We start from the raw sequence: 57473 nt of genomic DNA on the forward strand, positions 1-57473 counted from the left end.
TCGACGTGTCGGCGGCACTCCTGCTCGGGTTCGTCTCGCTGTTGTTCCTGGACGGCGACCTGACGGGTGCTCTCGTCGTGCTCGGCATGGTCGTGGCGGCGGCGATCCGGCGGGTGTCCCCGTCGTTCGCGCTGGTGCTCGCCTGGGTGGTGGCCCTGGGCGAGATGGCGTCGCTGACCACGCCCGGCGTCAGCAACCTCGCCGTCTGCGCGATCCTCTACACCGTCGCCGCGTACGGCAGCGAGCGGGCCAAGTGGGCCGGCCTCGGCTCGGTCGCGCTGGGCGCGGTCGCCGGCACCTTCTACGTGTCGTCCGTCCAGACGTCGCTGTTCGGCATCTCCTACGACGTGTACGGCATCACGGACGTCATCCAGATCCTCCTGCAGCTGGGGATCACGTTCCTCGGCTTCCTCGGTCTGCTCGGGCTGCCGTGGGCCGCCGGGCTGCTGACCAGGGCACGGTCGACCGCGAGGGTCAGCCGAGAGGCACAGCTCACGGCCGAGCGCGAGACGGCCCGCGCCGAGGGCGACGCGGCCAGGGCCGAGCGCGAGGCCGCGCGGGCCGAGCGGGACATCGCCGTCGAGCAGGAGCGCAACCGGATCGCGCGCGACATGCACGACGTCGTCGCGCACTCGCTCGCGGTCGTGATCGCGCAGGCCGACGGTGCCCGCTACGCCGCCAGGGTCGATCCCACCAGCGTCGACGAGGCGCTCGTGACCATCGCGGGCACGGCCCGCGAGGCGCTCGGAGACGTCCGAGTCCTGCTGGGGCAGCTGCGTCACAGCCAGGGTGAGGCACCGCAGCCCGCGCTGGGCGATCTCGACCGCCTCCTCGACCAGATGCGCGGCTCCGGCCTCGAGATCGACCACCGCGTGCACGGGGAGCCCCAGCAGCTGGGCACCAACCGGCAGCTCGCCGTCTTCCGCATCGTGCAGGAGTCGCTCACCAACGCGCTGCGGCACGGCGCTCGTGACGCTCCGGTCGGCGTGCTCTTCGAGTGGCGCTTCGACGCTCTCCACCTGGTCGTCACCAACACCGTCCGGCCTGCCACCGCACCCGTCGACACACGCACGACCGGAGAGATGCGTCGAGGCGGCCACGGTCTCGACGGGATGCGCGAGCGCGCCACCCTGGCCGGCGGGTCGCTCACCACCCAGGACGCCGACGGCCGCTTCGTCGTCCACGCCATCGTGCCGACCCTGGCGCTCACGCAAGAAGTAGGGATGATCCGATGACCACCACCATCCGCGTCGCCCTGGTCGACGACCAGGCGCTCTTCCGGGCCGGCATCAAGATGCTCGTCGGCTCCCAGCCCGACCTCGAGTTCGTCGGCGAGGCCAGCGACGGCGAGGAGGGGGTGGTGATGGTGGCCGAGGCTCGTCCCGACGTCGTCCTGATGGACATCCGCATGCCCGTGATGGACGGGATCGCCGCGACCAGTGCGATCCTGGCCGACGCAGAGGCGGCCGCTCGTCGGCCGCCTCGCATCATCGTGCTCACGACGTTCGACCTCGACGAGGCAGCGACGCGGGCCATCAGGGGCGGCGCGAGCGGGTTCGTGCTCAAGGACGCGGATCCCGAGTTCCTCCTCGCGGCGATCCGCACCGTGCACGCGGGCACGGCCGTCATCGCGGCCTCGGCGACTCGGGAGCTCTTCGAGCACTTCGACGGTCGATCGTCACGGGCCGCCGCGATCCCGCCCGCGTTCAGCACCCTCACCAGCCGCGAGCGGGACATCTTCGACCTCGCGGCCCGTGGGCTGAGCAACTCGGAGATCGCCGGTCGCGAGTTCCTCAGCGAGGCCACGGTCAAGACGCACATCAGCCGGGTGCTGTCGAAGCTGTCCCTGCGCGACCGCGTGCAGCTCGTCGTCTACGCCTACGAGCACGGCATCACCGAGTAGACGGTGCCTTGCAGGGCTCCGTCCCGCGCGCCGCCCGGCTCGTCGGTGTCATCCTCCGTCGGCTGGTCCGTCACGGAGGGGACTCGGGTGCTAGATTCGCCTCGTGTTGTTCGGTCTGCTCCTCCTTAGCTGCCGCGACGAGTCCTGACCCAGGCCTCCCTCGTCGCGGAGTTCGTCGTCGGCCGACACCATCCACGCGCTGAGGCCCCGTCGTCGGGGCAGAGAAGACCCGAGTCATGAAGAACGCACAGATCCCGTCCGGGATGCCGATCCACAAGTACCGCCCGTTCCACGAGCAGATCACCGTCGACCTGCCTGACCGGACGTGGCCCTCCCGTCGCATCACCGAGGCTCCGCGCTGGTGCGCCGTCGATCTCCGGGACGGCAACCAGGCGCTGATCGACCCGATGAGCCCTGAGCGCAAGCGCATCATGTTCGACCTGCTGGTCGGCATGGGCTACAAGGAGATCGAGGTCGGTTTCCCGAGCGCCTCCCAGACCGACTTCGACTTCGTCCGCAGCCTGATCGAGACGGGCGCGATCCCCGACGACGTGACGATCCAGGTGCTGACCCAGGCGCGCGAGCACCTCATCGCTCGCACCTACGAGGCCATCGCCGGGGCGAAGCAGGCGATCGTGCACCTCTACAACTCGACCAGCGTGCTCCAGCGCGACGTCGTGTTCCGGACCGACCGGCAGGGCATCGTCGACATCGCGCTCGAGGGCGTCCGGCTCTGCCGCGCGGCGGAGGCGACCATCCCCGAGACCGCCGTCTTCTACGAGTACTCGCCCGAGAGCTACACCGGCACCGAGCTCGACTTCGCCCGCGACATCTGCAACCAGGTCATCGAGGCCTTCGACGCCACCCCCGAGCGGCCCGTGATCATCAACCTGCCGGCGACCGTCGAGATGGCCACCCCGAACGTCTACGCCGACTCGATCGAGTGGATGCACCGCAACCTCGCTCGTCGGGACAGCGTCATCCTGTCGCTCCACCCGCACAACGACCGCGGCACGGGCATCGCGGCCGCCGAGCTCGGCTACCTCGCCGGGGCCGACCGCATCGAGGGCTGCCTGTTCGGCAACGGCGAGCGCACCGGCAACGTCGACCTCGTCGCCCTCGGGATCAACCTGTTCACGCAGGGCATCGACCCCCAGATCGACTTCAGCGACCTCGACAAGGTCAAGCGCACCGCCGAGCACTGCAACCAGCTGCCCGTGCCGGAGCGCAGTCCCTGGGCGGGCGACCTCGTCTACACGGCCTTCAGCGGCTCCCACCAGGACGCCATCAAGAAGGGCTTCGAGGCGATGGCGGCCGAGGCCGAGTCGAAGGGGACGAGCGTCGACAACCTGGTCTGGGCGGTGCCGTACCTGCCGGTCGACCCCAAGGACCTGGGGCGAAGCTACGAGGCCGTCATCCGGGTGAACTCGCAGTCGGGCAAGGGCGGCGTGGCCTACCTGCTCAAGGCCGACCACGCCATCGACCTGCCGCGCAAGCTGCAGATCGAGTTCAGCGGGGTCGTCCAGACGCGCACCGATGCCGAGGGCGGCGAGATGTCGAGCGCGCACATCTGGTCGATCTTCCAGGACGAGTACCTGCCCGCGCCGATCGACGACGACAAGTGGGGCAGGTTCGAGCTGACCCGCACGGGCACGTCGAGCGACATGGGCGGCGTCACCGCGCTCGACGTCGACCTGCGTGTCGGCGACTCGGTCGAGTCGACCTCCGGCCGGGGCAAGGGGCCCATCGACGCGTTCATCCAGGTCCTCGCCGACCAGGGGGTGCAGGTCGAGCTCTACGACTACGTCGAGCACACCCTCAGCGCGGGCGGCGACGCACAGGCCGCCGCGTACGTCGAGCTCGACGTCGACGGGACCCGCCTCTGGGGCGTGGGCATCGACGCCGACATCTCGACGGCGTCGCTCAAGGCCATCGTCTCCGCGGTGAACCGCGCCGTCCGCCGCACCTCGTCCCTGCGCGAGCTCGCCACCGCCTAGCCGCCCGGCCGGCCCGCTCGGCTCGCCGCTGGCCCGTCCGGTGGCGGCCGGGCATCGTGTCGGCAACTCCTGAAGCGTGCCCGGTCGCGCGCACGGACGGCCGCGAGCGGCGACAGCGCCGTCGCACCCGTCAGGAGTTGCCGACGTGGGCCAGCGCGGGTGACCTCGTGTCGGCAACTTGTGACGCGTGCGCGGCCGGGTCTGCGCGCGCCCCGTCCCAGCGGCTGCGCCGGCGCACCGGCCAGGAGTTGCCGACACGGATCCTGCCTGCACGCGCACCGGGGCGCGCGGTGCGCGGCAGCCCGCCCAGCTGGCGAGACGTCAGCGCGGCCGGCGCCAGCGCGGCAACCGGCTGAGGGCGCGCTGCTCAGGCAGCGTCCAGCCGAAGCGCACGGCGAGCAGTCGGATCACCAGGGTCACCGACGTCCCGATGATGGCCGACAGCGCAACCGGTGCGCCGACCGACACGAGCACGACGAGCACGACGGTCCCCGCGGCGGCGGCCACCGCGTACAGCGACCCGACGTGCATCATCGCGATCGTCAAGTTCATCAGCAGGTCGCGCAGCACCGAGCCCCCGACCGCGGAGATCACCCCCACGAACACGGCGGGGATCTCGGGCAGCCCGAGCGCCAGTGCCTTCGTCGAGCCGATCGCGCCGAAGAGGCCGATCGTGAGCGCGTCCAGGGCGGTGATCAGGCCCGCCAGTCGGTGGAACAGGCGCTGCAGGGCCATCCCCACGAGCGCGGCGCCCACCGCGACGACGAGGTACCAGTTGCTCGACATCGCCCGCGGCACCTGTCCGAGCAGGACGTCACGCAAGATCCCGCCGCCGAGCCCGGTGGCGATGCCGATGATGGCCACTCCGAGCAGGTCGAGACGCCGGTCCTTGAACTCGGAGGCGAACATAGCGCCCTGCAAGCTCCCGACCCCGACGGCGAGGAGGTCGGCCCAGAGGGGGATCGCGAAGGCCGTGGCGTGCATCCTGCACTTGTACCACGCGTGGGATCATGGCCGAGTGCCCGTGTACCGAGATGAATGCGTCGTCCTGCGCACCCACAAGCTGGGTGAGGCCGATCGCATCCTCACCATGCTCAGCCGCCAGCACGGCAAGATCCGGGCCGTCGCCAAGGGGGTCCGACGCACGGGCTCGAAGTTCGGCTCCCGACTCGAGCCGATGATGGTGGCCGACGTGCAGCTCTACGAGGGGCGGTCGCTCGACATCGTGACGCAGGCCGAGTCGCTCGGTTCGTACGGCGCCCTGATCGCGGCCGACTACGCGAGCTACACGGCCGGCAGTGTCATGGTCGAGACGGCCGACAAGCTGACCGACGCCGAGGCAGGCCTCCAGCAGTACCTCCTCCTCGTCGGTGCCCTCCGGTCGCTGAGCCGTCGTGAGCACGCGCCCCAGCTGACCCTCGACTCGTACCTGCTCCGTGCCCTGAGCATCGCCGGTTGGTCGCCGAGCTTCGGCGACTGCGCCGTCTCGGGCGCCCCGGGTCCGCACTCGGCCTTCGTGGTCCAGCTCGGGGGAGTGGTGGCCGACGAGCACGCGCCTCCCGGTGCTCCGCGGCTCGCGCCTCCTGCCCTCGGCCTGCTGTCTGCGCTGCTGACCGGCGACTGGGAGGCGGCCGACGCGACCCCCGACGCGACCCGCAACCAGGCGAGCGGCGTCGTGGCCGCGTACACGCAGTGGCACCTCGAGCGCGGCTTGAGATCGCTCCAGCACATCGACCGAGAGCCCGGCCGGGCGCTGCCCGCCGCCGCCAGGGAAGGCACCCCGTGAAGAAGACCCACCGCGACGCCGTCGACTGGCGTCCCGTCGACTGGACGGGCATCTACCCGCCAGAGCTGCCCCGGGGCGCCGTCCCCGAGCACGTCGCGATCGTCATGGACGGCAACGGGCGGTGGGCGAACGCCAGGGGCCTGTCCCGCGTCGAGGGCCACAAGCAGGGCGAGGCCTCGTTGCTCGACGTCGTCGCCGGGGCCATCCAGCTCGGCGTGAAGCACCTCAGCGTCTACGCCTTCTCGACCGAGAACTGGAAGCGCTCGCCCGACGAGGTGAAGTTCCTGATGGGCTTCAACCGCGACGTCCTGCACAGGAGGCGCGACCAGCTGAACGCCTGGGGCGTGCGCGTCCGCTGGGCAGGCCGCAAGCCGCGCCTCTGGGGCTCGGTGATCAGGGAGCTGCAGTACGCCGAGGAGCTCACCCGGGACAACGACGTGCTGACCCTCACGATGTGCGTCAACTACGGCGGCCGCACCGAGATCGCCGACGCGGTCCGCGCCATCGCAGAGGACGTGGCGGCCGGCCGGGTCAAGCCGTCCGGCGTCAGCGAGAAGCTCATCCAGCGCCACCTGTACGCGCCCGAGCTGCCCGACGTCGACCTCTTCGTCCGCAGCTCGGGCGAGCAGCGGACGAGCAACTTCATGCTGTGGCAGTCGGCCTATGCCGAGATGGTGTTCCTCGACCGGCTCTGGCCGGACTTCACCAGGTCCGACCTGTGGGAGGCGGTCGTCACCTACGCGAGGCGCTCTCGCCGGTTCGGCGGGGCGGTCGACGCCCCCACGTCCTCGGCGATCGACACAGTCGACGCCGTCGACGGCAGCGGCACGGGCGGTAGCGGCGGCACCGGCGGCAACGGCGGCACCGCCTAGAACTGGATGTTCGCGCCGAGGAAGATCCGTTCGGCGGGCCAGAGGAACTGCAGCGTCAGCGGCCCGTCCGCAGGCCGGTGGAACCAGGCGTTGGCGAACACGGCGGACTCGCCCGGCAGCAGGTACCAGGTCGCCGTGTCGGCCGGGAAGGCCGACTCGAGCGAGGTCGAGTAGCCCGCGTCAGTCAGCAGGTCCTGCCCGGCGAACACGTCCTGCTGGGCGAGGTCGTTGCCGTAGGCCGAGTAGTCAGCGCTCAGGTCTGTCAGGTCGAGCCGACGCTGCGAGTTGTTGGCGAGCACGTAGGCGGTCGCCTCGACGGTGGTGCCGGCCGGGTACGGGTCGCTGCCGTCGGGCCGGGCGTAGATGGAGGGGGCCGTCGTCGTCAGCGTGCCGACGCTGTACACGTAGATCGTCAGGTCCTTGTAGTTGACCTGGTTGAGGAGCGTGCCGCCCGGGGCCAGCTCGTCAGGCGAGGCGCCGCCCGTGCCGGGCGCGCCCGTCACCTGGGGCTGCGGCACCTGGGTGGCCGCACCGCTCGGCGCCGTGCCGGGCTCGGAGCTGTCCTGGCCCACGGGCTGGAGGGTCGTGAGGTCGGGGAAGCAGGCCGTCAGGCCCACCAGCACGACCGCGGCGAGGCCAGCGGCGGTCAGTCGTCTTCTCACGGAGCGTGCACCTTCCCGAGTCGTCGGGTCAGCCTAGCTCGGACGACCGACGGCAGCCTCGCCGTTGCTCTCGCCCGCGACCTCGACGCTCACTGCCTCGAGGCCGTGCCGGCCCGGCAGCACCCCGGCCACCGCCTCCGTCAGGACACGGATGCTCGGCACGCGCCGGGCCCCGCGACGGTGCGCGACGGCGATCACCCGCGAGACGGCCGGGGGCAGGGTGACGACCCGCACCTCCTCGGGGATCGCCGCCGACTGCAGGGAGAGGCCCGGCAGCAGCGCGATGCCGAGGCCGGCCGCGACGAGGCCGAGCACGGCGAGCGCGTTGTCGGTCTCGAGGACGACGTCCGGCGCGAAGTCCGCCGCGGCGCAGGTCGTGAGCAGGTGCCCGCGGCAGCGTGGGCAGCCGCCGATCCAGCGCTCGGAGCGCAGGGTGCCGAAGTCGTCGCCCTCGGCGAACGGGTGCGTGCGCGGCAGCACGAGCACGGTGCGGTCGACGAAGAGCGGGGCCTCGGGGAGCGACTCGGGCGCCCCCTCCCTGTCGGTCGCAGCTCGCCCCGCATGGCGGAACACGAGCGCGGCGTCCACGGCTCCGTCGCGCAGCAGCACGAGCGCCTCGGGCGGCTCCGCCTCGACGTAGTCGACCTGCAGGCCGGGGTGGCTGGCGCGCAGCCGCGACAGCACGTCGGGCACGAGGGTCGAGGAGGCGCTGGGGAAGCCCGCGAGCCGCACCCGTCCCGAGGTGGCACCGCCGAGGTGGTCGAGCTCCTGGCGAGCCGCGTCGAGGGCGGCCTGCACGTGCACTGCGTGATCGGCGAGGCGCTGCCCTGCCTCCGTGAGCTCGACCCCGCGACCTGCGCGGAGCAGCAGCGGGTGCCCCATGCGAGCCTCGGCACGCCGCAGGTGCTGGCTGAGGGCGGGCTGGCTGTAGCCCAGCTCGGCGGCCGCGGCGGTCACGGTGCCGGTGTCGGCGACCGCGCGCACGATGCGGAGGGTCAGCAGATCGAGGTCGTCGGTCATCCACGAACCATAACTCGGCGTTATGGCATGCGTCACCATCCTGGTCTTGTCGTACCGCGGTGCCCGGCCCACTCTGGTGCGATGACCGAGACCAGCAGCACCCTGACCGTCGAGGAGGCGGCCACCCGCTTCGCCCCCGGCACCGGCTACCTCGCCCCGTGCACCATGGGCCTGCCCCTGGCCGAGACGCTCGCGGCCCAGCGCGACGACCTCGACCGCTGGACCACCGGCTCGCGTTCGCCCGTCGCCTACGGCGACGTCGTCGAGCGCGCGAGGTCGTCGTACGCGCGACTGGTGGGCGTGCCCGTCACGAGCGTCGCGATCGGCTCACAGACCTCGGCCATGGTCGCCGTCGTGGCCGCCGCCGCTCCGGACGGTGCCGAGGTCGTGTGCGTCGACGGGGACTTCAGCTCGGTCGTCTACCCGTTCCTGCAGCAGGCGCACCGGGGCGTGACGGTCCGGAGCGTCCCCGTCGACGAGCTCGCCGAGGCCGTCGGGCCCGGAACGTGGTGCGTCGCGTGGTCGGCGGTGCAGTCCGCGACCGGCGTCGTGGCCGACGACGCGCGGATCCGCGCCGCGGCCGCCGCCCACGGCGTCCTCACCGTCTGCGACGTGACGCAGGCCGCGGGCGTCCTCCCGGTCGACGCCTCCTCCTGGGACGTCTCGGTCGGGCACGCGTACAAGTGGCTGTGCTGCCCCCGCGGCGCGGCCTTCATGACGCTGTCCGCGCGTGCCCTCGCCGAGCTGCGGCCCGTCCAGGCAGGCTGGTACGCGGGCGACTCCGTCTGGTCGTCCTGCTACGGGCCCGCGATGCAGCTCGCCCACGACGCCCGCGCCTTCGACGTCTCGCCCGCCTGGCCCGCCTGGCCGGGTGCCGCCGCCGCCCTCGAGACCTTCGCCCGGCTCGACCCGGCCGAGACCTGGGCGCACGCCAGCGGGCTGGGCGACGAGCTCTGCCGCAGGCTCGACCTGCCCGAGCAGCACCAGGCGATCGTCACCTGGGCCGACGTCGACGGCCGTGCCGCGACGGCGATGGGGGAGGCGGGCCTCACGGTCTCCGCACGGGCCGGTCGCGTGCGCGTGGCCTTCCACCTCTGGAACACGAGCGAGGACGTGGAGGCGGTCGTCGCCTCCCTGGCGCGGTGACCGGGGCGTCATGGGTGCCGGGGCGGGGCGGGCGAGGTCGCCCGCGCGGCTAGAGTTGCCGGGTACCTCGACCGCCGGGCCCCGCGCCCGGACCGATCCTCTGGAGCACACCCCGTGGCAGCACCCAACCGTCTCGATTCCGTCATCGCCCTGGCCAAGCGCCGCGGGTTCGTCTTCCAGTCGGGCGAGATCTACGGGGGCTCGCGGTCGGCCTGGGACTACGGCCCGCTCGGCGTCGCGCTCAAGGAGAACATCAAGCGCCAGTGGTGGCAGACCATGGTGCAGGGCCGCGACGACGTCGTCGGGCTCGACTCCGCGGTCATCCTGCCCCGCCAGGTGTGGGAGGCGTCCGGGCACGTCGAGGTCTTCAGCGATCCCCTCGTCGAGTCGCTGCACACCCACAAGCGCTACCGCGCCGACCACCTCCTCGAGGCCTACGAGGCCAAGCACGGCCACCCGCCCGAGAACGGCCTCGCCGACGTGCGCGACCCCGAGACCGGCCAGCCCGGCTCGTGGACCGAGCCGCAGAACTTCTCCGGCCTGCTCAAGACGTTCCTCGGGCCGGTGGACAACGATCAGGGCATGGCGTACCTGCGACCCGAGACGGCCCAGGGCATCTTCACGAACTTCGACAACGTCCTGCAGTCGTCGCGCATCAAGCCGCCGTTCGGCATCGGCCAGATCGGCAAGAGCTTCCGCAACGAGATCACGCCCGGCAACTTCATCTTCCGCACGCGCGAGTTCGAGCAGATGGAGATGGAGTTCTTCGTCGAGCCCGGCAGCGACGAGGAGTGGCACCAGTACTGGATCGACGCCCGGTTCCAGTGGTACGTCGACCTCGGCATCGACCCCGAGAACCTGCGTCTCTACGAGCACGCGGCCGAGAAGCTCTCGCACTACTCGAAGCGCACCGTCGACATCGAGTACCGGTTCCGCTTCGCGGGCGGCGAGTTCGGCGAGCTCGAGGGCGTCGCGAACCGCACCGACTACGACCTCAAGACGCACGCCGCCGCCTCCGGCAAAGACCTGTCGTACTTCGACCAGGCGAAGAACGAGCGCTGGACGCCGTACGTGATCGAGCCCGCGGCCGGGCTCACCCGGTCGCTGATGGCTTTCCTCGTCGACGCGTACACCGAGGACGAGGCGCCCAACGCGAAGGGCGGCGTCGACAAGCGCACCGTGCTCAAGCTCGACCGTCGCCTGGCGCCGATCAAGGTCGCCGTGCTGCCCCTCAGCCGCAACGAGCAGCTGTCGCCGATGGCCCGCGGCCTCGCCGCCGACCTGCGCAAGTACTGGAACATCGACTTCGACGACGCCGGCGCCATCGGCCGCCGGTACCGCCGCCAGGACGAGATCGGCACGCCGTTCTGCGTCACGGTCGACTTCGACTCGCTCGAGGACGACGCGGTGACGGTCCGCGAGCGCGACACGATGGAGCAGCAGCGGATGCCCCTGACTGCGCTGCGCGGGTACCTCGCGGAGCAGCTGCTCGGCGCGTAGCGCCCGTCGAGCCGCCCGGGCCGCCCGGGTCGCCCGTCCGGGTCCGGTGCTGGTGCATCGGGCCCGCCCGCCCGCCGGCCCGGCCCAGCCCCGCCCCGCCCCGCCGCGCGCGTGCCTCCGCCTGCCCGCCGGACCCGAGGTCGGTCGGCAACTCCTGATCCGGGTCGGGTGCCCACGCGGCGGCGGGTCTGAGCCGCAGCGACGACTCCGCGGTGCAGGAGTTGCCGACGCCCCGGGGCACTAGGACGAGCGGCGGGCGGGCGGAGGGGCTGCACCGGGCGGCAGCCGTCGGGCCTCCACGGTGTCGCGTCCTGAGCACGGTGTCCCCAGGCGGAGCGACGGACGCTGCGGCTCGTGCTCCCGCACGGGCAGGGTCGGGGGATGACGACGATCCGAGAGCTGGTGGCCGCGGCCGGCGGCCTGCTGCACAAGCGCGACCTCGTCGGCCACGGCGCCACCGACAGACACCTCACGGCTGCGGTGCGGGCTCTGGACGTCCGGCGTCCGAGGCGCGGGTGGTACTCGACCTGGCCGTCCACCGACCCGAGGTTCGTCGCGGTCGCGGTCGGAGGGAGGCTGACCGGGGCAGCCGCGCTCGCTCTCCTGGGCGCGTGGGCCTGGGATCGCCGTCCACCCGACGTCGTCGTCTCCGTGCCGCGCAGCGCATCGCGTCTGAGGCGCCGCGTCGGCGTGCGCGTCGTGTGGGACGGAGGGGACGTGGTCGATCGGGGCGGCAGCGCGACCGTGGACGCCCGCGACGCACTGGCTCGCGCCGTGGTCGAGGCGCCCGGCTTCGAGGACGCGGTGATCCTGGCCGACTGGGCCCGTTACGTCGAGCTGATCACCGAGGGGGACGACCGGGCCGTCCTCGGGCGGCACCGTGCGGACGCGTCCGGGCTGGCCGACTGGAGCGACGTCGGCGCTCAGAGCATCCTCGAGAGCGCGGCGGGCACCCGGCTGCGCCTGGCCGGCCGTCTCGTCGAACGGCAGGTGATCGTCGGCCCGCGGGGCGAGGCCGTCGACCACGTCGTCGACGGCACGGCGTCCCTCGAGACGGACGGCCGAGAGCACCACGCTGACCGGTTCGAGAACGACCGGCGGAAGGACCTCCTGACGATCGCGGCGGGATTCGTGCCGTGCCGGGCCAGCTACCGACAGGTACGCGAGAGCTGGTCGACGGTGCAGGACGCGGTCGACCAGCTCGTGAGGCTCGCCGGCGGACCGCCGCCCCGCGCCCGTCCCGAGGCTCGCCTCCCGCGACTGCTGGGCCCGCGGGGCAGACGCCGCTGGAGGCTGGGGCCCCAGCCGGGAATGCCGCGCCCCCACGCGGACTTGGCCCTGTCGTGACCGACACGACCACCACCGCCTCCTCGCCCGTCTCCGCCACGCCGATCAAGGTCGACGTGTGGAGCGACATCGCCTGCCCTTGGTGCTACATCGGCAAGCGCAAGTTCGAGGACGCTGCGGCGCGCTTCGACGGCGAGGTCGAGGTCGAGTACCACTCGTTCGAGCTGTCGCCCGACACCCCGGTCGACTTCGAGGGCGACGAGGTCGACTTCCTCGCGAAGCACAAGGGGATGCCGGCCGACCAGGTGCGCGGCATGCTCGACCACGTCACGGGCATCGCGGCCGAGGTCGGACTGGACTACGACTTCGGCTCGCTGCACCACACGAACACCGTGAAGGCGCACCAGCTGCTGCACTTCGCGAAGGCGCGGGGCCTCCAGCTGGAGATGACCGAGCGTGTGCTCGCCGCCTACTTCGTCGAGGGCCGGCACGTCGGTCGCACGGCCGACCTCGCGGATCTCGCGGCAGAGCTGGGGCTCGACCGGGACGAGGTCGTTGCCTCGCTCGAGTCCGACGAGCACCTCGCCGACGTGCGTGCCGACCAGCAGCAGGCGCAGTCGTTCGGGATCACGGGCGTGCCCTTCTTCGTCCTCGAGGGCAAGTACGGCATCTCCGGCGCGCAGGCGCCCGAGGCGTTCCTCGGCGCCCTGCAGCAGGTGCAGTCCGAGCTGGCCGCGGCCGAGACGGACGCCCTCCGATGAGCCCGTTCGCCATGCTCGGCGACGCGGACGCACTCGCGTGCGAGGGCGACTCGTGCCTGCTGCCGGCAGTGGTCGCCACCGTCGGCGCCCTGACCCCGAGCGGGCCGCCGACCGCCGATCCGATCGACGCAGACCCTGCCCAGGAGGCGGCGGTCAGTCGCTGATGTCCGCCACAGTCGCCGAGTACGCCTCGATCAGGTCGTCAGCCTCGACGAACGCGCTCAGACCGTGCCCGCCGGCTCCCATGGCCACTCGTCGACCGACGATGCGCTCGTCGGCGACCACGGGCCACGGCGTGGAGCTGCCGATCGGCGTGATGGTGCCGCGCTCGAAGCCCGTGGCGTCGAGGGCGACCTCGGCGGCCGGCATCGACAGCTTGTTCACGCCGACCACGGTCCGCAGCTTGCGCCATGAGATCTGCCGGTCTCCGGGGACGAGCGCGAACAGGAACGACCCGTCGTGCCGCTTGACCACGAGGCTCTTGACGACGGACGAGGGGTCGACCCCCAGCAGCGAGGCCGCCTCCTCGAGGCTGTCGGCCGCCGGTCGGGCGACGATCTCGACGTCGAGGCCACGTGCCGCCGCGTCGGCGAGGAGCCGCCGCGTGCCTGGCCCCTGCACCTCTCCCGGTGCCACGGCACCCTCCACAGGCGACTCGTCGGAGGATGTCGATGCAGGGCCGCTCATGGGAGAATCGTACCGATGACCACCACCACCCTGCCCTCCCGCGGCCTCTCGATCGGACCGATCGACGTGGCCTCGCCCGTCGTCCTCGCGCCGATGGCCGGGATCACCAACACGGCCTACCGCCGCCTGTGCCGCGAGCACGGGGCGGGCCTGTACGTCAGCGAGATGATCACGAGCCGCGCCCTCGTCGAGCGCACCCCCGAGTCGATGCGGCTGATCACGCACCACGAGAGCGAGACGCCGCGCAGCATCCAGCTCTACGGCGTCGAGCCGAACACCGTCGCCGAGGCGGTGACCATGCTCGTCGCCGAGGACCGCGCGGATCACATCGACCTCAACTTCGGCTGCCCCGTGGCCAAGGTCACGCGGCGCGGCGGGGGAGCAGCACTGCCCTGGAAGATCGGGCTGTTCCGGGAGGTCGTCGAGCGGGCCGTCAAGGCCGCGGGCGACGTGCCGCTGACGGTCAAGATGCGCAAGGGCATCGACGACGAGCACCTCACCTACCTCGAGGCGGGCCGCGCGGCCGAGGGAGCCGGCGTCGCGAGCGTCGCCCTGCACGCCCGCACCGCCTCCGAGTACTACTCGGGCCAGGCCGACTGGTCGGCCATCGAGAAGCTTAAGCAGACGGTCACGAGCGTGCCGGTCCTCGGCAACGGCGACATCTGGTCCGCGGCGGACGCGCTCCGCATGGTCGACGAGACGGGCTGCGACGGCGTCGTCGTCGGGCGGGGCTGCCTCGGGCGGCCCTGGCTGTTCGGCGACCTCGCGGCCGCCTTCCGCGGCGAGGAGCAGAAGGCCGAGCCGACCCTGGGCGAGGTGGCGACGTCGTTCCGGCGGCACGCCGAGCTGCTGGTCGAGTTCTACGACGGCGACGAGCCGCACGCCTGCCGAGACATCCGCAAGCACGTCGCGTGGTACTTCAAGGGCTACCCCGTGGGCGGCGACACGCGCGCCGCACTGGCCGCCGTCGAGTCGCTGCAGCAGATGGACGACCTGCTCGCGACCCTCGACGCCGACCAGCCCTACCCGGGCGACGCCGCGGAGGGGCCGAGAGGTCGTGCCGGCAGCCCGAAGCGGCCGTCGCTGCCCGACCGCTGGCTCGAGAGCCGCGAGCTCGACGAGGCGTTCCGCGGCGAGCTGGTCGCGGCCGAGCTGCACCACAGCGGGGGCTGAGGCGTGCCTGCTGCCCCGTCGTCCGTCCGTCGCACCTCCCTGAACTCCTCCTTCCCCGCCAGCCCGAGAGGCCCCCGGTGACCACTGCCTCCCTGCACGGCGTCGGCGTCGACTACGCCCCCGCCGACTCCGAGCGCTGGCTGCCCGAGCAGCACTCGAACCGTCGGAGCGACTTCGCCCGCGACCGCGCGCGTCTGCTGCACTCGAGCGCCCTGCGCCGCCTCGCCGCGAAGACGCAGGTGCTGAGCCCGACCGCGGGCCTCGACTTCGCCCGCAACCGCCTGACGCACTCGCTCGAGGTGGCGCAGGTCGGTCGCGAGCTCGCGACGAGCCTCGGGCTCGACCCCGATGTGGTCGACACCGCATGCCTGGCGCACGACCTCGGCCACCCGCCGTTCGGGCACAACGGCGAGCGGGCTCTCAACGAGTGGGCCTCGGGGATCGGGGGCTTCGAGGGCAACGCCCAGACCCTCCGGCTGCTCACGCGCATCGAGCCCAAGGTCATCGACGCGACGGGGCGCAGCTTCGGCCTGAACCTCACCCGGGCGAGCCTCGACGCGAGCTGCAAGTACCCGTGGCCGACGGCGCAGGGCGTCCCCGACCCAGGCGGGCGCATGAAGTTCGGCTTCTACGACGACGACACCGCCGCCTTCGAGTGGCTGCGGGCGGGCGCGCCTCGCCGCCGCCGGTGCATCGAGGCCCAGGTGATGGACCTCTCCGACGACATCGCCTACTCGGTGCACGACTTCGAGGACGCCGTCGTGAACGGCTACGTCGACGTGTCGAGCCTCGGATCGCCAGAGGGCCACGAGGCGCTGGTCACGGCGATGCACGCCTGGGTCGGCGGCGAGCTGAGCCGGGACGAGCTCGAGGAGGCCTTCGACCGCCTCCGGCGCCAGCCCTTCTGGCTCCGCTCCTACGACGGCGGCCGTCTCGACCAGGCCCGCCTCAAGAACCTCACGAGCCAGCTGATCGGCCGCTTCGCCGGCTCGGCCACGCAGTCCACGCGCGAGTCGTACGCCGAGCAGTCGCTCATCCGATTCAGCGCCAGCATGGTCATCTCGCCCGACGTCATCGGCGAGATCGCCGTGCTGAAGGGCATCACTGCCGCCTTCGTGATGACCCAGGGGCACCGGCAGCCGATCTACGAGCGCCAGCGAGAGGTGCTGACGACCTTGTCCGACGCGCTCTGGGCGGCGGGCGACTCCGAGCTCGACCCGGGGTTCCGGGCCGACTGGGCCGTCGCCGACGACGACGACGGCAGGAGGCGCGTGGTCGTCGACCAGGTCGCCTCCCTGACCGACCAGAGTGCGGTCAGCTGGCACGACCGCCTCGTCGGCGCGCGATGACCGGCCCCGTGACCCGCCCCGCGGCTCGCCCTGGTACCCGCCCCGTGACCGGCTCCGTGCGCCGAGGAGGGACTGTCCGGTGCCCGGCCTGATCAAGCGCGACGACATCGACGAGGTGCGCTCGCGCACGAACATCGCCGACGTCGTGGGCGACCACGTGACCCTCAAGGGCGCCGGGGTCGGCTCGCTCAAGGGCCTCTGCCCGTTCCACGACGAGCGCAGCCCGAGCTTCCACGTCCGGCCCCAGGTCGGCCGGTACCACTGCTTCGGCTGCGGCGAGGACGGCGACGTCTACAGCTTCGTCATGAAGACCGACCACACGACCTTCCAGGAGGCGGTGGAGAGGCTGGCGAGCCGGATCGGCTTCACCCTGCGCTATGAGGACGGCGGCCAGGCGAGCGACCACGGCGGCCGTGCGCGCCTGATCGCCGCGAACGAGGCGGCGCGGGAGTTCTTCGTCCAGCACCTGACGGCGGCGGACGCCGAGCCGGCCAGGCGGTTCCTCGGCGAGCGCGGCTTCGACCCCGCCGCCGCAGAGCGCTTCGGCGTCGGCTTCGCGCCGAAGTCGTTCGACGCCCTCCGCTCGCACCTCAAGGGCGCGGGCTTCGCGGACGAGGAGCTGGTCACGGCCGGCCTCCTGAGCCAGGGCGACCGCAGCCCGTACGACCGGTTCCGAGGTCGACTCGTGTGGCCCATCCGCGACGTCACCGGGTCGACCATCGGCTTCGGGGCGCGGCGCCTCCTCGACGACGACAAGGGGCCCAAGTACCTCAACACCCCCGAGACGCCGATCTACCACAAGTCGCAGGTCCTCTACGGACTGGATCTCGCCCGTCGCGACATCGCGAAGGGCAAGCAAGTCGTCATCGTCGAGGGCTACACCGACGTCATGGCCTGCCACCTGGCGGGCGTGACGACCGCCGTGGCCACCTGTGGCACCTCCTTCGGCGTCGACCACATCAAGCTGCTGCGACCGATGCTCGGCGAGAGCGCGGGGCACGACCTCTCGGCGCTCGGCCAGGTCGTCTTCACGTTCGACCCCGACGAGGCCGGCCAGAAGGCCGCGTCCCGCGCCTTCGCCGAGGAGCAGCGCTTCCAGACGCAGACCTTCGTCGCGCTCCCGCCCGAGGGCCTCGACCCGTGCGACCTGCGGCTCGCGAGGGGCGAGGACGCCGTGCGGCGCATGATCGACACCCGCCGGCCGATGTTCGAGTTCATGATCCAGCGGAGCGTCCTGGCGTTCGACCTGGAGACCGTGGAGGGACGGGCGAGCGCCGTCAGGGCGGCCGCTCCCGCCGTCGCGTCGATCCGCGACAACTCGATCCGGCTCGGCTACGCGCGATTCCTCGCGAAGGCCGTCGGAGAGGACACGGAGAGCGTCGTCGAGGTCGTCACCTCCGTGATGCGCCAGGCGCAGGCGGCGGCGTCGGCGCCTCGCGCCCTGCCGGCCAACGCGTCAGAGGGGCGTCAGTCCATCACGAGCCTGCCGCCCCTGCCCGACGAGCCGGCCGGCCCGAGCCTCATGACGCTGCCGGGCGACCTGACCACGCGCACGGAGCGCGACGCCGTGATGGCGATGCTGCAGCACCCCGACGCGGTGGGCTTCGAGCTGATGAGGCGGGCAGTCCAGGCCCGTCTCGAGACGTCGTCGCTCGCGGTCGTGCGCGACGCCATCGGCGCGAGCCTCGACAAGTTCGGCGACGCCTCCTGGCTGGACGTCGTGCTCGACCAGACTCCCTCGCCGTTCGACGCCCTGGCGAAGGAGCTGGCGGTGGCCCCCATCCCCGAGCGCCAGGACAGGGAGATCACGACCTACTGCCGTGGCATCGTCGTGTCGATCGTCGAACGCGACCTGATCCGCGAGAAGTCCGAGCTGATGGGCCGGTCGTTCCGCACCGACGTCAAGACCGACCCGGAGAAGTGGCGCGAGATCCAGGTGCAGCTCGCCGCCGTCGAGGTCGAGCGGAGGGCGCTCACCGCCGAGCAGTGAGGGGGTGCGGCGGCCGCGTGGACGATGCCGAGCCGCGGTCGGACCAGGTGGCAAACTTCGTTGCGAGTTTGTAAACGATCGCCTACCGGTTGCAGCCGAGAGCTGACTGTGTGTTACGAATAGCTACCCCCCGTGCACTGTCGCACCCACAGCTGCGGCCTCGGGGTCCCTGCACACAGAGAAAGAGGCAACCGGAATGACATCCGACTCCAGGCTCAACCGCCGCGTCCTCGCCGTCATGGGGGGAGCAGCCGCCACGGCTCTCGTCCTGGCCGGCTGCGCGTCCGGCGGCGACGCGGCCGACGACGCGCTCAACGGCATCAGCGTCGGCACCACCGACGTCATCACCTCCCTCGACCCGGCCGGGTCGTACGACAACGGCTCGTTCGCGGTGCAGAACCAGGTCTTCGGGTTCCTGATGAACTCGCCCTACGGCAGCCCGGACGTCGAGCCCGACCTCGCCGAGTCGGCCGAGTTCACCGACCCGACCACGTACACGGTCACCCTCAAGGACGGCCTGACGTTCGCCAACGGCAACGCGCTGACCTCGAGCGACGTGAAGTTCACCTTCGACCGCCAGCTGGCCATCGCGGACGACAACGGCCCCTCGTCGCTGCTCGGCAACCTCGCCAGCACCGAGGCCCCCGACGACAAGACGGTCGTCTTCACGCTCAAGGGCGCCGACCAGACCTGGCCCCAGATCCTCTCGAGCCCCGCTGGCCCCATCGTCGACGAGGACGTCTTCTCGGCGACCGGTCTGACCACGCCGGACGACATCGTCGAGGGCAACGCCTTCTCCGGGCAGTACACGATCACCGACTACTCCGAGAACGAGTCGATCCAGTACGCGGCCAACGAGTCCTACGACGGCGTGCTGGGCGCGGCGAAGACCGACTCGGTCACCGCCACGTACTACACGGAGGAGACCGACCTCAAGCTCGCCGTGCAGGAGGGCGACGTCGACGTCGCGAACCGCAGCCTGAGCCCGACCGACCTCGCCGACCTGGCGAAGGACGACTCGCTGACCGTGCACAACGGCCCCGGCGGCGAGACCCGCTACATGGTCTTCAACTTCGACACGATGCCCTACGGCGCGACCCAGCCCGACGCCGACGCGGCGAAGGCCCTGGCCGTGCGCCAGGCCGTCGCGAGCGTCGTCGACCGCGAGGCCCTCGCCAAAGAGGTCTACAACGACACCTACACGCCCCTCTACTCCGTCGTCCCCGACGGCCTGACCGGCGCCACCAAGCCGCTCGAGTCGCTCTACGGCGACGGCCAGGGCGGCCCCGACGCCGACGCGGCGACCGCGGCGCTGTCGACGGCCGGCGTGGACGTTCCCGTGCAGCTCGACCTGCAGTACAGCCCCGACCACTACGGCGCGTCGAGCGACGAAGAGTACGCGCTCATCAAGACGCAGCTCGAGGCGTCGGGCCTGTTCACCGTGAACCTGCAGTCGACCCTGTGGGACACCTACTCCACCGAGCGCCGTCAGGACGCCTACCCGGTGTACCAGCTCGGCTGGTTCCCGGACTTCTCGGATGCGGACAACTACCTGTCGCCGTTCTTCGTGAAGGACAACTTCGTCGGCAACCACTACGACTCGGCGGCCGTCCAGGCCCTCCTGTCGCAGGAGATCGCCGAGGACGACGAGGCGGCCCGCACGGCGCTCATCGGGGACGTCCAGGACGCCGTCGCGGCCGACCTGCCCACGCTGCCGCTCCTCCAGGGCACGCAGGTCGTCGTCTCGGCCAGCGACGTGCAGGGCGTCGACGACACGCTCGACGCGTCGTTCAAGTTCCGCTACGGAGCGCTCAGCCGCTAGTCGGCAGGACGACCGCCTCACGGCGCGACGACGAGGGGTGCTCCGCCCACGGGCGGGGCACCCCTCGCGTCCGCCCTCCTCGCTCCACCCAGAAAGGCACATCGACGTGACAGTGCTCACCGGCGACCAGATCGCCCCCGAGCGGCCCGCCCCGGCGGCCCCCCGACGACGCCGTGCAGGCGGCGGAGGCGGTGGTCTCGGACGCTACCTGGTGGTCAGGGCCCTCCTCATCATCCCCACCGTCTTCATCCTGGTCACGCTGGTGTTCTTCCTGATGCGCGTGGTCGGCAACCCGATCACGGCCTCGGTGGGCGACCGTCTGACGGAGGCGCAGCTCGCCGAGCGCCTCGCCGCGGCCGGCTACGACCGGCCGATCATCGTCCAGTACGTCGAGTACCTCGGCCAGATCGTGCGCCTGGACTTCGGCACCACCGCCACGGACAACCGCCAGATCAGCGACATCATCGTCACGTACGGCGCCGCGACCCTCGAGCTCGTGATCTACGCGCTGATCGTGGCGCTCGTGATCGGCATCCCGCTCGGCATGCTGGCGGCCTACCTCCGCGACCGCTGGCCCGACGCCGTGCTGCGCATCCTCGCGATCTTCGCCTACGCCACTCCCGTCTTCTTCGCGGGCCTGCTGCTCAAGCTCACCTTCTCGGTCTGGCTCGGCTGGCTCCCGCTGAGCGGGCGTGCCGACACGAGGATCGCCATCGCCCTCGGCCGGATCGAGAACCCGACGGGCATCTACATCCTCGACGCGCTCCGGCTCGGCAACTCGACGATCACCCTGAACGTGCTCAGCCACGCGGTGCTGCCGGCCCTCACGCTCGGCCTCCTCACGGCGGGCATCTTCCTCCGCCTGGTGCGGACGAACGTGATCGGCACGCTCGGCTCCGAGTACGTCGACGCGGCGAGGTCGCGCGGCGTCTCCGAGCTTCGCCTGGTGCGCAAGCACGCGCTGAAGCCGGCACTCATCCCGATCATCACCGTGATGGGCCTGCAGATCGCCATGCTGCTCGGCGGCTCGGTCCTCACCGAGACGACCTTCGGCTGGCGCGGCCTCGGCTTCCAGCTGCAGCAGTACCTGTCGGCGCGAGACTTCGTGGCCGTGCAGGGCATCGTCGCGGTGCTCGCCGTCATCGTCGCCGTCACGAACTTCCTGGTCGACGTCATCGCGGCCCTCATCGACCCGAGAGTGAGGTACTGACCGTGTCGACCACCACCTCCGGCGTCCTGTCCGACCGGCACGAGCCCCTCTGGAAGCGCCTGCCGATCGTCGCCCACGTGCGACGCTCGGTCGGCCTGCAGCGCGGCATGCTCGTCGCCGGCATCGTCATCTGCGTCGCGTTCATCGTGCTCGCCGTGTTCGCCCCGCTCATCGCGCCGTACGGCTACGGCCAGCTCAGCGACGACGCGGGCACGTTCGCCCGTCAGGCCGCGCCCTCGGCCCAGCACCTCTGGGGCACCACGGTCGGCGGCTACGACGTCTTCAGCCGCGTGGTCTGGGGCACCAGGACCGCCATCTCCGTGGTCGTCGTGGCCGTCGTCCTGTCGATCGTGCTGGGCGTCGTCCTGGGCCTCGTCTCCGGCTACCTCGGCGGCTGGGTCGACCGCGTGCTCGTCGTCGTGGCCGACGCCGTCTACGCGTTCCCCTCGCTGCTGCTCGCCATCGTCGTCTCGATCGTCATCAGCGGCGGCCAGTCGAGCCTCTGGGGCGGCATCCTCTCGGCGGGCATCTCGATCACCGTCGTCTTCGTGCCGCAGTACTTCCGGGTCGTCCGCGCCGAGGCCGTCCGGCTCAAGTCCGAGGCGTTCGTCGAGTCCGCCAAGGTCGTCGGCAGCAGCACGCCGCGCATCATGTTCAAGCACGTGCTCCGCAACGCGACCCGCAGCCTGCCGCTGATCCTCACCCTGAACGCGTCGGAGGCGATCCTCACCCTGGCTGCCCTCGGCTTCCTGGGCTTCGGCATCGGCCCGACGTCGGCCGCCGAGTGGGGCTACGACCTGAACCGCGCGCTCAGCGACACGGCGAGCGGCATCTGGTGGACAGGCGTGTTCCCCGGTGCGGCCATCGTCCTGATGGTGCTCGGCATCACCCTCGTGGGCGAGAGCCTGAACGACCTGGCCGACCCGCGCCTCCGCACGCGTCGCCGGGCCGGTCGCAGCAAGAAGGCCGGACGCAGCAGCGACGGCAGCACGACGACCAGCACGACCGCGGCGCCGGTCGAGCCGCAGGAGGCGACAGCATGACGACAGGACCGCTCGACCAGGGCGCACAAGGCGTCCAGGGCACCCAGCCCGTCCGCCACGCCTCGCAAGAGGTGCCTCGCGACGAGCGCGACGTGGCAGTCGGGATCACCGACCTGCGCGTGACCTTCGCGACCGACGGCGGCGACGTCGCGGCGGTCCGCGGCGTCACCCTCGACGTGCGCGCGGGCGAGGTGCTCGCGATCGTCGGGGAGTCCGGCAGCGGCAAGTCCGTGACGGCCAAGACGATCCTGCGCCTCCTGCCCGAGACGGCCGTCGCCTCCGGTGCCGTCGTGCTCTCGGGCAAGAACGTGCTCGAGATCGGCCGGGGCGCCGTGCGGGAGATGCGCGGCACCGAGGTCGCGATGGTGTTCCAGGAGCCCTCGACCGCCCTCAACCCCGTCTACACGGTGGGCTGGCAGATCGCCGAGGGCATCCGTGCCCACGGCAAGGTCGGTCGCAAGGAGGCGCGTGCCAGGGCCGTCGACATCCTGCGGAAGGTGGGCATCCCCGACCCCGAGACTCGCGTCGACTACTACCCGCACCAGTTCTCGGGCGGCCAGAAGCAGCGCGTGGTCATCGCGATGGCCCTGGTGCTCAATCCGTCCGTGATCGTCGCCGACGAGCCGACCACCGCGCTCGACGTGACGGTGCAGGCCGAGATCCTCGACCTGCTGCGTCGCTGCCGGGACGACTTCGGCGCGGCCATCGTGCTGATCACCCACAACATGGGCGTCGTGGCCGACCTGGCGGACCGGGTGGCCGTGATGTACCAGGGCGAGGTCGTCGAGCAGGCGACCTCGGAGGCGCTCTTCGCGGCGCCGCAGGACGACTACACCAAGCGCCTCCTCGGCAGCGTCCCCGTGCTCGAGCCACGGGGCGCGCAGGTGCAGGCCGGCGAGGCCGACCGCGACGTCGTCGTGCGCGCGACCGGGCTCGAGATCGAGTACCCGGGGCGTCTCGGCCGCGGCGGGTTCCGAGCCGTCAAGGGCGTGGACTTCTCGATCGCCAAGGGCGAGGTGCTCGGCCTCGTCGGCGAGAGCGGCTCGGGCAAGACCACCATCGGCCGGGCCATCGCCGGCCTGACCAGGGTCACCGGCGGGTCGCTCGAGGTGCTGGGCGTCGAGATGAACGGCGTGCACGAGCGCGACTTCAAGCCGCTGCGCGCCGACATCGGGTTCGTGTTCCAGGACCCTGCGTCGAGCTTCAACCCGCTGCTGACCATCGCCGAGTGCGTGGCGGAGCCCCTGATCGTGCACGGCCGCGCCGGCGACGCGCGTGCCGCGCGGCCACGCGTCGACGAGCTGATGGAGGCGGTGCAGCTGCCCAGGGCGTTCGGCGACCGCTACCCGCACGAGCTCAGCGGCGGCCAGCGACAGCGCGCCAGCCTCGCCCGGTCCCTGGCGCTCGAGCCGAGCCTCCTGATCGCCGACGAGCCGACGAGCGCGCTCGACGTGTCCGTCCAGGCGCGCGTGCTCGAGCTGTTCCGCGAGCTGCAGGCCGACCTCGGCTTCGCGGCGCTGTTCATCAGCCACGACCTCGCCGTGGTGAACATGCTCGCCGACCGCATCGGGGTCCTGTACCACGGCGACCTCGTCGAGAGCGGCCCGAACGACCAGGTGCTCGGCGCCCCCGAGCACCCGTACACGCAGCGCCTGCTCGCGTCCCTGCCCGTGCCCGACCCGGCGGAGCAGGCGGCGCGTCGTCGCCGTCTCGCCGAGCTCGACGCCCGCGCGGCGTCGAGCGAGGTAGCGTGACGCGGGTGAGCCCCGAACTCGACCTGGACCGCCCCGTCACCACCGACGACCTGTCGCTGACCTACCCCGCGAGGGCCGGCCACCCGGCGCTCCGGGCGGTCGACGGCGTCACCCTGGACATCAGGCCGGGCGAGATCGTCGCGGTGCTGGGCGAGAGCGGGTCGGGCAAGTCGACCCTCGCCCTGGCGCTGGCCGGGCTCGTCGGCAAGGGGCGTGCGCCGGAGGGGCGCCCACAGATCAGCGGGGGAGCGGCGAGCGTCTTCGGCCTCGACCTGACCCGCGCCTCCGCGCGCAGGCGCGACCGGCTCTCGGCGGTCGTCGGCTACCTCGCACAGGACGACGGCGAGGCGCTCAGCCCCGACCTGACCGTGGGCGAGGCCATCGCCGAGCCGATCTACCTCCGTGACCGGCGCTTCGACCGGCGCGAGGCCGGGCGCCTCGTGACGACGCTCGTCGACGCGGTCCACCTGCCGCTCGGGACGATGCTCAAGCAGACCTGGGAGCTCAGCTCCGGGCAGCGGCAGCGCGTGGCCCTGGCGCGGTCCCTCGTGCTCGAGCCGCGCCTCCTCGTGGCCGACGAGCCGGCGCGCGGCGTCGACGTGCTCGTGCGGCAGGCCGTGCTCGACGTCATCAAGAACCTGCACGCCGACCGCCAGTTCTCCGCGATGGTCGTCACGTCGAGCGTGTCCGAGGCCCGGGCGATCACCGACCGGGTGGCCGTCATGCGCGGCGGCCGCCTGGTCGGCCTCGGCCAGATCGACGAGGTGCTCCGTGACGGGGTGGACCCCTACGTCAAGGTGCTCTCGACGACGACGCCGATCGACGTGATCAGGCCGGACGAACGGAAGCGCGACGCGCGGGAGCGCGACGAGCGGGAGCGCGACGAGCACGAGCGCGACGCGCGACAGCGCGACGAGCACCGGTCGTGACCACGACCGAAGGAGGCGCGCGCGGCCACCGAGCGGCCGTCACCGGGGCAGCCGACCTGCCCCCGGAACGCCGGCCTCGACCGGGCGCGGTCAGCATCGGCCCGCGCAGCTCGTCCGTCTTCGCCGACGCCGTCGAGCAGGCGGGCGGCGAGCTCGTCCCGCTCGGTCCCGAGACCCGTGGCCTGATCTGGCTCTCGTACCGTGACGTCGCCGGCCTGGAGGCCGCCCTCGCGGCGCACGACGGCATCGAGTGGGTGCAGCTGCCCTGGGCCGGCGTGGACGCGTTCGCGGACGTCCTCGCGGCGCATCGCGACCGGGCGCTGCCGCTCTGGACGAGTGCCAAGGGCGCCTACGCCGAGCCCGTCGCCGAGCACGCGCTCGTGTTGCTGCTGTCCCTGCTGCGGGTCGTTCCGTCGCGGGTGCTCGCGACGACGTGGCAGACCGAGCAGCGGGGGATCTCGCTCTATGGTCGGCACGTCGTGATCGTCGGGGCGGGCGGCATCGCTCGCGAGCTGGTCCGTCTGCTGGCGCCGTTCGAGGTGCGGGTGACGATCGTGCGGCGCACCGCGGAGCCCGTCGAGGGCGTCGAGCGGACCGTGGGCGTCGAGCTCCTCGACGAGGTGCTGCCCACGGCTGACGTCGTCGTGCTGGCGGCAGCCGCGACCCCCGGCACGGCCCGCCTCTTCGACGCGCGCCGCCTGGCTCTGCTCCCGCCCCGCGCCGTCTTCGTCAACGTCGCGCGGGGGAGCCTCGTCGACACCGACGCCCTCGTCGCCGCCGTGCGCGACGACCGGCTCTGGGGCGTCGGGCTCGACGTCACCGACCCCGAGCCGCTGCCGGACGGCCATCCGCTCTGGGGCGACCCGAGGGTGATCGTCACGCCGCACCAGGCGGACACCCCGGAGATGACGGCGCCCCTCCTGGCCGGTCGCATCCGGCACAACGTGAGGGCACTCGCGGGCGACGGTCACTTCGTCGGCGTCGTCGACCCGATCGCCGGCTACTGAGCCGCCAGGCTGGCCGGGCCCCTCGGGCCTGACCGTCGAGGAGGTGGGCGACGCGCCCGGCGGTCACCTCGTGTTCAGAGACGGTCGCGACATGCGCTAGAGTTGTGTCCGCTGTCAGGGACTCCGGTCCACGGCAGTTGCCATTCCTCGATAGCTCAATTGGCAGAGCAGCCGGCTGTTAACCGGCAGGTTGTTGGTTCGAGTCCAACTCGGGGAGCGAAGGCCCAGCGGCTCCACCCGCTGGGCCTTTTCTCTTGTGCGGGTGCTGCTTCAGTCGTCGAGGTGGTCGACTCCCGGCAGCCACGACTTGCCCGGCACGCCCCAGCCCGACTTCTTGACGCTTTTCGCTGCGGCCTTGTGCAGCGGCTGCTCCAGGCGGTCCGCGTAGAGGACGCCGTCCAGGTGGTCGTACTCGTGCTGGAAGATGCGGGCCAGCCAGCCGTGGGCCTCGATCTCGTACTGGTCGCCGTCGAGGTCCGTCGCACGGAGCAGCACGCTGTCGGCCCGGCGCAGCGGGAACCGCTCGCCCGGGATCGAGAGGCACCCCTCCGACTCCTCCTCGTCGTCCAGGGGCTCGATGTCGAGCGGGCTCTGCCACAGGGTCGGGTTGATCGCCACGCCGCGCCAGGACTCGCCGTCGTCGTCGACCCACGAGTACACGAAGAGGCGGCGCCCGACACCGACCTGCGGGCCTGCGAGGCCCACGCCGGGGGCGGCGTCCATCGTCTCGAACATGTCGGCGACGAGCGTGCGCAGGTCGTCGTCGACGACCTCCACCTCGGCGGCTCGGGCGTGGAGGACGGGTTCTCCCGTGATGGTGATGGGTCGTACGGCCATTCGCCCAGACTATCCAGCGCGCTGCCGCTACCGTGTCACCGTGAGCGCTGACCTCGGGGACCTGACCGCCCAGGTGTCGTTGACCCCCTACCAGGCCCTCGGCATCCCCATCGCCCTCGTCGGGGCCGTCTTCCTCTCGATCGGCGCCCAGCTGCAGAGCCGTGGGGTCGAGAAGGTCGAGAGCCGTCTCGGGGCCGCGAAGAGCGGCATGAGCGTGCGCCAGGTGGCGGCGCTGGTCGGCAGGCCGTCCTGGGTGGCCGGCACGCTCCTCCTCGGCCTCGCCGTCGTCTTCCAGCTGACCAGCCTCAACATCGCGCCGCTGCTCGTCGTGCAGCCGCTCGGGGCCGTGGCCCTCGTCGTCACCGCGGTCGTCAACGCGCGGGTGACGAAGCAGCGCCTGAGCACGAAGGTCAAGCGGTCGATCGCGCTCTGCGTGGGCGGCATCGGGCTCTTCGCGACCGTGGCCGCGTTCGCGGCGACCGAGACGCCGATCACCACCCGTCAGCTCGTGACGGTGCTCGTGCTGCTGCTCGTCGTGGGGGCCCTCCTCGCGGTCGCCTTCGTGCTGTTCCGTCACCGCAGGAACGTGCTGTTCTACGTCATCGGCGCCGGCGTCCTCTACGGCTTCGTCGCCACCCTCGCCAAGGTCGTGCTGAACCGGATCACGTCGGGCACCTTCGACTGGCTCGAGGTCGTCTGCATCGTCATGCTCGTCGCGGCGGCGGTGCTCGGCGGCTACTTCGTGCAGAACGCCTACTCGTCGGGCTCTCCCGACCTCGTCATCGCGGGCCTCACCGTCGTCGACCCGATCATCGCCGTCACCATCGGCATCGTCGTGCTCGGCGAGGCCGCGACGGCGCCGCCGATCGCCGCAGTGCTCTTCCTCGTGGCAGGTGCCGTCGCCGTCGCCGGCGTCTTCCAGCTCGCCAAGCACCAGCCGCAGAAGAAGAGGGTCAGCTGAGCTACCGTGGTGGTCGCGGGTCGCGGGGCGACCTCCTCGCGGACCTGCGCCGCGACTCCTGCGCACCGGGCCCCGACCATCCCTCACGACAAGGAACGACCACGTGACCGACGCCGACGGACCGACCGATCCGAGCGACACCGCAGCCTGGGCCGACGCGCCGAGGCTGACGGTGCTGATCGCCGCCGACACGTTCCCGCCGGACGTCAACGGCGCGGCCAACTTCGCCGAGCGGCTCGCCGTCGGCATGGCCGCCCGCGGGCACGACGTGCACGTGCTCGCCCCCGCGGCCAGCCGCAAGCACGGCACCTTCCTCGAGCAGCACGCGGGCGTGACGCTGACGGTGCACCGGCTGTACTCGACCCGGTGGCCGCTGCACGACTGGCTGCGCTTCGCGACGCCGTGGCGGGCCGAGGCGAACGCCGAGCGGGTGATCCGTCAGATCCAGCCGGACGTCGTGCACATCCAGTCGCACATCGTGATCGGCCGGGCGGTGGTCCGCGTAGCGAACCGGCTCGGGATCAGGGCAGTGGCGACGAACCACTTCATGCCGGAGAACCTGCTCGAGCACACCGGGCTGCCGCACGCGCTGCGCGCCACCGCGGTGAAGATGGCCTGGGCCGACGCCAGCCGGACGTACCACCGCGTCGAGTCGATGACGACGCCGACCGACAAGGCCGCGAGGTTCCTCGAGAAGGCCATCGACGTCGAGGGGGTCCTCGCGGTGTCGTGCGGCATCGAGGCGTCGAACTACACCGCCCGTGACGACCGGCCGGAGGGCAATCGCATCGTCTTCGTCGGACGCGTCACGGCCGAGAAGCAGATCGACGTGCTGCTGCGGGCCATGACGCTGATCGACCCGGCGCTCGAGTCGACCCTGACGATCGTGGGCGGCGGCGACCTCATGCGGCACCTGCAGCAGGTCAGCGTCGACCTCGGCCTCGCCGGGCGCGTGACCTTCGCCGGCTACCTGTCGGACGCCGAGCTGCGTCGCACCCTGACCGACGCGACGGTGTTCGCGATGCCCTCGATCGCCGAGCTGCAGAGCATCGCGAGCCTCGAGGCCATGGCCTCGGGACTGCCGATCGTCGTCGCGGACGCGATGGCGCTGCCGCACCTCGTCGACGACGGCAGCAACGGCTGGTTGTTCCGCCCTGGCGACAGCGCCGACCTCGCCGAGAAGCTCACGCGGGTGCTCACGGCGTCCGACGACGACTATCTCGCGATGCGCCGCGCCAGCCTGCGGATGATCGAGGGGCACGACATCGAGCGCACGCTCAACGTCTTCGAGGGCCTGTATCGTGGGCAGCCGGTGGCTCCCACCACCGACGTCGTCTCGTCCTGACCTCACCTGCGGGTGTCGGCCCGGGCGGCGACACGGGGCGGTAGCTCAGCCGGTTAGAGCAGTCGACTCATAATCGATCGGTCACGGGTTCAAGTCCCGTCCGCCCTACTTCCGTGACGAGTCCGTGCGGCCCTCCCAGCGGCACGAGCCGTGCGTCTGGCACCATGGGCCGATGTTCTTCAGCAAGAGCGCCGGCCCCTCAGGGGACGACTCGCTCGAGTCAGTCGGCGCCGAGCCGCGCATGGGCGTCGGCGCGCAGGTCTACGTCCTCGACTCGGACGAAGATCCCACGTCGCCGTGGCCCTGGGGCCCGACCGGAGTGGTCATGCGGGCGGGCGGCTCGGCGTGGCAGGGCGTGTCCGCCATCGGCGGCTCGGCCCGCACGTGGTGGGTCGAGTTCGACTCGCCTCAGCTCGACCGGGACGGCGACGGTCCGGTGCAGAGCGCCCAGGTCGCCGAGCGCTTCCTCCGCCTCGCGCCGCCGATCACGCCCCGCTGACCCGCGCCCGGGTCCGCCCGGCGCCCGCTGACCCGCGCCTGCCGTCGCTCCCTTCTCGTGTTGGCAACTCCTGATCGGTGACGCCGTCTCGTGGCGCCCGCAGCGCCCGCAGCGCCCGTCGTGGCTCGGTGCTCCCTGATGCAGGAGTTGCCAACCGGTCGGGACAAGACCACGCGGGGACGACGAGACGGGACGAGGTGGCGAGAGCGGGAATGAACGCGGCAGGCCCGTCGTTCACCCAACTACATGCAGACGCATGAACAAGATCTGAGGTGAGACCATGCAGTTCGGAGTCTTCTCCGTCGGCGACATCACGGCCGACCCGACCACCGGCCGGATGCCGACCGAGCACGAGCGCATCAAGGCGATGGTGACCATCGCCCAGAAGGTCGAGGAGGTGGGCCTCGACGTCTTCGCCGCGGGCGAGCACCACAACCCGCCCTTCGTGAACTCGAGCCCGACGACCCTGCTCGCCACGATCGCGGCGACGACCGAGCGCATCCAGCTGAGCACGGCGACCACGCTCATCACGACGAACGACCCGGTGAAGATCGCCGAGGACTTCGCGATGCTCCAGCACCTCGCCGACGGCCGCGTCGACCTGACCCTCGGCCGCGGCAACACCGGCCCGGTCTACCCGTGGTTCGGCAAGGACATCCGCCAGGGCATCAACCTGGCCATCGAGAACTACGCCCTGCTCCGCCGCCTCTGGACCGAGGACGTCGTCGACTGGAAGGGCCACTTCCGCACGCCGCTGCAGGGCTTCACGGCCACCCCGCGTCCGCTCGACGGCGTCGCGCCGTTCGTCTGGCACGGCTCGATCCGCAGCCCCGAGATCGCCGAGCAGGCCGCTTACTACGGAGACGGCTTCTTCGCCAACCACATCTTCTGGCCTGCGTCGCACACGAAGCAGATGGTCGAGCTCTACCGCAGCCGCTTCGAGCACCACGGCCACGGCCGGGCCGACCAGGCGATCGTCGGACTCGGCGGGCAGGTCTTCATGGCCAAGAACTCGCAGGACGCCAAGCGCGCGTTCCGGCCGTACTTCGACGAGGCCCCCGTCTACGGCCACGGCCCGAGCATGGAGGACTTCACGAGCCAGACCCCGCTCACCGTCGGCAGCCCGCAGGAGGTCATCGACCGCACCCTCGGCTTCCGCGAGTACGTCGGCGACTACCAGCGCCAGTTGTTCCTGATCGACCACGCGGGCCTGCCGTTGCAGACGGTCCTCGAGCAGCTCGACATCCTCGGCGAGGAGGTCGTGCCCGTGCTGCGGCGCGAGTTCGCGTCCCGTCGCGCCGCGGGCGTCCCCGACGCCCCGACGCACGCCTCCCTGGTGGCCGCAGCCGCCGCCTCTGCGGCCACGTCCTCCGTCACGTCGTCGGTCACGGCCGACGCCGCGTCCGTCCCGAGCCTGTAGGAGGCGCCCCGTGAGCACCAGGAAGATCGTCGTCCTCTCCGCAGGGCTCGGCCAGCCCTCCTCCACGCGGCTCCTCGCCGACCGTCTCGCCGAGGCGAGCGCCCGAGCACTGCTCGACCAGGGCTCGCCCGCCGAGTTCCGCGTCGTCGAGCTCCGCGATCTCGCCCACGACGTCGTCGACGCGATGCTGACGGGCTTCCCGTCGGAGGCGCTGGCCGACGTCCTCGCGGCGGTGGGGGCTGCGGACGGGGTCGTCGCGGTGACTCCCGTCTTCACCGGCTCCTACAGCGGTCTCTTCAAGTCGTTCTTCGACGTGCTGGACAACCTGGCACTGACCGGCACGCCCGTGCTGATCGGCGCGACGGCGGGCACCGCGCGGCACTCCCTCGTGCTCGACCACGAACTGCGTCCCCTGTTCTCCTACCTGCGCGCGGTGGTCGTCCCCACGGGCGTCTTCGCCGCGGCCGAGGACTGGGGCGCCGGCGACGCGACGACCACCGGCCTGCCCGAGCGGGTGACACGGGCCGCGGACGAGTTCGCCGCGCTGGTTGCGCTCAGGCACACCGAGCGCCGCGATCCGTTCGCGGACGTCGTCTCGTTCGAGGAGCAGCTCGGACGACTGGGCGTCCCGGACGAGATCTGACGCCGCACGGCCGCCACGTGCTTCGCCTGCCTCGCCGTGCCGCCGGACGAGCAGCACCCGGCGGGACGATGATGGTCTCGCCCGGCACGTCGAGCCGCGCGCACCCCGAGGAGGACGCATGACCGACACCCGCAGCCCCGCCGACGAGCTGGCCCGGTTCCACGAGGCCAGGCGTGCCCGTGCGGTGAGCCCCCGCGGCCCGCTGGCGCTCGTCAACACGCAGTGGGTCGACTCGGCCCAGCCGGTCTGGGGCGTCGCCGGCACGTGGGCTCCGGCACCCGACGGCCTGGCGGGCCTGCTCGTGACCGCGACGTCCGCCGACGGCGTCCGGGTCGACGGCGAGGTGGTCGACGGCACGGTCCTCGTCGCGGGCGACGACGCGGTGACGCCGAGCACGGTGGCGTTCTCCGACACGCTGAGCGGCACCGTCATCGCCAACGACGACCGCACGAGCTGGGGCCTCCGCGTCTGGGACGCGGACTCCGAGGCGATCCGGCGCTTCGGGTCCATCGACTCCTTCGAGCACGACCCCGCGTGGGTGGTCACGGCCGACTTCGTCCCGACCGAGGCCGGCACGCAGGTCGACATCCGGCACCAGGCCGACCTCGACCTCAGCCGCCCGAAGCCCCTGCCCGGCCTCATCCGGTTCACGCTCGGCGGCGTCGCACACGAGCTGGCCGCGTTCCCGAGCGGCTCGGGCGAGCGCCTGCAGCTCGTCTTCGGCGACGAGACCAACGGCGACAGCACGTACTCGGTCGGTCGGTTCCTCTTCCCGACCCCCGGCGACGACGGCACGATCGTGCTCGACTTCAACCAGGCCGTGCTGCCTCCCTGCGCGTTCTCGTATGCCTTCAACTGCCCGATCCCGCCGCCTCAGAACCGCCTGCCGATGCCGATCGAGGCAGGGGAGAAGAACGTGCTCGCCGCGGACGGCACCCTGCTGCACTGACGCGCGGTGTCGGTCGTCGGTGGGATGATCGAGAGATGTTCCTGCTCGTTCGCCGTCTCGCCGACGGCGACGTCGAGCTGACGACCTGGCGTCGTCCCGGCCCCGACCAGGCACTGTCCCGAGACGGTGTCGAGGTCGTCGCCGACGGCGACCTGGTCGAGGCCGTCAGGAGGCGCGAGTCGGGCCCCGAGGGCGCGGCCGGCCCCCGCTGGGTCTGGGACGACACCCCGCGGTGGTACCCGCGCCTCCTCGAGGCGGGCGTCCGCGTCGCGCGCTGCGTCGACCTCCGCCTCTGCCACGCCCTGCTGCGGGCGGCCGTGGCGACGACGGGCTCCGAGCTGCACGGTGCGCCGCGCGGCCCGTGGGACGTCCCTCAGGGGGCGGACGGCCCTCGCGACGGCCTCTTCGACGTGCTGCCCGAGTCGCTGCCCGACCCGGCGGGCGAGTTCCTCCGCCAGCGTGCGGCGATCGAGTCGAGCCCCGAGCGGGCGCGCCTCGAGCTGCTCACGACGGCCGAGTCGACGGGAGCCCTGATCGCCGTCGAGATGCGGCACCACGGCGTGCCGTGGTCGGCCACGGTGCACGACCGTCTGCTCAGCGAGGCCCTCGGCCCGCGTCCGGTGCCCGGCGAGCGTCCCGCGCTGATGCGCGACGACCTCGACGAGGTGCGACGTCGGCTCGACGCGCCCGACCTCAACCCCGACTCGCCCGCCGAGCTGGTGCGGGCCCTCAACTCGGCCGGCGTCTTCGTCACCTCGACGACCAAGTGGGAGCTCGAGCGTCACGACCACCCCGCCGTCGAGCCCCTGCTCCGGTACAAGAAGCGGCAGCGGCTGCTCGTGGCGAACGGCTGGTCCTGGCTCGACGCCTGGGTGCGCGACGGGCGCTTCCGCCCCGACTACGTGCCCGCGGGCAGCGTCACGGGTCGGTGGGCGACGAGCGGAGGCGGCGCCCTGCAGCTGCCGAGGGCCGTCCGGGCGGCCGTCGTGGCCGACCCGGGCTGGAAGCTGGTCGTCGCAGACGCCTCGCAGCTGGAGCCGCGCATCCTCACCGGCCTCTCCGGCGATCACGCGATGGCCGCGGCGGGGGAGGGCGACCTCTACGAGGGCATCGTCGCGAGCGGTGCGGTGGCGAGCCGGGCCGAGGCCAAGGTCGCGATGCTCGGCGCGATGTACGGCGCGACCCAGGGCGAGAGCGGCAGGCTCGTGCCCCGGCTGGCACGCCGGTTCCCGCAGGCGATGGCCCTGGTCGAGACGGCGGCCCGGACGGGCGAGCAGGGCGGGGTGGTCCGCACGCTGCTCGGTCGCACGTCGCCGTCGCCCGCCGACGCCGCGGCCGCGGACGAGCTGCCCCCCGAGATGCCCCGCGCCGAGGTCGGGCGCGACGCCAGGTCGTGGGGTCGCTTCACGCGCAACTTCGTCGTGCAGGGCACCGCGGCCGAGTGGGCCCTCTGCTGGTTGGGAGCCTTCCGCCAGGCGCTGCACGAGCGCTTCGGCGACCGCGGGGACGACGCCCCGCACCTCACGTTCTTCCTGCACGACGAGGTCGTGGTCCATGCCCCGGCGGACACGGCCGACGCGGTCGCGCAGCTCGTCGTCGAGGCGGCAGCGGCCGCCGGCCGCATGCTCTTCGGCGACGCCCCGGTGCGCTTCCCGCTCACGGTGGCCGTCGTCGACGACTACGCACAGGCCAAGTAGGAGGCGCGCGCCGGCCCCGAGGGCGTCCCCGCCGCCTCCTCGTCTCGCCTCTCGCGATGCCCAGCGGGCAGGCCGGATCGATTGCCAGCCGTTGCACAGTTGTGACCTTCAGGCAGCACGTGTCATGATCGACGTAGCGGGCCGAGGTCCGCACACAACCGAACACGCACGAGAGCACGCACACGGTCCACGTGTCCACAGGTCGATGGGGAAGTCGCACCTAACGGATGGAGGAATCGTGGCTGCTGCAACGGCTAGGGGAGTGCTCTTCGTGCACTCGTCCCCTCGTGCACTGTGCCCGCATGTCGAGTGGGCGGTCGGTCGTGCCCTCGGGCATGCCGTGAACTTCGCCTGGGTGGCGCAGCCGGTGCTCTCGGGCGCCCAGCGCACAGAGTTCTCCTGGCAGGGCGACGAGGGTGCCGGCGCGCGCATCGCCTCGGCGCTTCGCGGCTGGGAGCACCTCCGGTACGAGGTGACCGAAGATCCCGGCGAGACGAACGACGGCGGCCGCTGGATGCACACGCCCGATCTCGGCGTCTTCTTCGCGCAGACCGACACGGCGGGCAACACCGTCGTGCCGGAGGACAGGATCCGCTACGCGATGGACATCGCGGGCTCGAACGCCCTCGAGCTGCACCGCGAGCTGCGGCTCGCCCTCGGCCAGGCCTGGGACGACGAGCTCGAGCCGTTCAGGTACAGCGGCGAGGGCAACCCCGTCGTCTGGCTGCACAAGGTCGGCTGACCTCCGCCGACCAGCACGCGTCAGCGCTGAAGTCCGCCCGCGACACGACGAAGGCCGGTGCCCCTCGGGACACCGGCCTTCGTCGTGCCAGGCGCGGAGGCGCGGGCAGGGAGGATCAGACGGAGCGGAACGCGACGACGGCGTTGTGCCCGCCGAAGCCGAACGAGTTGCTGACCGCGACGATCTCGCCGTCGGGCAGCCGCCGGGGCTCGCCCACGACGACGTCGAGGTCGATCTCGTCGTCCATCTGCGTGACGTTGATCGTCGGGGGAGCGAGCCGCTCGTGCAGCGCCTTCACGGTGAAGAGCGCCTCGATGGCACCGGCGCCGCCGAGCAGGTGACCGGTCGAGGCCTTGGTCGCCGAGACGATCAGCTTCGAGGTGTGGTCGCCGAAGACGCGCTTGATCGCGTGGTACTCGGCGATGTCGCCGACGGGCGTGCTGGTGGCGTGGGCATTGACGTGCACGACCTGGTCGCGCTCGATGCCGGCGTTCTCCAGGGTGGTGATGACGGCACGGGCCGCACCGGTGCCCTCGGGGTCGGGCGCGGTGATGTGGTACGAGTCGCTCGTGACCGCTCCGCCGAGCAGCTCGGCGTAGATGCGGGCGCCGCGGGCGAGCGCGTGCTCCTCGGTCTCGAGGACGAGCGCTGCGCCTCCTTCGCCGAGGACGAAGCCGTCACGGGTGACGTCGTACGGACGGGAGGCGGTGGCCGGGTCGTCGTTGCGCTTCGAGAGCGCCTGCATGGCGGCGAACGAGGCGAGCGGCATCGGGTGGATGGCCGCCTCGGAGCCGCCGGCGACGGCGATGTCGGCGAGGCCGGACTGGAGGTGGTCGTAGGCCATGGCGATCGACTCGGTGCTGGAGGCGCAGGCCGAGACGACCGTGCGGGCGCCGGCGCGAGCACCGAGGCTCATCGAGATGGCGGCGGCCGGGCCGTTGGGCATCAGCATGGGCACGGTCATGGGGAGGACGCGACGGGGCCCCTTCTCACGGAGGGTGTCCCAGGCGTCGAGCAGGGTCCAGACGCCGCCGATGCCGGTGGCCCAGTCGACGATGAAGCGCTCGGGCACGACGTCGGGCGAGCCCGCGTCGGCCCAGGCCTCGCGCGCGGCGGTGAGGGCGAACTGGCTGGAGGGGTCGAGGCGCTTGGTCTCGCGGCGGTCGAGCACGTCTGCCGAGGGCACCTTGGCCTGGCCGGCGATGGTGACGGGCAACTCGTACTTGGCGACCCATTCCTGCTCGAGGGTCGTGATGCCGGACTCGCCGGCGAGCAGCGCGTTCCAGCTGTCGACGGCGGTGCCGCCGAGGGGGGAGGTGCCACCGAGGCCGGTGACGACGATCTTCTTGGTCATGACGATTCTCCTGGAGAGACGGTGCGTCCCTCGGCGGGCACGAGGCCCTCGAGGGGGGACGGAGAGGCCCGGTCGCCCCGAGGGGAGACCGGGCCGTCGACGTCTAGTCCTGTGCCTTGGTGATGAAGGTGACGGCGTCGCCGACGGTCTTGAGGTTCTTGACCTCTTCGTCGGGGATCTTCACGTCGAACTTCTCCTCGGCGTTGACCACGATGGTCATCATCGAGATGGAGTCGATGTCCAGGTCGTCGGTGAACGACTTGTCCATCTCGACGGTGTCGGTCGCGATGCCCGTCTCGTCGTTGACGAGCTCGGCCAGGCCGGCGAGGACTTCTTCGGTGGACAGTGCCATGGTGTGTTCTCCTTGAGGGGGTGTCGTGGTGACCGGGGTAAAGCCTATACAGGGCGGCGGCGGCGAGCCGTCGCGGCGCGCTACGGGAGGACGACCACCTGGGCGCCGAAGACGAGGCCGGCCCCGAAGCCGATCTGCAGCGACAGGCCGCCGCTGAGCCCGGGGTTCTCCTCGAGGAGGCGGTGGGTCGCGAGCGGGATGCTGGCGGCGGACGTGTTGCCTGTCGTCGCGATGTCCCTGGCGATGACGACGGTCTCCGGCAGGCCGAGCTGCTTGGCGAACTCGTCGACGATGCGCATGTTGGCCTGGTGCGGCACGAACGCGGCGAGCTGGTCGCTCGTGATCCCTGCCTGCTCGAGCGCCTGCTTGGCGACCTTGACCATCTCCCACACTGCCCAGCGGAAGACGGTCTGGCCCTCCTGGCGGAGCGTGGGCCAGGCGACCTCGCCGGCGCCGGCGCGGTACTCCTGCATGGTGTTCGTCATGCGGATCGCGTCCCACTTCGAGCCGTCGCTGCCCCACACGGTGGGGGCGATGCCCGGGGTGTCGCTCGCTCCGACGACCGCCGCGCCCGCCCCGTCGCCGAGGAGGAACGAGATGGTGCGGTCGGTCGGGTCGATGAAGTCGCTGAGCTTCTCGGCGCCGACGACGAGCACGTACTCGGCGAGGCCCGACTTCACGAAGGAGTCGGCCTGGGCGATGCCGTAGGCGTAGCCGGCGCAGGCGGCCGAGATGTCGTAGGCGGCGGCCGGGTTCGCACCGATCTTCTCGGCGAGCAGCGAGGCGACGGAGGGCGTCGCCACACCGCCGCTGATGGTGGAGACGAGCACCACGCCGATCTGGTCGGGACGGATGCCGGCCTTCGCGATGGCCTCGTTCGCCGCGGCCTGGGCGAGGTCGACGACGTGCACCTCGGAGGAGGCCCTCACGCGGGTCACGACGCCGGTGCGCTGCTGGATCCACTCGTCGCTGGAGTCGATCGGCTCGACGATGTCGGCGTTCGGCACGACCTGGTCGCCGCGGGCCGCACCGATCGAGAGGATGCGCGTGTACTCGGCACCGTGGTGCTGCTTGAGCTGGGGGGTGGTCATTCTGCTCCCTCGAGGAGGTCGACGGCGGCCTGCAGGTCGTCTGGTGTCTTCACGGCGACGGAGGGGACTCCGCGCAGCGCGCGCTTGGCGAGGCCGGTGAGGGCGCCCGCCGGGGCGAGCTCGACGATGCCGGTGACCCCGGCGTCGGCGAACGAGGTCATGACGGCGTCCCACCGGACGGGCGAGGACACCTGGCCGACGAGCAGCTCGACGAAGCGGCTGCCGGAGTCGACGGCGCTGCCGTCGTGGTTCGTCCAGAGACGCAGGGTCGGGTCGGAGGCGGTGACCGAGGAGGCGGCGGTGCGGAGGCGCGCGACGGCCGGCTCCATGAAGCGCGTGTGGAACGCACCGGCGACCTGCAGCGGGACGACACGGCTCTTCGCAGGCGGCTCGGCGGCCAGTGCGGCCAGGGCACCGAGCTCTCCGGCGACGACGACCTGGCCGCCGCCGTTGTGGTTCGCGGCGGTGAGCCCGAGCGCCTCGAGGCGGGCGGCGAGCTCTGCCTCGTCGCCGCCGAGGACGGCGCTCATGCCGGTCTCGACCAGCGCCGCGGCCTCGGCCATGGCACGGCCGCGCTCGGCGACCAGGCGGACGGCGTCGTCGTCGCTCAGCACGCCGGCGACGGCGGCAGCGGTGAACTCGCCGACCGAGTGGCCGGCGACGCCGCTGACCCGGCTGCGGTCGACGCGGGAGAAGAGGGCGCGAGCCGTGAGCAGGCCGGCGGCGACGATCAGGGGCTGGGCCACCGCGGTGTCGCGGATGGTGTCGGCGTCCGACGTCGTGCCGTGGGCGACGAGGTCGACCCCGGCCGACTCGGACAGCTGCTCGAGGAGGCTGCGCTGGGCGCCGTCCTCCAGCCAGGGCTCGAGGAATCCGGGGGACTGGGAGCCCTGTCCGGGCGCTACGACGACGATCACCGGTCCATCATGCCAACGACCTGCCCCTGCCGTGTGGAGCAACTCGACCAAAGATCGCCTCGGACACTGTGGATGGCCACAGCCGAGGCGTGTCCGGCGAGGCCGGGGCGGCGGTTCAGCGTCGCCGAGGAGCCTGGCCGTCGGGGTCGGAGATGGAGCCGAGGATGAGCGCGGACTGCAGCACGATGGCCTCCCGCGAACCGGTGGCGTCCCAGCCGATCACGTCGGACACGCGCTTCAGGCGGTAGCGGACCGTGTTCGGGTGGACGAACAGCTCGCGCGCCGTGGCCTCGAGCGAGCGGCCGTTGTCGAGATAGCACCACAGCGTCGTGAGCAACTCGGTCGAGTGGGTCTTGAGCGGCTTGTAGATGCGGTTCACGAGGGTGGACCTGGCCAGGGGGTCGCCGGCAAGGGCGCGCTCGGGGAGGAGGTCGTCGGCGAGGACGGGACGGGGCGCGTTCCGCCACGACCGTGCCACGGCGAACCCGGCGAGGGCGGCCTTGGCGCTCTGCGCGGCCTCGACGAGGCTCGGCACCTCGTGGCCGAGGACGAGGTGGCCCTCGCCGAAGCCGGGCTCGAGGGCCGTGGCGATGTCGGTGAAGGGGGGCTGCGAGGTCGAGACGCCGTTCTCGTCGGTCTCCTGCTCGGCCCGGCCGATGACGAGCACCAGCCGACTGCCCTGCACGCCGATCAGCACATCGGCGTCGAGGTGCCGCGCCGTGCGACGGAGCTGGTCGACGTCGAGCATCCGGGGCGCCGTCCCGACCAGCACCGAGACCTCGCCGTGGCCGTGCCAGCCGAGGGCCGCGATGCGGCTCGGCAGCTCGTCGTCGTACTCGCCCCGCAGGATCGAGTCGACCACGAGGGCCTCGAGCCGGGCGTCCCAGAGGCCACGCGCCTCGGCGGCACGGGCGTAGACGTCCGCCGAGGCGAACGCGATCTCCCTCGAGTACAGGAGGATCGCCTCCCGCAGGCTGTCGTCGCCGTCCTTGACGCGCTCCTCGACCACCTCGACCGTGACCCGGATGAGCTGCAGGGTCTGCTGCAGGCTGATGGAGCGGAGCAGCTCACGAGGTGCGGCGCCGAACACGTCGGCGGCGATCCACGGGGTCGACCGAGGGTCGTCGAACCAGCTGATGAAGGAGGTGATGCCCGCCTGGGCGACGAGCCCCACCGCCGAGCGGCGACCGGGCGGCATGTCGCCGTACCAGGGCAGCGTCTCTTCCAGCCGCTTGATGGTCGCCGTGGACAACTCGCCGGACACCGTCCGCAGCCACGCGAGCGTTCGCTCCTTCGTGGCCGCGGACGGCTCCATCGGCGAGGCCGGGACCCGCTCGGCGCTCACGCGGTCGTCAGCTCTCCCCGCCGGCGGTGCCGCTGGTGCCGGCCGTCACGTCGTGCAGCTGGTAGCGGTCGATCGCCTGCTGGACGACGCCGCGGTCGACGTCGCCCCGACGGGCGAGCGCCTGCAGCGTGCGGACCACCATGGAGGGGCCGTCGATCTTGAAGAACCGACGTGCGGCCGCGCGGGTGTCCGAGAAGCCGAAGCCGTCGGCGCCGAGCGTCAGGTAGTCGCCGGGCACGTACTCGCGGATCTGGTCGGGCACGGCAGCCATGAAGTCGGACGTCGCGATGACCGGACCCTCGGAGCCCTCGAGCTTCTCGGTGACGTACGGCGTGCGGGGCTCGGCGCTCGGGTTGAGGAAGTTGTGCTCCTCTGCCTCGAGGCCGTCCCGGCGCAGCTCGTTCCACGAGGTGACGCTCCACACGTCGGCGGCGACGTTCCAGTCGTCGGCGAGGAGCTGCTGTGCCTCGAGGGCCCAGCGGACCCCGACGCCCGACGCGAGGAGCTGCGCGCGGGGGCCGAGGTTCTCGGCGCCCTTGAGCTTGTAGATGCCCCGCACGACGCCGTCGACGTCGAGGTCGTCCGGCTCGACCGGCTGCTGCATCGGCTCGTTGTAGACGGTGATGTAGAACATCACGTTCGGGTCGTCGTGCGACGGCGTGCCGTCGTCGTTCTTCCCGTACATGCGGTCCATGCCCGCCTTGACGATGTGCCCGAGCTCGTAGCCGTACGCCGGGTCGTACGAGACGACGGCCGGGTTGGTCGAGGCGAGCAGCAGCGAGTGGCCGTCGGCGTGCTGCAGGCCCTCGCCGGTGAGCGTCGTCCGACCCGCCGTGGCGCCGATGATGAACCCACGGGCCATCTGGTCGCCCGCCGCCCACATCGCGTCGCCGGTGCGCTGGAAGCCGAACATCGAGTAGAAGACGTAGACCGGGATGAGCGGCTCGCCCTGCGTCGAGTACGACGTGCCCACGGCGGTGAAGGCCGCGAACGCGCCGGCCTCGTTGATGCCGACGTGCAGGAGCTGGCCCTGGGGGCTCTCCTTGTACGCCAGCAGCAGCTCGCGGTCGACTGACGTGTAGTGCTGCCCGTTGGGGTTGTAGATCTTCGACGTGGGGAAGTACGCGTCCATGCCGAAGGTGCGGGCCTCGTCCGGGATGATCGGGACGATCCGGTGACCGAAGTCGGGGGAGCGCAGCAGGTCCTTCAGCAGGCGGGCGAAGGCCATCGTGGTGGCCACCTCCTGCTTGCCAGAGCCCTTGCGGACGACGTCGTAGGACTTCGCCTCCGGCACCGCGATCCCGGTGTACTTGCTGCGGCGCTCCGGCACGTAGCCGCCGAGCGCGCGACGGCGCTCGTGCAGGTACTGGATCGCCTCGTCGCCGTCGCCCGGGTGGTAGTAGGGCGGCAGGTACGGGTTCTCGTCGAGCTGCGCGTCGCTGATCGGGATGCGCATCTCGTCACGGAACTGCTTGAGGTTGTCGAGCGTGAGCTTCTTCATCTGGTGGGTCGCGTTGCGGCCCTCGAAGGCAGGGCCGAGGCCGTAGCCCTTGACGGTCTTCGCGAGGATGACGGTGGGCTGGCCCTTGTGCTCGGAGGCGGCCTTGAAGGCCGCGTAGACCTTCTTGTAGTCGTGGCCGCCGCGCTTCAGGTTCCAGACCTGGTCGTCGGTGAAGTCCTTCACGAGCTCGAGGGCGCGCGGGTCGCGGCCGAAGAAGTTCTCGCGGACGTACGCGCCGCTCTCGGCCTTGTAGGTCTGGAAATCACCGTCGGGCGTCGTGTTCATCAGGTTGAGCAGGGCACCCTCGGTGTCCCGCTTGAGCAGGTCGTCCCACTCGCGGCCCCAGACGACCTTGATGACGTTCCAGCCCGCGCCGCGGAAGAAGCTCTCGAGCTCCTGGATGATCTTGCCGTTGCCGCGGACCGGTCCGTCGAGGCGCTGAAGGTTGCAGTTGATGACGAAGTTGAGGTTGTCGAGCCCCTCGTTGGCCGCCACCTGGAGCTGGCCGCGGCTCTCGACCTCGTCCATCTCGCCGTCGCCGAGGAACGCCCAGACCTGCTGGTCGGAGGCATCCTTGATGCCGCGGTTCGTCAGGTACTTGGCGACCTGGGCCTGGTAGATCGCGTTGATCGGCCCGAGGCCCATCGACACGGTCGGGAACTGCCAGAACTGCGGCATGAGCCGGGGGTGCGGGTACGAGCTGAGGCCGCCGGTGGGGTGCGACTTCTCCTGGCGGAACCCGTCGAGCTGATCGGTGCCGAGGCGCCCCTCGAGGAAGGCGCGGGCGTACATGCCGGGGGAGGCGTGGCCCTGGAAGAAGACCTGGTCGCCGCCGCCGGCGTGGTCCTGGCCACGGAAGAAGTGGTTGTAGCCGACCTCGTAGAGGGCAGCCGAGGAGGCGTAGGTCGAGATGTGGCCGCCGACCGAGACCCCGGGCCGCTGCGCGCGGTGCACCGTGACGGCCGCGTTCCAGCGGACCCAGCGGCGGTAGCGACGCTCGAGTTCTTCGTCACCGGGGAACTCCGGCTCGTCCTCGGGGGCGATCGTGTTCACGTAGTCCGTCTTCGGGACCATGGGCACGCCGAGGTGCAGCTCGCTCGAGCGAGACAGCAGGCTCTTCATGATCTGACGTGCGCGTTCGTGACCCTGCGCCGCGACGAGGGAGTCGAGCGACTCCCTCCACTCGGCGGTCTCCTCGGGATCCTGGTCGGTCGTGTCGACCGTGTACGGATCCTGATCGTTTACCGTCACCCTTGACCTCTATCACTCGTGTGTGGTGGACAACAGCCGCCGCCCCACGGGGGCGCACGGCGGCCAGCTCGACACGGCTCGGGTCCCGAGTCGGCGTCGCGCACTGGCCTGGCGAGTCTAGTTGCCTCCGCCGACGGAGGCTCGGCACGCCCTGGGAGAACGTCCTCGCGCGGGGCCGTCGGAGGCGTAGCATCGCTCATCGTGTTGACGTCGGTCGCCCGGACCGGCGCGGAAGGAACGTGCTCATGGCTCTGGAGAACGACATCCAGGCTCCCGACTTCGATCTGCCGAACCAGTTCGGCGAGCACGTGCGCCTGGCGGACTACCGCGGCGTGCGTCCCGTCGCCCTCGTGTTCTTCCCCCTGGCCTTCTCCAGCACGTGCACGGCCGAGCTCTGCACGCTGCGCGACAACCTCTCGATGTTCCAGGACGCCCGCGTCGAGCTGATCGGCATCTCGGTCGACTCGAAGGCGACCCTGCGGGCCTTCGCCGAGGAGGAGGGCTACGACTTCACCCTCCTGGCCGACTTTTGGCCGCACGGCGAGGTCTCGAAGGAGTACGGCGTGTTCCTCGAGCACAAGGGCTTCGCCACCCGCGCCACCTTCCTCATCGACGTCGACGGCGTCATCCGCGAGCACTTCCTGACGGAGCCCGGCCAGGCGCGGTCGCTGGCCGACTACCGCGCGGCGCTCGACCAGCTCACGTCCGTCCCGGCCTGAGGGGCGGGGGAGGCGCACAGTGCGCCTCCTTCGCGATAGCGTGTCTCCTGCTCGCCCGGCTCGACCGGCGCGAGGGCCTTTAGCTCAGTTGGTAGAGCGCCACGTTTACACCGTGGATGTCATCGGTTCGAGCCCGGTAGGGCCCACCGTCGTCTGACCGTGCGACTCCCGGCGTCGAGGCACGTACTGTCAGGGCCCGTCAGACGGGCTGGCGACCGAGTTGGCTCGCAGGAGCAGGCCACGAGGGCCCGCGTCTGCGTGAGGAACCATCGTGCTCGGTCTCGAGATCGTCGTCGTGCTCGGCGCCGCCGTGCTCATCTGCAGCGGCCTGGCGAGTCGCCTGCACGTCGCCCCGCCGATCCTGCTGCTCGCGACCGGGATCCTGCTCGGCTTCGTCCCGGCCCTGCGCGAGGTCCAGCTGCCGCCGGAGGTCGTCCTGTTCCTGTTCCTCCCGGCCTTGCTGTTCTGGGAGAGCCTCACCACGTCGCTGCGCGAGATCAGTGCGAACCTCCGGGGCATCGTGCTGACGAGCACGGTGCTCGTCGTGGCGACGGCTGCCGCGGTGGCGACCGTCGCGCACCTCCTCGGCATGCCCTGGGGTCCCGCCTGGGTGCTCGGCGCCGCCGTCGCCCCCACCGACGCGACCGCCGTGGGCGCCTTCACGAAGTCGCTGCCGCGCCGCACGGTGACGACCCTGCGCGCCGAGAGCCTGGTGAACGACGGCACCGCGCTCGTCATCTACGGGCTCGCGGTCGCCGTCGTGGTGGGGGAGGACGAGGCGACGCCGTTGCGGATCAGCTGGCTCGTCGTGCTCGCCTACGGGGGAGGCGTGCTCATCGGGCTGGCACTGGCGTGGGCGGTGAAGCGGGTCAGGGCTCGGCTCGACGACCCGCTCCAGGAGACGGTGATCACGATCCTCACCCCGTTCGTCGCGTACCTGGTCGCCGAGTCGGTGGAGTCGTCCGGCGTCCTGGCGGTCGTCATCGCCGGGCTGGCGCTGAGCCAGGCGGCACCGAGGCGGGACCGCGCCGCGACCCGGCGCCAGTCGGACGCCTTCTGGAGCCTGTCGACGTTCTTGCTCAACGCCTCCTTGTTCGTCCTCGTGGGGCTCGAGCTGCAGACGGCGGTGCGCGGACTGGACGGACGTCTCGTCGCCACCGGCGTCCTGTCGGTGGTCGTCATCAGCGTCACGCTGATCGTCGTCCGGATCGCGTTCCTGTTCGTCGCGGCGTACACGATCCGAGCTGTCGACCGGCGGCCGCAGCAGCGCCTGCGGCGGGTGAGCGACCGGGCGCGGATCCTCAGCGGGCTGTCCGGGTTCCGCGGAGCGGTGTCGCTCGCGGCGGCGCTCGGCGTGCCGCTCGTGCTCACGACCGGGAACGACTTCCCCGACCGCGACATGATCGTCTTCGTCACCTCCGGCGTCATCGTGGTCACGCTCGTCGTGCAGGGGCTGCTGCTGCCCGCCGTCGTCCGCTGGGCGTCGCTGCCCGAGGACACCGGCGTCGTCGAGGAGCGCCGTCTCGCCGAGACCACCGCAGCCGAGGAGGCACTGGACGCCCTCGCCGAGGTCGCCCGCGACCTCGAGGTGGACCAGGAGGTCGAGGACCGTGCCCGCGAGGAGCAGGAGGCGCACCTGCGCGTCGTCGAGGCCGGCGACGTCTCGGCCGAGGAGGACGACGACGTGCGCCGCGACCAGCAGTACCGGGAGCTGCGGCTCGAGCTGCTGCACCGCAAGCGCGGCACCGTCGTCCGCCTCCGCGACGAGGGGCGCATCGACGACACGGTGCTGCGCCAGGTGCAGGCGAGGCTCGACGCCGAGGAGGTGCGGCTCGCCCCGGGCGAGCTGTCCGACTAGGGCAGGAGACCCGGGCCCTCTCACGGACCCTGGCTCGCTGCCGAGGGTGTCTTTCTCGAATTCGAGAGAGATCGGACCGCGGATCACCGGCGAACCGGCTCGCGGGGGCGACTGAGGCACCGATCTCTCTTGCTTTGCGGCAGGTCGCTCCAGACGACGTCATGTCGACGTCGTCTGCCACCGTCGTCACTGGCGCATGAGCTCCTCGTGCACGGCGGGGAACATCTCGCGAAGCCGGTCGACATCGACCACGTCGCTCCCCGTGGGGACGTCGGCACCCGTCAGCTCCCGTGCCTCGGCCATGGCGGCCCTCTCATCCGATGTCGGCGAGCGCAGCACGCCGAGGGATCGCAGCCAGGTCCACAGCTCGGTGAACGACTCGGTCGGGTAGCCCTTGAAGTCGTCGCGGGCCCAGGCCCATGCCTCGTGTCGGCGTGCTCGGAACGGCAGCCTCGCCCTGACGTGCTCGGGGACGTGGCGCAGGACGCGAGGGTCGGCGGACGAGTTCCGGACCTCGCGCTCGAAGTAGGCGAAGGCGACGTCGTCGATGCCCGCCGGCAGGTGTCGGTCAATCACGGTGAGGGGCTCCCGTTCTCGAGCTCGGGTGGTCTGCGACGAGCCGTGCCGTCACGGCGTCCGCCGGCACGAGTTCGTCGCCAGCTCCAGTGTGGCCTCGAGGGGACGACGTACGCAGAACGAGTGTCGACGTCCGGCCGCGTGGCGGAGCAGGCGCAGAAACGCGCGGGGTACAGCCGCATCCCCCTCTCTGGGGACACCCGACCCCTTACCGCCTCGGCGCCCCGTCGGTACCGTCCCCTCATCGGCACCGTGCCGACCCTCGTGAGTCCCACCCCGACCGGCACCACCGGGGGCTGCCGAGGCGCTACCCGAGAGACCTCCCGACATGTCCCGAACGATCAGCCGCGCCCGCTGGACGCGCCGTGCCCGCTGGGCAGCCCTGCCCGTCGCCGTGATCGCCTCCGGCGCGATCATCTCGACCGCCTCGTACTCGGCGTTCTCCGCCACCACGTCGAGCCCGACCAGCAACTGGTCGACCGGCACCGTCCAGCTCTCGGACGACGACTCCGACGTCGCCCTGTTCTCGGCGTCCGGTCTGAAGCCCGGCGACACGGGGAGCAAGTGCATCACGGTCACGTCGAAGGGCACCCTGCCGTCGGCGGTCAGGCTCTACGGCACCTCGGCCACGACGACGAACTCGCTCTCGTCCTACCTCGACCTGCGCGTCGTGCAGGGCACCGGCGGGTCGAGCGCGTCGTGCGACGGGTTCACGCCGGCGACCCAGGACGCCCAGGTCTGGTCGGGCACGCTCGCGGACTTCGCGAGCCAGCGCGCCGGCTACGCGACCGGCGCGCCTACCTGGTCGCCGTCGGGCACCGCCCCCGAGTCGCGCTCGTTCCAGTTCACGTACACGCTGAGCTCGGCCACGCCGAACACCGGGCAGGACTCCCGTGCCGCCCTCGCCTTCACCTGGGAGGCCCAGACCCGCTGACCATCGGTCGACCCTGGTCGACCGCGGAGAGCGGGAGCTCTGTCATGACCACCACCATCGCGCCGCAGCACGGCCGCACGGCCGTCTCCTTCTGGGGTGCCCTGTGCGTGGCGACGTGTGCGCGGATGGTCCTCACGACGGCCGTGTGCCTCCTCCTCTGGGCAGCCGTGCCGGCCCTCTGGGGCTGGTCGCCCACCACCGTCGTCTCGGGGTCGATGGCGCCGACGATCGTGGCGGGCGACGTCGTGGTGGCGATGCCCCTGGACGCCGACGAGCTCGTCCCCGGGCAGGTCCTGCTCGTGGACGACCCCGACCGACCGGGCGAGCTGCGGCTGCACCGGGTGGTCGAGAGCACCGCCGACGGGCTCCGGCTGCAGGGCGACGCCAACGCGACGGTCGACTCGAGCCCGGTCCCTGTCGAGGACGTCCACGGCGTGGGCGTCCTGCTCGTGCCCGCCGTCGGCTCCCTGATGCTCTGGCACGGCGGCGACCGCGTCGCCGGTGGCCTGCTGGCGTCGCTCGTCGTGCTGGCGCTGATCGCCCTGACCCGGCTCGAGCCGAGGGGCGACGAGGAGGCGGTCGACCCGCTCGGCCCGTCCCGCCATCGTGCGCGTGCCCCCGTGACGACGAGGACCTGGGCGGCCAGGGCGTCGGGGACGTTGCTCGCGGTCGTCAGCAGCGTGGCCGTGCTGCTGCTCGTGGTGGGCTCGAGCCACTCCGCGTTCGCCGGCACGACCTCGACGGCGAGCAGCCTCGCGACGTCCCGCTTCGCCTGCCTCGATCGCCCGGTGGCCGCGCAGGCGCACTTCGCGTACCAGTACAACGACGGAGTCGGGACGTCGCTGCGGGACGGCAGCGGCAACGGGCGCGCGGGCACGCTCACGCAGGGCGCGGCGATCCAGAGCGGGTCGTGCGCGTCCGGCCCGAGTCCGTGGCTGACGCTCGACGGGGTGACCGGGCAGGTCACGACGGCCGAGAGGCTGAGGGCGCCCCAGGTCTTCTCGATCGAGACGTGGTTCCGGACGACGACGACCTCCGGCGGCAAGCTCGTCGGCTTCGGCAACAGCCAGGCGGGGGCGTCGACCCAGTATGACCGGCACCTCTACCTCACGAACCGGGGCACGCTCGTCTTCGGCGTGTACAGCGGCCAGCAGTACACGATGTCGAGCACCGCCTCCTACGCCGACGGGGCGTGGCACCTCGCCACCGTCACCCTCGACGGGTCCGGCATGGCCATGTACGTGGACGGGGCGCAGGTGGCGTCCTCGCCGCAGGCCTCGGCAGAGAACTTCTTCGGCTGGTGGCGGATCGGCTACGACACGGTGGGGGGAGTGTGGCCGGAGGCGCCGTCGAGCCCGCACTACCGAGGCGATCTGGAGAACACCGCGGTCTACGACGTCGCCCTGACGGCGGCCGACGTGGATGCCCGCCACGCCGCCGGGCGCTGAGCGTGTTCGCCACCACGGGGCGAGGGGCCGGGACGTCCGTGACGGCCCGGCGCACCCCCGCGACGGCAGCGGTCGTCGCCTAGCGGCGGGCGGCGCTGCGTCGGCCCGAGACGGCGACCCAGATCGCGAGGACGACGATCGCGCCGATGATCGAGCCGATGATGCCGGCGGGCTGGAAGAAGCCGTCGGTCGGGTCGTGCTGGAAGAGCAGGAAGCCGAGGAAACCGCCGACGAACGAGCCGATGACGCCGAGGAGGATCGTCATGGCGATCGAGAGGCCCTGACGTCCGGGCACGACCGCCCGGGCGATGAACCCTGCGATGAGGCCGATGACGAGCAGGCTGATGATGAGACCGATCATGGTGTTCTCCTTCCGGGAGAGGTGAGCGACGGGCACCGTCGGTGCCGCGGCGTCGCACAGCTCAGCAGACCACCCCTGCAGGTGTGGCGGCACACCCCTCGGGGTGGGATGGTGTCGTCATGACCCTCGCCCCGCCCCGCTCGATCACCGTCGCGCTCGTCGACGACTACGACGTCGTGCTGGCCGGCCTCGCCCACATGTTCGACCGGTACCGCGACCGGGTCGTCGTCGCCGAGATCGACGCCACCACCTCCTTGTCCGACCAGGTCGACGTCGTCCTCTACGACTCCTTCGCGCAGCCCGAGTCCGACCACCACGAGCTCGCCGAGCTCGTCGCCAACCCCGCGGCCGGCAAGGTGGTCGTCTACACCTGGAACTTCCACCCCGAACTGGTGGAGGCGGCCCTCGCGCAGGGCGTGCACGGCTACCTCTCGAAGACCCTGACCGCGCGCGAGCTCGTGGAGGCGCTCGAGGCGGTCCACCACGGGGAGCAGGTCGTCAGCGACGTGCGCGGTCGTGCGCCGAGCGCGCCCGGCCTCGACTGGCCCGGTCGCCGGGAGGGCATCACCGACCGCGAGTCGGAGATCCTCGCCCTGATCACGCAGGGCAAGAGCAACGCCGAGGTCGCGGCCCTGACCTACCTGAGCCCGAACACGGTCAAGTCGTACATCCGGTCGGTCTACCGGCGGATCGGCGCGACGAGCCGCACCCAGGCCGTTCTCTGGGGCGTGCAGAACGGCTTCCAGCCTGACCATCACCGGATCGACCACTGGCTCGGCGGCCCCTAGGCTGCTCTGCCGCCGCCTCCGGCGGGTACGGTGCGCCTCCTCCGCCCCTGCCTCCGTGCGTGGTCTGCTGGGCGCATGCCTGAGACGAGCGAGCTGACCACCTACCTGCCCTGGGCGGTCGCCGCCGTCCTGCTCATCGCGCTGATCGTGCTGGTGGTGCTGCTCCGTCGACGCGCGAAGGCGGCGCAGGAGGCGGTCGCGGCCCGCGAGGACGCGCACCGGAGGGCCGTCGCCGATGCGCAGGACGAGCGCGAGCGCGCCGAGCGCGCCGCCGCCGACGCGCACGCCCGCGAGCTCGCCGAGGTCGAGGCGCGTCGCGTCGACGCCGAGACGAGCGCGCAGCAGAGCCGTGCGCTCGTCGCCGCCGGCGCCAAGTGGGAGGAGACCTCCCGCTGCATGCTGCTCGACGCGGTCACCGACCTCGGCCTCGACGGCGTCCTCGTGACGAACCTCGTGTTCGTGCCCGTCGACGCGACCCGGACCCGTCGGTTCGTGGCGCAGGTCGACCACGTGCTCCTGCTGCCCACGGTCGCCCTCGTGATCGAGAACAAGGGGTGGAAGGGCGTCGTGCTCGACGGCGTTCACCCGAGGGACGCCGGCTCGTCGTTCGCGACCCTCCTCGGCGACCTCGAGCTCGAGCCGCCCTTCGCGGTCCAGGTGAAGCGCGACTCCCTCACCTCGCTCGAGCTGCGCACGCACGACGCCGGCCACTCGCCCCGACGTCAGGTTCGCCGTCAGGCGAGCCGGATCGCCGAGCTCGTCCGGACGGAGACCCATCGCAAGCCCTGGTTCGACACCGCCGTGCTCTACTCGCACCCCGACGCCGACGTGCACGCCGACCCGCGTGCCGACGACGAGGGCGTGAGCACCGTCGTCATCGCCAGCCAGGCCCAGCTCCGCGCGCACCTCGAGGACCTCGTCCGTCGCCGTCGCCCCGGCCCCGACAGCCCGCGGATCGACGAGCTGTCGGCGCTGTTCGCCGGGCTCGGGGCCGAGGTGACGCCCTTCGGCCAGCCGCTCGACCGCGTGTCGGCGACGGCGACGGCGACGACGGCGGGCCCGGCACGCCAGCACGACGACGCGGGCGCCTCGCCCACGCAGCCGTAGCACCCTGCCGGGCCAGCGCCTCCTGCAGTCCCTGCACGGCGCAGGCCGATGCTCGGCCTCCTCGGGGCGTCCTGCCAGGCACCGGTTGCGGCGGGGCCCCTACCGTCGACCCCCTCGGCGCCGGTCCGGCGCGAGGACGACGGGAGACGCGCCGATGAGGCTGACCGACACGAGCGACCTGTGGTGGAAGACCGCGGTCTTCTACAACCTCGACGTCGAGACGTACCTCGACTGGGACGACGACGGCGTCGGCGACCTCGAGGGGCTCGCGCACCGGCTCGACCACCTCGCCGAGCTCGGCGTCACCTGCCTCTGGCTCGCGCCCTTCTACCCGTCGCCCCAGCGGGACAACGGCTACGACATCGAGGACCACTACGGGGTCGACCCCCGCTACGGCCACCTCGGCGACCTCGTCGAGGTCGTGCGCACGGCCCACGACCGGGGCATGCGCGTCATCGTCGACCTCGTCGTCAACCACACCTCCGACCAGCACCCCTGGTTCCGGGAGGCGCGCAGCAGCCCCGACAACCGGTACCGCCGGTTCTACCAGTGGCGCGACGACGTGCCGGAGGACGCCCCTGAGAGCATGTTCCCCGACGTCGAGGACGGCGTCTGGCGGTTCGACGACGAGGCAGGCCAGTACTACAAGCACTCCTTCTACCGGCACCAGCCCGACCTCGCCACCGACGACCCGGTCGTCCGCGAGGAGATCGCCAAGGTGATCGGCTTCTGGCTGCAGCTCGGCATCGACGGGTTCCGGGTCGACGCCGTGCCGCACCTGATCGAGGGCGACGACGGCCCCGAGCACGACTTCCTGCGGACCCTTCGGCGCTTCGTGGCACGGCGCAGCGGCCACGGCGTGCTGCTCGGCGAGGTCAACCTGCCCTACGACGAACAGCTGGCGTTCTTCGGCGACGAGGACGGCGACGAGCTCACCATGCAGTTCGACTTCGTCGGCAACCAGGCGCTGTACCTGTCGCTCGCGCGTCAGGACGCGACCCCCTTGAAGGAGGCGCTGGAGGCACGCCCTGCCCTCGCGCGCGGCAACCAGTGGGGGAACTTCGTGCGCAACCACGACGAGCTCACCCTCGACCAGCTGAGCGAGACCGAGCGCGGCGAGGTCTTCACGGCGTTCGCGCCGGAGGAGGGGCAGCGGATCCACGGGCGCGGCATCACCCGCCGCCTGCCCCCGATGCTCGAGGGAGACCCCCGCCGCGTCCGCATGGTCTACAGCCTGCTGTTCTCGCTGCCCGGCTCTCCGGTGCTCTACTACGGCGAGGAGATCGGGATGGGGGAGGACGCCCGCGTCGAGGGCAGCCGCGGCGCCGTCCGCACCCCCATGCAGTGGACAGCCGAGACGAACGGCGGCTTCTCCGGGGCCCCGGCCGACGACCTCGTCGCAGCCGTGGTGACGGGCGGCAACGCGCCAGAGCACGTGAACGTCTCGCAGCAGCGGCACGACCCCGACTCCCTGCTCGCCTTCGTCTCGCAGCTGACCCGCTCCTACCGCGCGGCGCCCGAGATCGGCTGGGGCGAGCTGGCCGTGCTCGACCAGCCGCACGCCTGCGTGCTCGCCCACAGCGTCGACAGCGAGCTCGGCCTGCTCGTCGCCACGCACAACTTCGCCCCCGACGGCCGGTCGTTCCGCGTCGAGCTCGAGGGCGCGACCGACGAGTGGCAGGTGGTGGACGTCCTGACCGGCGACGGTGCGGCCCGGCCCCTCGACGACGGCGGCGTCGAGATCGAGCTGGAGGGCTACGGTCACCGCTGGCTGCGCGTCGTGCGCCCGGGGGAGAAGCGCCTCCTCTGACGTCGGCCTGCCGCGTCGGGCCTACTGGACCGACGCGGTCAGCCGTGCCACGTTGTCGAGCACCTGGAGGCCCGCGGGGCGGGACAGCCAGCCCTCGAGGGTGATCTCGCGCGACTTGCGGCGGTAGTCGTCCTCGATCAGGCGGACCTCGTCGACGAACGACTTGCCGTGCACCATCAGCGACACCTCGAAGTTGAGGCTGAACGAGCGCATGTCCATGTTGCTCGAGCCGATCACGGCGACGGTGTCGTCGACCGTGAAGTGCTTCGAGTGCAGCACGATCGGGCGCTCGTAGAGGAAGATGCGGACACCGGCCCGCAACAGCGTCTCGTAGTACGAGCGCTGGGCGTGGTAGACCATGAACTGGTCGGCCACCTCGCACGCGAAGAGCTGGACCTCGACGCCGCGCTCGGCAGCCGTCGTGATCGCGTAGAGCATCGAGTCGTCGGGCACGAAGTAGGGGCTCGCGATGATCAGCCTCTCCTGTGCGCCGTAGACGAGTGCGTTGAACAGGCGCAGGTTGTTCTCGCCGTCGAAGCCCGGGCCGCTCGGCACGACCTGGCACTCGAGGCTGTCCGGCCCCTGCCGCTGCTCGATCAGGGGCTCGGCCTCGGCGTCGGTGGGCAGCTCGTCGGTCTCGCTGTACCAGTCGGTGATGAAGAGGGCGTTGAGGCCGACGGCGGCGGGGCCCTCGAGCCGCACCATGAGGTCCTTCCACTGCAGCCCGCGCTTGATGTTGCCGCGCTTGTTGTAGCTGGGGTCCGTCATGTTCTGCGAACCAGTGAAGGCGACGTCGCCGTCGATCACGACGATCTTGCGGTGGTTCCGCAGGTCGGGTCGGCGCCAGGCGCCCTGGAACGGGCGGAAGGGCAGCATCTCCTCGAACCGGATGCCCGAGTCGCGCAGCCACTGCCGGGTGACCCGGCCCTGCGGGTTCCGCATCGTCGCCCAGTGGTCGTAGAGCACCCGGACGGCGACGCCTCGTGCGTGCGCCCGCTCGAGCGCCTCGAAGAAGAGGAAGGTCGACTCGTCACGGGTGAGGATGTAGAACTCGACGTGCACGTACCGCTCGGCCTCGTCGACGGCGGCGGCCATGGCCGCGATCGACTCGGCGTAGTCGGGCAGCAGGGTCGCCGTGTTGCCGGGCAGCAACGGCATGGCCCCGAGCGTGCGGTTGAGGGTCACGACGGTGCCGAACCACGGGGGGCGCGGGTCCGTCACCGCGTGCACGTCGTCGATGCCCTTGGTCGCGTCGAGGATGCGGTCGTTGATCTCGCGCTGCTTGTCGCGGCGGTCCTGCGGCAGCTTCGAGCTGCCGAGCAGGCCGAAGAGCACGCTGCCGGGGATCGGCGACACGAAGATGGCGAGCAGCCAGGCCATCGCCGAGCTCGGGCGCCGGTTGCGGGGCACGGCCACCACGGCCACGATCCGGATGAGGATGTCGACGACCAAGATCACCGTCGGGAAGTGCTTGAAGATCCTGCGCCACGTCATGCGTCGATCTTGTCAGCCCCGGGGCCGGCTCGTCGTTGCCGTTCGCCCGCAGGACATGCACATTGCACTATTGACCGCAGAGTGCAATCATCTCCGGTGGGCACCCGCCCTCCGGCGACGTCGCCGCACCGCGCACCGACGACCGAGAGGAGGCGCTCCGTGAGCACCGAGACCGTCCCGCCCGTCAGCAAGGCCGCGATCCGCCGCCTGCGGACCCGCTCCGAGCTCGTGGGCGCGGCCCGCCGGCTCACCGCCGAGCACGGGCTGGCCGGCTTCACCCTCGAGCAGCTCTGCGACGAGGTCGGCATCTCCCGGCGCACGTTCTTCAACCACTTCGCGTCCAAGGACGACGTGGTCGTCGGCGTGGGGCTGGACGACGACGAGGACGAGGCGCTCGAGGGCTACGCGTCCTCGCGACGCGACCCGCGCCTCCCCGTCTTCTCGACGACTCTGGACGACCTCGCGGCGCTCGTCGTCCAGCGTGTCGAGCACGTCGGCCTCACCCGCGAGCGGGCCGCCGAGTTCAAGGCGGCGCTCGACCGCGAGCCACGGCTGCTGCAGGCGATGCTGACGCAGGGCGACGAGCAGCAGCGTCGCGTCGCGGCCGCCGTAGCGTCGCACGAAGGCGTCCCCGCCGACGACCCGCGCATCGGCGTCGTCGTGGCGGTCGCCGGTGCGCTGGTGCAGCGCGCCATGACCCGCTTCTTCTTCGACGAGGGCCCGCCGGGCCTCCGCTTCGACCACGTCCTCCGTGACCAGCTCGCCCTCGCCCGCGAGCTCTTCGCAGCCGTACCGCCCCTCGACCAGGAAGCACGTTGACACGACCATGACCACCACCACCGCGAAGACGGCCGACGCGCCGTTCCTCCTCACCCAGAGGCGGATCTGGATCATCTTCGGCGCCCTCATCTCGGGCATGCTGCTCTCGAGCCTCGACCAGACCATCGTCTCGACGGCCATGCCGACGATCGTCGGCGAGCTGGGCGGCGTCGAGCACCAGGCCTGGATCACGACGGCCTACCTGCTCGCGACCACGATCGTCATGCCCATCTACGGCAAGTTCGGCGACGTGCTCGGCCGACGGAACCTCTTCCTGGCGGCGATCGCGATCTTCACGCTCGCGAGCATCGGCTGCGCGTTCGCCACGGACTTCTGGGCGTTCGTCGTGTTCAGGGCGATCCAGGGCCTCGGCGGGGGCGGCCTCATGATCCTGTCGCAGGCGATCATCGCCGACATCGTGCCTGCGTCCGAGCGAGGCAAGTACCTCGGCCCGCTCGGCGCCGTGTTCGGCCTGTCCGCGATCGGCGGCCCCCTGCTCGGCGGCTTCTTCGTCGACCACCTCACCTGGCAGTGGGCGTTCTACATCAACGTGCCCGTCGGCATCGCCGCGTTCGTCATCGCCTGGATGGCCCTGACCCTGCCCGGCAAGAAGGCCACGAAGCGGGTCGACTGGCTCGGCGTCGTGCTGCTCTCGGCCGCCACGACCTGCCTCATCTTCTTCACGGAGTTCGGCGGGCAGGCCGACCACGGGTGGGGCGCGCCCGAGACCTGGCTCTGGGGCGCAGGGGTGCTTGTCGCCGTCAGCGCGTTCGTGCTCGTCGAGTCGCGGGCCGAGGACCCGATCATCCCGCTGTCGTTCTTCCGCAACCGCGTCTTCGTCCTGGCGACGGCCGTCGGCTTCGTGCTCGGCATCGGCATGTTCTCGGCCATCGCCTTCGTCCCGACTTTCCTGCAGATGTCGTCCGGCGCCTCCGCGGCCGTGTCCGGGCTGCTGCTGCTGCCGATGATGGCGGGCCTGATCGGCACGTCGATCCTCTCGGGCAACTTGATCACCAAGACGGGGCGCTACCGCGTCTTCCCCATCGTCGGCACGCTGCTGACTGGCGTGGCGATGGCCCTCTTCACGACCCTCACGGCCGACACGCCCCTCTGGCTGATCTGCGTGTTCCTGTTGATCTTCGGCGCCGGGCTCGGCCTCATCATGCAGGTCGTGGTGCTCGTCGTGCAGAACTCGGTCGACGCCGCGAACGTCGGCACGGCGACGAGCACGAACAACTACTTCCGCGAGGTGGGTGCGGCCCTGGGCGTCGCCATCTTCGGCGCCCTCTTCACCAGCCGCCTCACCGAGAACCTGACGAGCGTCTTCACCGGTGCCGGCGCGTCGAGCGGGGACGCCGCCCAGGCCACGGCGACGCTCGAGCCGGCGGCCCTGAACGAGCTGCCGGAGGCGATCCGCCGTCAGGTCGTCGAGGGCTACGCCGACGCCCTGGCGCCGGTCTTCGCCTACCTCATCCCCTTCATCGCGGTCGCCTTCGTGCTGGCGCTGTTCCTGCCCCAGATCGCGCTCAGCGACGTCGCGGGCATGGTCGCCCGCGGCGAGGCGGTCTCGGGCGACGAGGCAGAACAGCTCGAGAAGGAGGCGCGGGGCCGGTCCACGGGCGCGGTCGCCGAGGCGGCCACCGCGTCGGCCGTCGCGGCGGGAGCGCCGTCGACGGCGGTCGGCGACGACCCCCGGGGGAGCGCCGCCGGCGGGACCGCGGACCACACCGCGGACGACGCCGCCGCCGGCGGGGCAGCGCACCGCGAAGGCGACCGCCGCCCCTGAGGTCGGGGCAGCAGGAGGGCGCCCGGCGGCGGAGGCGCCCTCCACGGGCACGGGAGCAGGAGATGTCCCGGTCGCACCGGCGAGTCCGCCGGGCGCAGGACGTGCGCGGACGTACGATCCGACCATGAGTGAGAGCACCGGCACGACGGAGTGGGACGTCGACGTGTTCCCCGTCGAGGCGCCGCCCTCGCCGCGAGGAGCCCGCACCGCCGTCCCGGCCCCTCCCGCCGCCGACCCCATCACCTCGCCGCAGGCACCTGCGACGCACGAGCAGGAGCACCGCCCCGTGACACCCGTCCTCGCACCCGAGGCCCCCGCAGCACCGTCCGACGTCCTCGTCACCCGCCGCGATCCGCGTCCGGTCTCGGTGCCTTCGCACCGCGCCGACACGGCGGACGACGTCGTGCCCACCGACCCGACCGAGCCGCGTCCGGCGAGCGTCGCCCGGCACTCGGTCGAGACGTCCGCGATCACCCTCCCCGTGTTCGCGCCGGACGTCGACCCCTCCCTGCCCCAGCCGCCCGATCGCCTGACCCTCGACGACGACGTCCTCGTGAGGATGGTCGAGCGCCGCCTCGACGACACGGCGACCGTCGACCTCATGGCCGTCGTCCAGGCCCAGCTGCAGGCGCGTCGCGTCGAGGCGGCCCGCTTCGCCTCGTGGGCGCGCGAGATGGACCGCGTCGGCACCGACGAGGCAGCCGACGCCCTCGAGCGCACCCGGCTCCGCTTCACGGGCGTCATCGACGTCGTGCTGCCCCTCGACCTCGACGACGTCGGCGGCGCCTCGTCCGAGGCGCCGCAGGATCGAGCGTCCGGCGAGGCGTCGTCGGGCTCGGTCGTTCCTCCCTCCGATGCCTCGGCCGAGGTGGCCCAGGACGGTGCGTCCGCATCGGCGACCGCATCCGAGCCCGTGGCCGAGCCTGCCTCCGTGGCCGCCCCGGCAGCTCACCCCGCCGCTCCCGCTCCCG

General features: G+C 71.7%; 51 protein-coding genes and 3 tRNA genes (2 of these 54 cut by a window edge). 40 read left to right on the top strand and 14 right to left on the bottom strand.

The window, feature by feature from the left end; genetic code table 11:
• The 3 genes from JOE35_RS08365 to leuA form a co-directional block, all read left to right on the top strand.
• Nucleotides 1-1235, top strand: the 3' portion of a protein-coding gene (locus JOE35_RS08365; RefSeq protein WP_209560711.1) for a sensor histidine kinase. Its footprint begins 37 nt before the window's first position; only the last 1235 of its 1272 coding nucleotides appear in the window; its start codon lies off the left edge, out of view; it ends in the stop codon at nt 1233-1235.
• Entirely contained in the window at nt 1232-1903 is a 672-nt protein-coding gene (locus tag JOE35_RS08370; protein ID WP_209560712.1) for a response regulator transcription factor, read from the top strand. Before JOE35_RS08365 ends, JOE35_RS08370 begins: the two co-directional genes overlap by 4 nt.
• Before the next feature lie 236 nt (nt 1904-2139).
• Nucleotides 2140-3900: a 2-isopropylmalate synthase gene (gene leuA / locus JOE35_RS08375; protein ID WP_209560713.1), complete on the top strand. Its 1761-nt coding sequence runs from the start codon at nt 2140-2142 to the stop codon at nt 3898-3900.
• 321 nt (nt 3901-4221) lie between these two features.
• Here the strand turns inward: leuA and JOE35_RS08380 are convergent, their stop codons facing one another.
• Complete coding sequence (locus tag JOE35_RS08380; RefSeq protein ID WP_209560714.1) at nt 4222-4884, bottom strand: trimeric intracellular cation channel family protein; 663 nt, start codon at nt 4882-4884, stop codon at nt 4222-4224.
• Between the two features lie 34 nt (nt 4885-4918).
• On the opposite strand from JOE35_RS08380, the gene recO reads away from it, so the two are divergent.
• Together recO and JOE35_RS08390 are read left to right on the top strand one after the other, a co-directional pair.
• A complete protein-coding gene (gene recO / locus JOE35_RS08385) occupies nt 4919-5686 on the top strand; it encodes a DNA repair protein RecO (protein WP_209560715.1) in 768 nt (255 codons plus the stop codon).
• On the top strand, nt 5683-6558 hold the full coding sequence (locus JOE35_RS08390; RefSeq protein WP_209560716.1) for an isoprenyl transferase: 876 nt from the start codon (nt 5683-5685) through the stop codon (nt 6556-6558). Before recO ends, JOE35_RS08390 begins: the two co-directional genes overlap by 4 nt.
• Here JOE35_RS08390 and JOE35_RS08395 read toward each other — a convergent pair.
• Both JOE35_RS08395 and JOE35_RS08400 read right to left on the bottom strand, forming a co-directional pair.
• Entirely contained in the window at nt 6555-7220 is a 666-nt protein-coding gene (locus tag JOE35_RS08395; RefSeq protein WP_209560717.1) for a hypothetical protein, read from the bottom strand. The genes JOE35_RS08390 and JOE35_RS08395 overlap by 4 nt on opposite strands.
• A gap of 33 nt (nt 7221-7253) precedes the next feature.
• Nucleotides 7254-8240 (bottom strand): LysR family transcriptional regulator, encoded by a 987-nt coding sequence (locus tag JOE35_RS08400; RefSeq protein ID WP_245186077.1) that lies wholly within the window; start codon nt 8238-8240, stop codon nt 7254-7256.
• A gap of 81 nt (nt 8241-8321) precedes the next feature.
• On the opposite strand from JOE35_RS08400, the gene JOE35_RS08405 reads away from it, so the two are divergent.
• The 5 genes from JOE35_RS08405 (at nt 8322) to JOE35_RS08425 (ending at nt 13098) form a co-directional block, all read left to right on the top strand.
• A complete protein-coding gene (locus tag JOE35_RS08405) occupies nt 8322-9386 on the top strand; it encodes an aminotransferase class V-fold PLP-dependent enzyme (protein ID WP_209560719.1) in 1065 nt (354 codons plus the stop codon).
• A gap of 114 nt (nt 9387-9500) precedes the next feature.
• Nucleotides 9501-10886 carry a glycine--tRNA ligase gene (locus JOE35_RS08410; RefSeq protein WP_209560720.1) on the top strand — a complete coding sequence of 462 codons (1386 nt, stop codon included), beginning with the start codon at nt 9501-9503 and terminating at the stop codon, nt 10884-10886.
• Nucleotides 10887-11267: 381 nt separating this feature from the next.
• Complete coding sequence (locus tag JOE35_RS08415; protein ID WP_209560721.1) at nt 11268-12233, top strand: hypothetical protein; 966 nt, start codon at nt 11268-11270, stop codon at nt 12231-12233.
• Nucleotides 12230-12934, top strand: coding sequence for a DsbA family protein (locus JOE35_RS08420; RefSeq protein WP_209560722.1), 705 nt, complete (start codon nt 12230-12232; stop codon nt 12932-12934). The genes JOE35_RS08415 and JOE35_RS08420 overlap by 4 nt, the downstream gene beginning before the upstream one ends.
• On the top strand, nt 12931-13098 hold the full coding sequence (locus tag JOE35_RS08425; RefSeq protein ID WP_209560723.1) for a hypothetical protein: 168 nt from the start codon (nt 12931-12933) through the stop codon (nt 13096-13098). Before JOE35_RS08420 ends, JOE35_RS08425 begins: the two co-directional genes overlap by 4 nt.
• Here the strand turns inward: JOE35_RS08425 and JOE35_RS08430 are convergent.
• Nucleotides 13088-13621, bottom strand: coding sequence for an aminoacyl-tRNA deacylase (locus JOE35_RS08430; RefSeq protein ID WP_209560724.1), 534 nt, complete (start codon nt 13619-13621; stop codon nt 13088-13090). The genes JOE35_RS08425 and JOE35_RS08430 overlap by 11 nt on opposite strands.
• Nucleotides 13622-13636: 15 nt before the next feature.
• Here JOE35_RS08430 and dusB point away from each other — a divergent pair, with 15 nt between their 5' ends.
• The 10 genes from dusB to JOE35_RS08480 all read left to right on the top strand — a co-directional run bounded on the left by dusB (nt 13637) and on the right by JOE35_RS08480 (nt 26115).
• Nucleotides 13637-14794, top strand: coding sequence for a tRNA dihydrouridine synthase DusB (gene dusB, locus JOE35_RS08435; RefSeq protein WP_209560725.1), 1158 nt, complete (start codon nt 13637-13639; stop codon nt 14792-14794).
• Between the two features lie 77 nt (nt 14795-14871).
• Nucleotides 14872-16143: a deoxyguanosinetriphosphate triphosphohydrolase gene (locus JOE35_RS08440; RefSeq protein ID WP_307802998.1), complete on the top strand. Its 1272-nt coding sequence runs from the start codon at nt 14872-14874 to the stop codon at nt 16141-16143.
• Nucleotides 16144-16222: 79 nt separating this feature from the next.
• Complete coding sequence (gene dnaG, locus JOE35_RS08445) at nt 16223-18133, top strand: DNA primase (RefSeq protein ID WP_209560726.1); 1911 nt, start codon at nt 16223-16225, stop codon at nt 18131-18133.
• 196 nt (nt 18134-18329) lie between these two features.
• On the top strand, nt 18330-19955 hold the full coding sequence (locus tag JOE35_RS08450) for an ABC transporter substrate-binding protein (protein ID WP_209560727.1): 1626 nt from the start codon (nt 18330-18332) through the stop codon (nt 19953-19955).
• 130 nt (nt 19956-20085) lie between these two features.
• Nucleotides 20086-21165 (top strand): ABC transporter permease, encoded by a 1080-nt coding sequence (locus tag JOE35_RS08455; RefSeq protein WP_374099722.1) that lies wholly within the window; start codon nt 20086-20088, stop codon nt 21163-21165.
• 2 nt (nt 21166-21167) lie between these two features.
• Nucleotides 21168-22208 (top strand): ABC transporter permease, encoded by a 1041-nt coding sequence (locus JOE35_RS08460; RefSeq protein WP_307802999.1) that lies wholly within the window; start codon nt 21168-21170, stop codon nt 22206-22208.
• The gene (locus JOE35_RS08465; protein WP_209560728.1) at nt 22205-23962 is read left to right on the top strand and encodes an ABC transporter ATP-binding protein; all 1758 of its coding nucleotides are present in this window, start codon (nt 22205-22207) and stop codon (nt 23960-23962) included. Before JOE35_RS08460 ends, JOE35_RS08465 begins: the two co-directional genes overlap by 4 nt.
• 5 nt (nt 23963-23967) lie before the next feature.
• Complete coding sequence (locus tag JOE35_RS08470) at nt 23968-24891, top strand: ATP-binding cassette domain-containing protein (protein ID WP_307803000.1); 924 nt, start codon at nt 23968-23970, stop codon at nt 24889-24891.
• Entirely contained in the window at nt 24888-25898 is a 1011-nt protein-coding gene (locus JOE35_RS08475) for an NAD(P)-dependent oxidoreductase (RefSeq protein ID WP_307803001.1), read from the top strand. The genes JOE35_RS08470 and JOE35_RS08475 overlap by 4 nt, the downstream gene beginning before the upstream one ends.
• A gap of 144 nt (nt 25899-26042) precedes the next feature.
• Nucleotides 26043-26115 (top strand) — tRNA-Asn (locus JOE35_RS08480).
• 53 nt (nt 26116-26168) lie between these two features.
• Here JOE35_RS08480 and def read toward each other — a convergent pair.
• A complete protein-coding gene (gene def, locus JOE35_RS08485; protein ID WP_209560729.1) occupies nt 26169-26735 on the bottom strand; it encodes a peptide deformylase in 567 nt (188 codons plus the stop codon).
• A gap of 40 nt (nt 26736-26775) precedes the next feature.
• Here def and JOE35_RS08490 point away from each other — a divergent pair, with 40 nt between their 5' ends.
• From JOE35_RS08490 to JOE35_RS08530, 9 genes are all read left to right on the top strand, one after another.
• Nucleotides 26776-27696 carry a DMT family transporter gene (locus JOE35_RS08490; protein WP_307803002.1) on the top strand — a complete coding sequence of 307 codons (921 nt, stop codon included), beginning with the start codon at nt 26776-26778 and terminating at the stop codon, nt 27694-27696.
• A 103-nt stretch (nt 27697-27799) separates the two neighbouring features.
• The gene (locus JOE35_RS08495) at nt 27800-29041 is read left to right on the top strand and encodes a glycosyltransferase (RefSeq protein ID WP_307803003.1); all 1242 of its coding nucleotides are present in this window, start codon (nt 27800-27802) and stop codon (nt 29039-29041) included.
• Nucleotides 29042-29075: 34 nt separating this feature from the next.
• A tRNA-Ile gene (locus JOE35_RS08500) sits at nt 29076-29149 on the top strand.
• Nucleotides 29150-29213: 64 nt separating this feature from the next.
• Nucleotides 29214-29540, top strand: coding sequence for a hypothetical protein (locus tag JOE35_RS08505; RefSeq protein WP_209560731.1), 327 nt, complete (start codon nt 29214-29216; stop codon nt 29538-29540).
• A 280-nt stretch (nt 29541-29820) separates the two neighbouring features.
• Nucleotides 29821-30960: an LLM class flavin-dependent oxidoreductase gene (locus JOE35_RS08510; protein WP_209560732.1), complete on the top strand. Its 1140-nt coding sequence runs from the start codon at nt 29821-29823 to the stop codon at nt 30958-30960.
• Nucleotides 30961-30970: 10 nt separating this feature from the next.
• Nucleotides 30971-31603: an FMN reductase gene (locus tag JOE35_RS08515; RefSeq protein ID WP_209560733.1), complete on the top strand. Its 633-nt coding sequence runs from the start codon at nt 30971-30973 to the stop codon at nt 31601-31603.
• Nucleotides 31604-31721: 118 nt separating this feature from the next.
• Entirely contained in the window at nt 31722-32552 is an 831-nt protein-coding gene (locus JOE35_RS08520; protein WP_209560734.1) for a DUF1684 domain-containing protein, read from the top strand.
• Nucleotides 32553-32587: 35 nt separating this feature from the next.
• Entirely contained in the window at nt 32588-34249 is a 1662-nt protein-coding gene (locus tag JOE35_RS08525) for a bifunctional 3'-5' exonuclease/DNA polymerase (RefSeq protein ID WP_209560735.1), read from the top strand.
• 205 nt (nt 34250-34454) lie between these two features.
• Nucleotides 34455-34991 (top strand): DUF3145 domain-containing protein, encoded by a 537-nt coding sequence (locus JOE35_RS08530; RefSeq protein ID WP_209560736.1) that lies wholly within the window; start codon nt 34455-34457, stop codon nt 34989-34991.
• A gap of 115 nt (nt 34992-35106) precedes the next feature.
• Here the strand turns inward: JOE35_RS08530 and JOE35_RS08535 are convergent, their stop codons facing one another.
• The 6 genes from JOE35_RS08535 to aceE form a co-directional block, all read right to left on the bottom strand.
• Entirely contained in the window at nt 35107-36345 is a 1239-nt protein-coding gene (locus tag JOE35_RS08535; protein ID WP_209560737.1) for a beta-ketoacyl synthase, read from the bottom strand.
• A 103-nt stretch (nt 36346-36448) separates the two neighbouring features.
• The gene (locus JOE35_RS08540) at nt 36449-36697 is read right to left on the bottom strand and encodes an acyl carrier protein (RefSeq protein ID WP_056054313.1); all 249 of its coding nucleotides are present in this window, start codon (nt 36695-36697) and stop codon (nt 36449-36451) included.
• A gap of 80 nt (nt 36698-36777) precedes the next feature.
• Nucleotides 36778-37788 carry a beta-ketoacyl-ACP synthase III gene (locus JOE35_RS08545; protein WP_209560738.1) on the bottom strand — a complete coding sequence of 337 codons (1011 nt, stop codon included), beginning with the start codon at nt 37786-37788 and terminating at the stop codon, nt 36778-36780.
• The gene (locus JOE35_RS08550; RefSeq protein ID WP_209560739.1) at nt 37785-38705 is read right to left on the bottom strand and encodes an ACP S-malonyltransferase; all 921 of its coding nucleotides are present in this window, start codon (nt 38703-38705) and stop codon (nt 37785-37787) included. The genes JOE35_RS08545 and JOE35_RS08550 overlap by 4 nt, the downstream gene beginning before the upstream one ends.
• 115 nt (nt 38706-38820) lie before the next feature.
• The gene (locus JOE35_RS08555) at nt 38821-40020 is read right to left on the bottom strand and encodes a CdaR family transcriptional regulator (protein WP_209561953.1); all 1200 of its coding nucleotides are present in this window, start codon (nt 40018-40020) and stop codon (nt 38821-38823) included.
• 37 nt (nt 40021-40057) lie between these two features.
• The gene (gene aceE, locus JOE35_RS08560) at nt 40058-42802 is read right to left on the bottom strand and encodes a pyruvate dehydrogenase (acetyl-transferring), homodimeric type (protein ID WP_209560740.1); all 2745 of its coding nucleotides are present in this window, start codon (nt 42800-42802) and stop codon (nt 40058-40060) included.
• Between the two features lie 245 nt (nt 42803-43047).
• Between aceE and JOE35_RS08565 the strand changes: the two genes are divergently transcribed.
• The 3 genes from JOE35_RS08565 (at nt 43048) to JOE35_RS08575 (ending at nt 45379) form a co-directional block, all read left to right on the top strand.
• The gene (locus JOE35_RS08565; RefSeq protein WP_209560741.1) at nt 43048-43521 is read left to right on the top strand and encodes a peroxiredoxin; all 474 of its coding nucleotides are present in this window, start codon (nt 43048-43050) and stop codon (nt 43519-43521) included.
• Nucleotides 43522-43594: 73 nt separating this feature from the next.
• Nucleotides 43595-43667: transfer RNA gene (locus JOE35_RS08570), tRNA-Val, on the top strand.
• A gap of 125 nt (nt 43668-43792) precedes the next feature.
• Nucleotides 43793-45379 (top strand): Na+/H+ antiporter, encoded by a 1587-nt coding sequence (locus JOE35_RS08575; RefSeq protein ID WP_209560742.1) that lies wholly within the window; start codon nt 43793-43795, stop codon nt 45377-45379.
• A gap of 186 nt (nt 45380-45565) precedes the next feature.
• On the opposite strand, the gene JOE35_RS08580 is transcribed toward JOE35_RS08575, so the two are convergent.
• A complete protein-coding gene (locus tag JOE35_RS08580) occupies nt 45566-45955 on the bottom strand; it encodes a hypothetical protein (protein WP_209560743.1) in 390 nt (129 codons plus the stop codon).
• A gap of 328 nt (nt 45956-46283) precedes the next feature.
• Between JOE35_RS08580 and JOE35_RS08585 the strand changes: the two genes are divergently transcribed.
• The gene (locus JOE35_RS08585; RefSeq protein ID WP_209560744.1) at nt 46284-46889 is read left to right on the top strand and encodes a hypothetical protein; all 606 of its coding nucleotides are present in this window, start codon (nt 46284-46286) and stop codon (nt 46887-46889) included.
• 44 nt (nt 46890-46933) lie between these two features.
• Nucleotides 46934-48337 (top strand): LamG-like jellyroll fold domain-containing protein, encoded by a 1404-nt coding sequence (locus JOE35_RS08590; protein ID WP_209560745.1) that lies wholly within the window; start codon nt 46934-46936, stop codon nt 48335-48337.
• Between the two features lie 79 nt (nt 48338-48416).
• On the opposite strand, the gene JOE35_RS08595 is transcribed toward JOE35_RS08590, so the two are convergent.
• The gene (locus JOE35_RS08595; RefSeq protein WP_146900448.1) at nt 48417-48698 is read right to left on the bottom strand and encodes a GlsB/YeaQ/YmgE family stress response membrane protein; all 282 of its coding nucleotides are present in this window, start codon (nt 48696-48698) and stop codon (nt 48417-48419) included.
• A 119-nt stretch (nt 48699-48817) separates the two neighbouring features.
• Here JOE35_RS08595 and JOE35_RS08600 point away from each other — a divergent pair, with 119 nt between their 5' ends.
• The 3 genes from JOE35_RS08600 (at nt 48818) to JOE35_RS08610 (ending at nt 52403) form a co-directional block, all read left to right on the top strand.
• Entirely contained in the window at nt 48818-49486 is a 669-nt protein-coding gene (locus JOE35_RS08600; protein WP_209560746.1) for a LuxR C-terminal-related transcriptional regulator, read from the top strand.
• A 75-nt stretch (nt 49487-49561) separates the two neighbouring features.
• Nucleotides 49562-50593, top strand: a complete 1032-nt coding sequence (locus JOE35_RS08605) for a nuclease-related domain-containing protein (protein WP_209560747.1) — start codon at nt 49562-49564, stop codon at nt 50591-50593.
• Nucleotides 50594-50747: 154 nt separating this feature from the next.
• Entirely contained in the window at nt 50748-52403 is a 1656-nt protein-coding gene (locus tag JOE35_RS08610; RefSeq protein ID WP_209560748.1) for an alpha-amylase family protein, read from the top strand.
• Nucleotides 52404-52424: 21 nt separating this feature from the next.
• On the opposite strand, the gene cls is transcribed toward JOE35_RS08610, so the two are convergent.
• Nucleotides 52425-53897, bottom strand: coding sequence for a cardiolipin synthase (gene cls, locus JOE35_RS08615; protein WP_133737598.1), 1473 nt, complete (start codon nt 53895-53897; stop codon nt 52425-52427).
• 159 nt (nt 53898-54056) lie between these two features.
• Here cls and JOE35_RS08620 point away from each other — a divergent pair, with 159 nt between their 5' ends.
• The 3 genes from JOE35_RS08620 to JOE35_RS08630 all read left to right on the top strand — a co-directional run.
• Nucleotides 54057-54716, top strand: a complete 660-nt coding sequence (locus tag JOE35_RS08620) for a TetR/AcrR family transcriptional regulator (RefSeq protein WP_209560749.1) — start codon at nt 54057-54059, stop codon at nt 54714-54716.
• A 7-nt stretch (nt 54717-54723) separates the two neighbouring features.
• Complete coding sequence (locus JOE35_RS08625) at nt 54724-56502, top strand: MDR family MFS transporter (RefSeq protein WP_209560750.1); 1779 nt, start codon at nt 54724-54726, stop codon at nt 56500-56502.
• 124 nt (nt 56503-56626) lie between these two features.
• Nucleotides 56627-57473: the 5' portion of a hypothetical protein gene (locus tag JOE35_RS08630; RefSeq protein ID WP_209560751.1), read on the top strand. The gene runs 506 nt beyond the window's last position; only the first 847 of its 1353 coding nucleotides appear in the window; it begins with the start codon at nt 56627-56629; its stop codon lies beyond the right edge, outside the window.

The organism is Frigoribacterium sp. PvP032 (assembly GCF_017833035.1).
GTDB lineage: Bacteria > Actinomycetota > Actinomycetes > Actinomycetales > Microbacteriaceae > Frigoribacterium.

Coding starts and splice junctions, on each gene's coding strand:
- JOE35_RS08545 (WP_209560738.1), bottom strand. CDS start 37,788: ATGACCACCCCCCAGCTCAAGCAGCACCACGGTGCCGAGTACACGCGC.
- JOE35_RS08465 (WP_209560728.1), top strand. CDS start 22,205: ATGACGACAGGACCGCTCGACCAGGGCGCACAAGGCGTCCAGGGCACC.
- JOE35_RS08415 (WP_209560721.1), top strand. CDS start 11,268: ATGACGACGATCCGAGAGCTGGTGGCCGCGGCCGGCGGCCTGCTGCAC.
- dusB (WP_209560725.1), top strand. CDS start 13,637: ATGACCACCACCACCCTGCCCTCCCGCGGCCTCTCGATCGGACCGATC.
- JOE35_RS08525 (WP_209560735.1), top strand. CDS start 32,588: ATGTTCCTGCTCGTTCGCCGTCTCGCCGACGGCGACGTCGAGCTGACG.
- def (WP_209560729.1), bottom strand. CDS start 26,735: ATGGCCGTACGACCCATCACCATCACGGGAGAACCCGTCCTCCACGCC.
- JOE35_RS08530 (WP_209560736.1), top strand. CDS start 34,455: ATGGGGAAGTCGCACCTAACGGATGGAGGAATCGTGGCTGCTGCAACG.
- JOE35_RS08605 (WP_209560747.1), top strand. CDS start 49,562: ATGCCTGAGACGAGCGAGCTGACCACCTACCTGCCCTGGGCGGTCGCC.
- JOE35_RS08590 (WP_209560745.1), top strand. CDS start 46,934: ATGACCACCACCATCGCGCCGCAGCACGGCCGCACGGCCGTCTCCTTC.
- JOE35_RS08510 (WP_209560732.1), top strand. CDS start 29,821: ATGCAGTTCGGAGTCTTCTCCGTCGGCGACATCACGGCCGACCCGACC.
- JOE35_RS08540 (WP_056054313.1), bottom strand. CDS start 36,697: ATGGCACTGTCCACCGAAGAAGTCCTCGCCGGCCTGGCCGAGCTCGTC.
- JOE35_RS08430 (WP_209560724.1), bottom strand. CDS start 13,621: ATGAGCGGCCCTGCATCGACATCCTCCGACGAGTCGCCTGTGGAGGGT.
- JOE35_RS08565 (WP_209560741.1), top strand. CDS start 43,048: ATGGCTCTGGAGAACGACATCCAGGCTCCCGACTTCGATCTGCCGAAC.
- JOE35_RS08520 (WP_209560734.1), top strand. CDS start 31,722: ATGACCGACACCCGCAGCCCCGCCGACGAGCTGGCCCGGTTCCACGAG.
- JOE35_RS08555 (WP_209561953.1), bottom strand. CDS start 40,020: ATGGAGCCGTCCGCGGCCACGAAGGAGCGAACGCTCGCGTGGCTGCGG.
- leuA (WP_209560713.1), top strand. CDS start 2,140: ATGAAGAACGCACAGATCCCGTCCGGGATGCCGATCCACAAGTACCGC.
- JOE35_RS08585 (WP_209560744.1), top strand. CDS start 46,284: ATGTCCCGAACGATCAGCCGCGCCCGCTGGACGCGCCGTGCCCGCTGG.
- JOE35_RS08535 (WP_209560737.1), bottom strand. CDS start 36,345: ATGACCAAGAAGATCGTCGTCACCGGCCTCGGTGGCACCTCCCCCCTC.
- JOE35_RS08370 (WP_209560712.1), top strand. CDS start 1,232: ATGACCACCACCATCCGCGTCGCCCTGGTCGACGACCAGGCGCTCTTC.
- JOE35_RS08425 (WP_209560723.1), top strand. CDS start 12,931: ATGAGCCCGTTCGCCATGCTCGGCGACGCGGACGCACTCGCGTGCGAG.
- JOE35_RS08405 (WP_209560719.1), top strand. CDS start 8,322: ATGACCGAGACCAGCAGCACCCTGACCGTCGAGGAGGCGGCCACCCGC.
- JOE35_RS08505 (WP_209560731.1), top strand. CDS start 29,214: ATGTTCTTCAGCAAGAGCGCCGGCCCCTCAGGGGACGACTCGCTCGAG.
- JOE35_RS08380 (WP_209560714.1), bottom strand. CDS start 4,884: ATGCACGCCACGGCCTTCGCGATCCCCCTCTGGGCCGACCTCCTCGCC.
- JOE35_RS08400 (WP_245186077.1), bottom strand. CDS start 8,240: ATGACCGACGACCTCGATCTGCTGACCCTCCGCATCGTGCGCGCGGTC.
- JOE35_RS08450 (WP_209560727.1), top strand. CDS start 18,330: ATGACATCCGACTCCAGGCTCAACCGCCGCGTCCTCGCCGTCATGGGG.
- JOE35_RS08610 (WP_209560748.1), top strand. CDS start 50,748: ATGAGGCTGACCGACACGAGCGACCTGTGGTGGAAGACCGCGGTCTTC.
- cls (WP_133737598.1), bottom strand. CDS start 53,897: ATGACGTGGCGCAGGATCTTCAAGCACTTCCCGACGGTGATCTTGGTC.
- JOE35_RS08625 (WP_209560750.1), top strand. CDS start 54,724: ATGACCACCACCACCGCGAAGACGGCCGACGCGCCGTTCCTCCTCACC.
- JOE35_RS08595 (WP_146900448.1), bottom strand. CDS start 48,698: ATGATCGGTCTCATCATCAGCCTGCTCGTCATCGGCCTCATCGCAGGG.
- JOE35_RS08600 (WP_209560746.1), top strand. CDS start 48,818: ATGACCCTCGCCCCGCCCCGCTCGATCACCGTCGCGCTCGTCGACGAC.